Source organism: Paenibacillus macerans (genome assembly GCF_050565405.1).
Taxonomy (GTDB): Bacteria; Bacillota; Bacilli; order Paenibacillales; family Paenibacillaceae; genus Fontibacillus; species Fontibacillus macerans_B.
The window spans coordinates 227989-282543 of the sequence record NZ_JBNYYG010000002.1; the positions used below are offsets into that span (position 1 = coordinate 227989).

The following is a 54555-nucleotide window of genomic DNA, read 5'->3' on the forward strand; positions in this document are numbered from 1 at the left end:
TGTGAGCACGCCGGCCCACAACCATTTACGCATAACCGACACCCTTCCGAGCATATTTTCCTAAATTATAACATCCTCGCACGGTATTTGACACTATGGAATGTTAACGGTTGCTAGTGTCGCACCTGTTATGCTGTATAGTTTTAGGTTTCGTGTGTTAGAGTCGAAAGACATATTTGTTGCCGTTTCCCCCGCACTTGGCTTATTACTTAGGGATGAATTTATCGCGTTGAGTTGTGATTGCAAATTCGTCACCCCAGAAATAGGAACCCCGGATACACCCTGGTTAAAAGTTACGCTGTTGTAGAATGTGGTAGATCCCTGAACGAAAACCTGACCTAGAGCAGCTAAGAAAATATTACCGGTAGCTGTTAACTGCATCATTCCGGAGTCACCATTAAGTGTCCCGGAGTTTGCAAAAGAAATAGCGTTCATTCCATATTGGTTGTTCTGTAGTATAGAGATTCGTAGAGCGTTTCCAGAGTCATATACGCGCCATCCTGACGAATCCATTTCTACGCGTGCACCAGATAAAGCAGTGCGTATAAGCGCCCCTGTGATAGTGCCTTGTGATAATACTGCCCCTTGAGCTGATACATCGCCAGCTGAACTAACCGTAAACTTACCGTTCCCAACGTTGATTGACGAACCAACGATTGCTCCATTATTAAAATTGGAGCTATTTATTTGGGCGCTGTTTGCTGTTAATTTGTTCGCGATCAAATTTCCTTGCATATCTACTCTAAATGGAGCTGAATTAAAACTTGCGTTCCCGGCAGATAATCCAGAATGATTCAACAAAACAATGTTGTTACCACTGCCGATGCTAAGCGATTCAAAGTTACCAATCTGTCCAATGATCCTCTCGCCTAGGATGCCATCTGCGTTTACTGCTGCTCGTATTGTTTGCCATCCATCTGTGCTTATCCCAAGGCCAGCAGCAGTCAGACGAACTTGTCGAAGCGGGTTTGTCTTATCTTGAGCTAATATCCCGCCTTCTGGTGGATAAATCAATTCGGTCTTTGAGTTGTTGATGTCGATGATTACTTGCTTTGCCGCCACCTCGAAAACTTCTGTCCGGATTTTTCCATTCGAAAACATGTTGTCAACCAGGTCTTTACTCTTTTGCAAGTCGGCTATAATGTCCTCGTGGTCGCGAGGTTTGACATTGGAAATGGTCGGTTGGCTATGCTTATCCATGCTGTAAGGATACTCGATTAGTTCTGTTATCCGAGCTTTCAGCTTGTTCATTTCCATTTTAGGATCGATACACATTACTGTGTCGCCAAGACCCGGCTTAGGCTCGGTCTTATCGATCTTGAATAAATCGGCCGATGAAATAGTTGACTCCAGTTCAGGTTGTTCCTGTTCACGGAGTTTATTTCGCATGGCCTCCAGAAGGTCTTCCGGTTCCTCGATGTCCTGATTGATCAATTCCCCGTCGAAAAATGGAACACTATCGCTCGACCAGTAAGATGCATACGGAGAAATTAGATAGTTTACGGCCAACTTACCGTTAACGATGGCTCCAGGAACCTGAGAAAGCAAAGTCCGCTCCTCTTCGGTCAACTTGGAGGCGTCCATACCAATAAACGTCCGGCCATCCTTCATCTGACCATATAGGCGAGTGACAAGCTTCTCGCTGATATCTTTAAACGAGCTACTTACAATGTTCTTCTTAATCCGGTACTGCAAACCGCTGTCGGTTCCGATTTTCTTCCTAAAATGAATGACAAAGTTATCCGGTTCCACTTCGCATTCATACATCTTGATTACATCATTAAGTGCTTGTAGGCAGTCACCACGTCCCCAATCCTTTACATCATGTAATGGGAAGGTATCGTGGATCTGGAATGTAAACCGCCCGCCTGTGGCTGCTGAGATCGCATTGGTAAGCGTTGAGATATGAACCCCATATGCCTCGTCGATGTAGCTAGCGTATGGGAATTTAAAATCCAAAAGCTTAAACATGATGTGGTTACAGTAAATATTCGCCGTCAGTTTCTTGCCTTCGCGCGACCGGCTTCGGGACTGAATGACATAAAATTGGCCACGCTCATCTCGAACGTGGCCTTTGAGTTGGATTTTTTCTTGATAATCTTCGCTTGTCATAGGGACCATGAATGTTATTTCATAGTCGCTATTTAAGCGTCTTTTACGTTGTATGTCGTACGAGTCTATAAGTGTGCCGGTACGCTTGAAATTTTTATCAAACACTTGCATGGTTGGGTTTGGCTGCATATACGTATATCACCTCAATTCAGTACAAGAACTTATCGCGGTGTGTAATTCTAAAGAGGATATTCCTGCCAGTCTCTGGATCAGTCCAAGCTAAGTTGTTGGTCCCCAAGTTTAGATCAAAAAAATCCCCCTCGTAAAGATGGGAGACGTTTTCGCCGTTCCGGGTAATCTTAAACTTTTCGCTGTCGATAATGATCTTATCACCAGGCTTGAATTCGCCTACGAATTCAATTTCATCCACGTGATATAGCTTTAACTTCGCGTCGAACTCTGTTTTGCTTTCAAACTCGACTTGCATCATCCGTTCCCGGACCATCTTGGTAATCAATTCTGTCGCGCTTTCGAACATAACACCGAAGTGAATCTCCCGGGTCATCTTCGAGGAAAACTCGGTTTCCATTTCAAAGTTGGCGGACATGGGCATTTCGAGATTCATTCGCGATTCAAATTCTGTGTTGCTCTCAAAATCGACCGAAAAAAATATTTCCAGCAACAATTGGCGGTTAAAAGGCAACCGGTTGAAGGGGCCTCCGAACATATTGCCCTCCTTTCAGGTCAGGAAAATTTTCCTGAGCGAAGAAAAAAGCGCCCAGTGAAGGACGCTTCTTCTATGAACAGCATATTAATTAACCGATCCGGAGAGAATGTTAAAATCATATTGAGTTAATGTAGATAAATCATTACCGATGATCACGTAGAGGCTTGCTCCGTTAGGAACATAAAGGTTCCTGAAACGCATACCATTTGTTGGTACGCTACGTTCCCCATGTAAGACGGATGTTTCTATCCCTCCGCCATAATCAATAATGGCGGATAAATTGAGAGAAGTTCCAGGCGCTGTTGGATATAATGTGGCTGATACGTAACGGTCTTTTCCAGTATTGTTAGTCCACTTATACCAATCTTTGTCGTTTGCATCTGATATGAATAAAGTATACATCGTGTTGTCGAGTAACGTAATAGCATTTGTGCGAGAATCACCAATACCTACAGCATTAGGTGTTACGTCAGCAGCAAAAACGGAAGACGACATTGTTAGTAGTAGCATCGAAGTAAAAAGAACGCCTAAAATCTTCTTGATTTTCATGTTCTTCCACCCTTCTTAGCTTAATAGAATCGGCCGATTCGACTCTATTATACCCAATCTCCTAAATCATGTAAAATAATAGATTATTTTAGGACGCACATACCGGGAATGGCATAAAAACACGCCTTCCGGCGCTCTCCTTTGTTTATGCTGCTGTTACGTTTACGACTTCCGTGACGACGTCTTTCAGGTTGTACAGCTGCGGCAATTGGTCTAGCGTATACGTCCCTGCAAGTACCAGGCTGACCCAAACTTTGACCAGTCCGCTATTTGGTGTAAATGTCATGATCCATCACCTCCCCCTCAAGCCTGCGGCGCGGCGGCGATCATCATCGTCAGCTCCGCGATGGCTTGTTTTAGTTCTGCGTTCTCTTGTCTTAATTCCGCGATAGGGTCAGGGGCCGGGGCCATCTTGCTGATGATTTCGTCCCGTTCCCGGCCATACTCTTGAGCCGTCAATACGATCAAGTCCTGATGCTCTGGAGCCGTCTCCTTTGTTGTTTCCAGCACACAATAATTGTCACCGTTTTCAATCGCATAAACTTGTGAACCAGGAACGTTTTTGGAAATATCCATTCCCTTATAATCCGCTTTTCCGTCGAGTTGAATAAAGTTATTGATTTTAATAAACATAAACAGCATACCTCCTAGATAAATAAATACTGTAATGGGTGTAGCGTACTTTGTGGTATGGAAACAAGAGTACCGTCTTCTTTGATGAAACTGAAGTCAAATGAAGAAGATCCAGAAGCTTCTCTAATTATCAGCAATCCATCAGGATAAGGGACAAAGTAAGGTGTGGCAGTAAAACTCGCTAATGGTACTTCATTCAACAAATTCCCTTGTTTGTCGTATACAGTGACGTTGGTATTGCTATAACGGTACATTCGGTTTTTACTTGTCATGTTAGACTGAATGCCAACGGTTGTTGTTGTAAAGGAATTCAGCAAATTACTATCCACATCAAAAAATCTTATTTGCATAGTTGTACCATTCTTTACTATAAACTCCTCGTAACCCGGGGAAGGGTAATGCACAGTTGAACTGACCATTCCGTTATAAGGAGGCGAGGAATATGGTGTTGTACTAATTAGACTCATATTTCTATCGTAAATATAAATTGAATGATTGACGGTTGATCCATAAGATCCTACGATAAGGGATTTAGATCGCGCCAACAGTCTTCCTTGCGCTTGATCAAAAATATTACCTTTTATCGATGGTAATACTGACGGATCTTTTATTCCTCCACTACTTATTTGTCCAATTTTTTCGGCTAATACTGCAAAGGTGTCGCTGCCTGATGCCGCTACTCCTTTGCCAGTAATGGCGGCAGCGACCGAAGTCTTCCCATTACTGACATTTGTAAAAAGCTCATTTACCGCCTCAACCATATTGCCCTTTGCTGTCGTTAGTAGTTCCGGCAGCGGGCCGACTTCATCTTTCGTTGCCAGTTCGGCGACCGTCTCCTCGTCCATTTCCTGCAAAGTGATTCCTTCTGCCATGTCGAATCCCCTTTCTGAGCAAAAATAAAAATGCCTCAATGGCATTGCTGGCGTTGCACTATATCGTCCGGCTATACCTCAAATTCATATCCGACGATCTCTTGATATTGCTCCGTCGTTAGAATTCCATAAACCACAGCATCCTTCATATCCTGTTCACTGGCCCATCCATTCTGCCATCCCATTTTAAATAGATCAAAATCCGACATCACGCCGCATCTCCTTCCCCTTGCAGTTTGGCCAGATCAAGTCGTGCCTGAATGAGTTGTTTTCCCAATGTCGCGCAGGTATTTGAAGTCTTTTTCGCATCCAACTTCGATTGAATCAACTCGGAGCCAATCGGGTCGACATTCCTTTTGATTTCGGCGTTGACTCTATAATCCAGCCTACTATTCTCCATGTCGTGAAGATTCTTTTCCTCCTCGTCCATGTTTTTGTAAGCCTCAAGTGTCACACGAAGCCGTGCCTGCACTTCATCTACGTTAAGGAGCTGCTCTCCCTGCAAATCCTCACGAATAAAAATGACGGCAGGGGTGCGAGAGATAAAATACCGATCCTTAACCTGCTGGAAATCGTAAACCTGCACATCCTCCGCATAGGTAGATAATTCCTCTTTTACTTGACCCAGAGCTGCGACCTCTGCCGAGTTGTATGGATTATAAACGAGCACAATTCTCATAACGCATCCTCCTATATTTTCTGAATTTTTATGGTCCCGGCAGTTCCGGCGGTTCCTGGTTGTCCAACATAACTTACATTCTCGTTCGATGTACCACCGGAGCCCCCTACTCCGCCATCTACGGTAATTGAACCATTATTCTCGAACGCCCCCTTATGATAAAGCGCAGTCACTCCCCCGCCAGCTCCGCCACCACCACCGCCAGCTCCTCCGAATTGTCCATTGGATAATCTTCCCTGAGCCCCGGCCCCACCAACACCGCCGTTATTGGTGATGGTTCCACCTGGAGAAATGATCATATTCCCCATCACAAACATACAAAGGAACCCACCAGTTGGCTCGCCATTTAAACCGTCTCTACCAGATGAATTTTCCCCACTTGAAAAATAACCACCTCCGCCACCTCCTCCAGCACCAAACCCTATACCGCCGAATCCACTGACAGCGTAGACTCCAGAACTTGAATACATCGCAATACTACCTGCACCACCAAATCCATCCGAGGCTTGAAAAGCGGAAAGCACCCTAACCATTGAACTATAGGCATCATAAACAGCTATACTTCTTGTTTCGACGTATTTTCTTCTTCTGCCAACTATCCCTCCTGATCCCCCAGGCATTCCATTAGCGTAGGTAAATGCAGCCATGCCATTCCCTCCACCTCCGCCACCGCCTCCTCCGCCACCAAGAAAAGCTCGTTTGTATCCACCCCTGCCTCCTGTTCCACTTCTATCGCCACCACCGGAACCTCCGGAGCCTCCTTGGCCGCCCATGAGTGTGGAATCCGTGAGCAATTTGTTATACATGAATTCCATATCTTTGGTCACTGAAATCGGAAATTCTCTTGAAAAGACGCCTCCCTTTGCAGTCATAGACAGATTTCCTGCAATAATCGCATTCTCCTTGACATACAAAATCAAACCAGCACACTCTGCATACGTCGTAAGCGTTACCCCAGCCCTGAGATTAAAGCTCGTGTATTCACGGACCACAAGCATATCCAATTGAGAATCTGCTCCAGTGTCAGGATTTTCAATGGTATATGGAGTAACCGGAAAGGCCAATAGGGAAGTGGATGGTATGCCGAAAGTGATTTGTCTAATGTGAAGAGTAGCATTTACTGTAGGCGGATTACGTAGTAGGATCCTAACGTACCTCGCGATTACAGTAGCCGTTCCAGCAGTTGAAGGTGAGCTAGGTGATGTGCTAACTCCAATTCCTGATGATGGAAGTCTTGACCAACTAACTCCATCACCGCTGCATTCAAAAAGCAGTACAACCCCGGCTGCAGTAGCATATAGATTTGTGAAAGAGAATGTACCAAGCCCAACATCACGGCCAAAATCAAATTGCAGCACTGTTTGTAAAGCTGGGGTTGTCGGTAAGAACGTAACTACAAATTCGCTCGTATCTGGAAGCAGAACATTCCCCGCCCCTGTCCCGCCATATGGAGCAGTTACCGTGGGCACTACACTTGGTGGAACAATGTAATCATCGGAATCGAAAGCTCGGGTTCCTTCGCCAAAATACTCCTCGATCTCACCCCCTCCCGATCCGCTATCTGCTAAAAAATCCGTACCTACGAGGCGGAATGAGTAAGGCTTCCCTGCCATGATTTTCCCAGCCGTAATTGTGACGCCTTTTTGGTCTTTAAGTGGTAAAGGCCCGAGCCCGTTTACGTCCAGCGTTGGTCCGTCCATGCAATCAACGTGCGGCACGATTGTAACTCCGAACCCTTCCGGCAGACTCGCCGGTGCTGGATCAAGAGTAATGGCAAAATCCGTGGCCGTTCCAGAAGTTGTTGCGAATGCTGGTTGCCGCACATAATCCGCCAAGTGTTCCTGTAATCCGCTCACCCGATTGACTGGCACGCTGTCCACCGCCAGCACCGCGCCGTTGATCGCGCCGTCCGGTCCGATCGGGACGTTTTTCAAGACGACCATTGCGACTTTGGAGCCCACCTTGATACCGGATAGCAGCGTAATTTTTGCACGCTGCGTTACCTGCCCGGACCCGTCGCGGACCGTGTTGGTGACAGTGTAGCGCGTCGAGTCGAGCGTGGCCCGGTTGATCGATACGAGCAGCGTGTCCGTGACGGCGTCAAACGTGTCCAACGGGATCTCGAATTCCGTCTGGCCGTCAGTTGCAGCCGTTACCAACAGCGGATAGCTGACCAATTTCGGGATGCCGGTTTCTGTGACCAAAGCGATTTGCTGGTCGGTGTATGCGTTGGCCGCCGGTACGGCCTCTTCGGCGGTTTCCTGGGCGACATTCACGCGGGTATCCAATTCAGAGATGTTCGCCCGAAAGGATTCGTGGTCGTAAGCCGAAAAATTCCGTGCCACTTTCGTTGCGACTGGCCACGCTTTCGCCGTCGTGCCGCCGAAGCCCCGTGTAACCGTAAGTGCCGTCCCGACAACTTCGGTATAAAGTACAATTTCGGCCGTTTCGTCGTTCCCCAGCGTCAACAGGTTGGGAGCAGCCAGTATGTTACCAGCCGATAAAATAGTAACCGCCGTATCTTCCGCAGATATAGCAGCTGCCAACTCCGTTATCGGACTGTTACTCTTCGCCGGGTACATAGGTTGTTGAGCCATCTTTCAGACCTCCCTTCTTATTGCGCAAATGCAACCGAACTGCTGCCCGCCAAAAACTTAGGTTTGTCGCCGGACAACACCGTACGCGCTTCGTCGCCCAAAGACTTTGACCAAAGCAAATGGCCGCCTGTCGGTGCATCCAGCAAGCCTGTATGCGTTACGAGTCCCCAATCCGCCGTTGCGATATTAAACTCCACATCAATTATGGTCACGGATTTTTGTTTGCCGGATACAAGCGTAGGCGCTCCAAATTGGATGATTTGTCTTTCGTACCCGCCCTCGGCCACCTCGGTTCCTGTATTCGCTGGTGTCGGATCGCTCGTGTACAGTGCGAGAAAGATTTGGTCCGGGGGAGTGTAGGGGATTCCACGGAGTACAGCATTGAGGAACTGCTCCGAAAGCCAGTTTGAAATTTGCATAGCCATAAAATCATCTCCTATTTCTCGTATTCGTTTGAAATTTTAAAGCTTTGTAAGGTTGTTGGCCCGATATTGGTCAGCACGATAACGGGGCTGGACCGCTCGTCCCCGGCAGATTGAACTGATATCACCTGTGGTGACTGCGTTATGGTCAACTCAGTTATTCGTTCGTCGCTCAGTGGGAACGGATTGCTTCCCATTTTGATAGGTATCGTTACGTTTCCATCGAAAATAAGCTTTTCGATGTTCATCGTTCCGGCGTAACGCCCGATGTATTTTTTCCCCGGGCGGTCCCCAAAGGTGAATGTGATATCCCCTTTTCTGACATTAAAAAGAGCCGCCACTTGGGCGACTCTATTCTGATAATCAATTGTAGGATCATCTGCCATAATCACACATTCAAGGTCGAATGTCCTTGGTCCGTAAGTGCTGCCGAAATCTAATTCTCCATCCCTCTCGGCAATTTCAACGCCGTTGTCTCGCGTCTCAGGAAGAGGGGGGATATTATGCTTTTTTAGCCCAAGTCCAATTGTCTTAAACGATACCCCGTCCGCCGTGGCTTCAATCATCCCTTACCCCCTCCTTTTGATTGCATCCGACGAATGAAGTTGTCTTTCTCCGACCAAAAGACCCTTGCTGTAGACTCATCTTCAATATAAGTATCTCCTGTAGATACTGTGAAGTAGTTGTTATTTACCTGCGGATTTGAGCCGCCAGAAGCAGCCGGTAAAGAGAAACTTGGCATTGAGAAATTTAAGGTCGGCATTTTAAAGTTCAGCAGTTTGAATAGATTGCTTTGCTGTTGCTCATTAATGTACATTTCTCCGGCATGAGCGACAACGGGCGTAGCCTCACCACGCATACCTCGAACAACGCCGCCAGTTTTAAAATGCTGCAACTTGCCTGTATCCTTGCGAATTCCATATTTTTGTCTTAACGCTTCGTTTTCGGCGTGAGCAGCCGCCTTTTCTTCTGCCGTTCCAGAGTACCATTTATCAACATTGTTGTTGTAGCGGTTTAAGTCCTGGTCCTCTTCGGATAGTGAGGTTCCGCCTCCAACTACTCCCGATCTAGTTTGAGTGGACACGGAATTGATTCTGCTCATTGTCGCCTCGTATTCAGCTATGAACCGATCTAGTTGGGCAAGGATTTCGGCATTCTTCTCATTTTCTTTAAGGATTTGGATTTGTTTTAAATCCTCGGCCTTAAACTCAATCGTTTCAGAGAACGTATCGAACGCGCTTGACAGTTCTTCATAGTGTTGGTTTGCTGCATCAATTTGCTGGTTGTAATCCTGTTCTTTCTGGTTCTTCTCGTCTTCTAAGGCCTGCTTCTGGCCTTCAAGGCTTTGCTTCGCAAGTTCACGATCATGCTCCCGCTGCATGTCTTCGATGTCCTTCTGAACTTGCTCTCTTTCTTCGAGGCCTTCCGGACCAACAGCAGAAGCTAGTTCTTCTAACCTTGTTTGCTTCTCGGCCAATTTTCGTTGGTAATCCTCTTCGACATAAAGACGATCATTTGCCTTGATTTGATCATCGATCGCCTTAATCTTGGCGTCCTGCGCGGACAAAAACGCATCTCGTTCTTCTTCGATTGTTTTGACAGCATCATTTTTCGCCGACTCCATCTTTGATTGAATCGTTTGTATCGAGACAGTGACCGTTTGCTGCTCCTCGTCCATCAGTTTTTTCTTGAGGGCATATATTTGTTCCTCAGCTTGTATACGCTCGTCGGTGCCCTCGCGATACATGGATTGGATTTTCTCCCAAGCTTTGATTTCGTCCTCGGTGGATAACTGCTCCATAGCCTTTTGGTGGTTAAGGTTCTTGGTGAATTCAGAAAAAGATTCTTGTTCCGCTGCTTTTTTGGCTGCATAGACCTGTTCATCAAGCTGCATTCTCTCTTCCGAACCAGCTTTGTAACGCGCCTGTACCCGGAGCAACATCTCTAATTCTTCTTGCGCGGAAACCTCGCGAATCCCTTTTTGATGCAAGATCCATTCCATTGAAGCATCGTAGGCCTCTTTCTCTTTCTTAGCGACTTCATCGGCCAATTTCTTGCGCAGGTCATAGACCTTCTCATCAGCTTGGAGACGTTGTTCAGATCCCGCTTTGTATTTCGCTTGTATGCGTTCCCAAGCCAATAATTCCTGTTGGGTGTTCAAGCGGCCAATTGCCTTTTGATGCTCGATATACTTCTGCGATGCTTCGAATTGTTTTTTGAGTGGATCGTCTTTCTTGCCGGAATTTCCTTTACTGCTACTGCCCCCTCTGGATGAATCAGATACCCCGAATTCCGTGTCTTGGTATAACCCGGTAAGAGCTTTTATTTTACTGTCGTAGGTATTCATTTCTGATTCATATTCGGCATATATAGAATTGATTTCGTTCTGGGCAGCTTCTCTGCCGGCCATGACAGCGGCACCTTGTTTTCTAAAGCTGCTCTTGAAGTATTTAAGGTCATCACCTGTCGAAAGCACATCTGATTGTGTTCCATTAAGTTGCGCCTTAAGGTCGGCTAAGCTCTTAATAGCATCAGCTTCAATCCCATATGCCTGTAAACGTTCGTCGGTAGCTAGTTTCACATTCAGGGCTGAGTTTTTTTCTGCTTCAAGTTCATCGATTGCTTTTTGAATTTTCGCTTTCCGAAGAACATCAACGGCATTCGTTTCAAACTTCCATCCATCTGCCGTCTTATATATCGCATCGGCTAGCTGCGGGTACTTAAGAATCAAATCAGTTGCGTTTGAAGCATTCAGGGATTGTCCTTCGGCAAGCTCTCTCGACAAGGAATTAAGTTCACTGATTGCAGTGCTGTTTCCTTTTATTTGTGACTCAAGGTTTTCATGGGCCTTTACAAGATCTTCAGTTGTTTGATACTGCTCATCCTGGGCGCTTGTTAAATCATCTGTGATTTCTCCATACTCATCCATGGTGTCCGAAGATTGAGCAACAGCTGATCCGAGGTTGTTGGTGGATGATGTTGTATCCTTTGTTGTGCCGTTCAGCGAATTAAGTGCATCTTGGCTATTTTTGATCTTTTGTTCTTCCTCGGCTATTTTTGATCCCAGATTTACAATCTCTTCTGACCATTGATGTATCAGATCCTGAACGGTTTTACCTCTTGCCTTATCGATCAAACTTAGATCGGCTTCCGAAGCATTTCGAACAGCGTACTGTGTGTACTCCAACTCCTGTTCGAGAGCAGCCTTTCTTTTTTGAGCAGCGTCCAAGTTTGCCTGTTCGACGACTTTAACGCTATCTGCGTATTTCTGTTTCCATTGTTCGATTTTCTCAGCGTCAACATCTTTGGCTTTCCCAAGTTCATCCCACTGAGAGATGAGGCCTGGCATAATTCCGCTGATCTTCTCAATTACCGTAGCCAGTTCTTGCTTGGCAGCCGTAACTTCCTGATCGGATCTGGTGTTATCGTCGACAATAGATTTAAGCTGGTCATATCTACTCACCAAAGTGCTTAAGTCCCTGTTATGTTGTAAGGTCTGTTCAGTTACCTTGTTCTGTTCGCCCTTGTAATAAGACCAGGCCACTGTAGTAGCCCCAATAGCAAGTGAAACGGCCGTTAAGACAGCTCCGATAGGTGTAGCAATAAAAGCCTTTTGTGATACATTGGCCGCATCTGTGGCGGCTTTCATGCCCAACATTGCCTTGGCACCGTTAACCAACCCGGTAACCAAGCCTACAAGGCTTTGCCCCGTGAATAGTTTCGTGCCTGTGTTTAACGCGGTAATAGCCGCACCAATCAATAGTACGCTTGTCACCGTGTTTCGGATTGGCTCAGGCAAAGAGTTGAAGCCATCGATAAGGGATGTTGCTGTTTGCGTCATGGCCTTAAGAACTGACAATAGTCCGCTATCCCCAATAGTTACAATTAATTCATCCCAAGCGGCTTTAAGCTGCAACGATTGCTTCTCCAGCGTAGTCATAGCAAGAGCGTTTTCCCGCTGGGCCGAACCAAATGAATTTTGGGCCGTGGTCGCAACATCCATTGTCTTGTTATAATTGTTCATCAAAGCAATAAACCGGGATGCTTGGTCTCCCCGGGCAATAGCTTGTGTAATTTCGGTCCGTTCGACATCACTGTACGTCTGCCATTTCTCTGCGATCTTGCCAAGGAGTTCTGAGAAGTCCATCATATCGCCATTGGCCTGTTTCATCACGCCCACATACTTTTCAAGCTTATCGACAGCGATATCGCGGCTGGAGAAGGAGATAAACGATTTAATGGCGTTCCCGGCAACAGAGCCGGTAAATCCAGATTGGTTCAGTACTGTTAAGTAGCCAATCAATTCATCAATGTCTACCCCTGCATTTTTTGCTGCCGCACCGACTCTATTAATCCCTTCAAGCAGCTTTTTGGATGTCGTAGGGTATTGGTTCGAAACTTCATTCAGTTTATCCAATAAAGCTTCTGAATCTTCTGCAGCCATACCATAGTTAAGAATAGCCCCTGTCATCATTTCTTGGGCTTGAGCCGCACTCTGGAATGACTGTTCAACGTTAGCTGCCATAAGGGCTGTACGGGCAAGAGATTCCGTTTGACGCTCGTCAAATCCCTGTTGAGCAATAAGGGTGTATACCTCTGCAACCTCCGTTAGGGCATAACCATACTCTTTGGCATTTGAAATCATGGACTCTTTAACAAACTCTACATCGGCTGTGTCACCCATGATACGTTTAATGTTAACTAGTTCATACTCAAAATCCTTAAGTACAGAAATGGCTTCAGTAGCCCTTCTAATGACCGCATAATACATTGTTCCTGACAACATATACTGAGACGATCTATCCAGTATGCTATCGGCGTTGACCATCTTGTTCATCCGGGCAGCATGCCGCTCTTGTTCCATCTCAAGCTTTCGATTACCATTCTTGATTAGCTGGAACTGACGGTCTATCTTCGCCTGGACAAGATTCTCTTGCGCGCTTGCCCCCATCGTTTTCTGTTCAAGCAAAGCCATCTTCTGCTGATGTTGTTGCACCTGTTGTTCTATCTTCGTCTGACCTGACTTGAGTGCCTGTTGTTCTCTTGCTAATCGGGACTCAATAACCTGCGCCGTCGATTCATTCTTCTGTTGAAGGTTAAGCATCCTCTGTTGATGCTCCCGCTCCTGCTGTTCGATAGATGCTTCTCTCTTTTTGATAATTGCTTGCTGTGACTGGAGTTTAGCATCGACCAGGTTATTTGTCTGATCAAGTTGCTGTTTCTTTGCAGTCAGAAGTTCAGCCTGTGCCGTTCGTTGCTTCACTAACGCCTCGGACTCTGCGAGAATCTTTCTACGGCGCTCTTCTGAGGACAGAGCAACTTTGTCGGCTGCACTTGCTATTGCTGTATAGTTCTTCTGAGTGATGGACAGTTCAGCATTCAGTTGCTTAAATGATTCAGCGTTTCCGCGTGCGCCTTCGTCGATCGTCTTGAAGGATTGAAGCATCTTAGATGTATCGAGGCTAATCCTAGCACCGACAACGTCTTTATTCAATTCATCAGCCATTTTTTCACCATCCTTATTTGCTAAGGAAAATTTTCCTGCCCACAACGCAAAAAAGCCCACTCCGACGAGTGGGCTATCTGAAGATGCCTAAGTCAGATAATCGCTTGGCTTTCTTCGGTTTCTTTTCAATTTTCCCGCCGTGCAGGATCACTTCAAATTCGTTCTGCACCTGCTTAACCTTGGATAAAGCCCTAATCTTAGGGATAGTCATATGCTCCCACTGATTGTCTGGAATGCCCATGCTTACACATAAGGCCCATAGCTCCATCCAGTCCGTTGCTTTACCTTTATCCTGCGATTCATCCTCTTCCTCGTCATCCTCATTAGGCTCAGGAGGAGGAAATGATTCATTAAAGAAATCGGGTCAGCAGTTGATCCAGCTCTTTCAAACCGTCTTCATCGACGTTTTCATATTCTTCTTCCGTCAAGCCTTCGGCCAGTACAAGATTGAACGCTTCTTTGTATGCTGCTTCTACAGCCGGCCAGTCAATTCCCGGATGGTCATCCTTTGGAGGCAACTTCTCGCGGCCAATAGAGTAAGAGAAGGTGTACTCCTTCCCCTTCATGATTTGACGAACCTTACGGATGATCCCAATAGTCCCGATTTTAACGCGCTTGGTAATGCCTTCCCCGATGACAATCTCTGTTCCGATGTTCAAGGTCTGATCCAAGTTTTGTTCTTCTTTTACTTCACTCATTGTGAGCCCTCCTTAAAATAAGCAATCCCCCTTACCGATTAGGTAAGAGGGATCAAAGTAGTTTTATTCCGAGAAGATGATTTCGGCTGCAACGCCTTCTGGATTGTCAGGTGTAATGTCAGCTTCCAGCACTTCAAGTTGAATTGTATTGGTGGATGGTGTCTTTCTCGTTGCTCCCACATTAAGTGTGCCGCCCCCGATTGCTTTGTGGACAGTAAGTTGCACCTGAACCATTTTACCTGTTCTGTCATTGAGCAGTTCGAAGCGGTGAACGAATTTGAATGGCTTCGGCTTTCTGGTTCCAGTGAAAGCATTCTTGGTACCTTTATCTTTCTTCCACTTGAATACAACAACGATATTGCTATTTTCATTGGCTGAATCAGAAGTGATTGTTCCGTCAGCAGTAATTGAGTATTGCAAGGCTGTTGGCGTTGTAGCCGCCTTTTCAAGCTTGGTGAGTTTACCTTCTGGAGATTTAAGATAGACTTCTTCACTGCCATCTACGAATGTCCCTTCAAATTTGTCAGGAGCCTTCACCTTATAACCCGCAGATGTAAGGATGCCTTCTTCGTTCTCGTCGAAAGTAACCTCACCTTGAATCGTTTCGGATCCTTGAGACAACTCAGCCAGCAACGGAGAATAGCGTGGTACTTCAATGCTAAGCGTGTCAGCAAGATCCTGAGCAGTAAGGTGAAACGGATATCCCGATTCCCCACCAAATACCTTATCCCACGCAAATTGCGGAGCAAACATTACGCTATTGATCTTTTCATCGATATACTTCAGTTCCCCGCCAATTTCACGGGTCCAAATCTTCCCGACTCCATCAAATACCAATGGTTCAGCCATATTGATTTATCCCTCCCTGGGTAATAAAAAAGAACTTGTGCTGTTATTTCACAAGTTCCCAAAGTTGCTTATCGATTTCCTGAATTCGCTTATACTCATCGGTTTCTTTGTAGTCCTTTACCGGCTCCAGATTTCTCATGATACCTAGTTTCTTGGAGAGAGTAACCTTTTCTTCAACCAGCTTTTCAAGCTCGGTAGGTTCCTTCTTCTCTTGTGCCGGTTTAGGGGTTCGCTTCGATTCTTCCACGGTACATCACCCCGCTTTCAATTTATTCGGTGGTAATTAACATCAAAGATGACCTCGTATCCCTTAACTCCAGTTATCCCAGTCGCAAAGTCAGCGTCATAAGCCAAGGAGCAGCGCGAAGACATGAAGCTTTTGTCCTTGATCTGCTTATCATGGAATAGTTCAAACGCCCGGTCAGCAATAATTTTTGCTTGGTTGCTGTTCTTCGCGTAGATGTCCAAGCAGAATTTCCCTTCGTAAACGAGATAGTTCCGGCTGAAACGTCCTGGTTTAACATAGATCAAGAGCATTGGTACATCAGCGCTTGTTACGGCCTTGTCGGGCTCCATGCCTTTTACGATCCGCGCCACAATACTATTTGCCGGAGATGTTGGAGTAAGGCCAAGGAGAGCCATAAACTCAACGTCTTGCTTTAAAGTATTGTAAATGGCATCTACTAAAATGGCGCTCACTCTGCTCACCTCTGGATAAAGTATTTGTGGTACGGAAACTCCGTAATAACTTGGCTGATTCCTTCAAGGATTCGATTCCTGTTGGACTGGAGTGCCACACGTAAGAAGAATGTTGGAGGCGTTGGCCCATAACTCGGATCAATATCCCCGCGCGTGGCGAGTTCTTCAAGGTCTACCCCCACATAGGAGCCGCCTGACCGGCGCACCTCGCCATCAATTCCCTTATACGTCCCTTGAGGACGACCTACAACAACCTTCGTTCCCTTTGACCGTACACGGTTCCAATACTCGCTGTTCATATAAGTAATCAGTCCAGGGTTTTCACGTGGACCAGCCATCAGCGATCCTTTACCAAACTGTTCCAACCATGCTTGCCAATAGTCAGCCGTTATTTCCCCCTCGATCATGCGGTTAGCAAGATTGGTAAGTTCAGCTCTCAAATGATTTCTGACCTCAGGGTAATAACGAACATTGCTTTTGGCAGTGAGAAGCACAAGCTTTGTTAGCCCTGCTATCTCCACGGCTAAGCTACGCTGAAGATCATATGCCGCTCTCTCGGAATCGTAACCAGCTATCATCGCATGTCCTCCGATAACTGTACATGGAACAGGTTGGGATATTTGAGATCGTCGATAGCATCAACTTGATGCGGACGGCCATTTAGTAACACACGGTCTGGAGATATCAAATACTTGTCTTCTGGTCTCCTAATATCGACCGTTGTCTGCAAGATGAGGATGTATGTTGTCGTTGGCAGCAATCCTGGATCTTCCAAGCGAAGTTGGGCGCTGACAAACTGAGCGAACCCCCTCACTACTTGCACTTGAGAAAATTCAGGATTGCCCTTCGGGTTATCGTTGCTGTCATACTCCTGCGTATACCGCTGTATTTCGGCTGTGACGTTTGTCTTGAGTAAGGAGCAGTATTTGTCCCTGTCCGTAGTCAGACGCATTGTCTGAGTCAAATACAGAGTATCCTCCACCTCTACAGCCAAACCTGTAGATACCACTGAAGTTGGAGCGAACAACCCGTTGTAAATGTATTCCTTGCCGATTATCGTGGTTGCTTTTGTTTCCCTTGACAGCACAACTGCTTCAGGGTCGCCACCAACGATACAGGGAGTATGGCGGTGCTTGAAATCATTAAACATGCCGCCGTTCCATCTCCTTTAAACGGGTAGGTCCTGCCAATCGGATTACCGGCACGTCCGAACCTCGGATTGAATTAGGTATTTCATTGATATATCCATAAGATTCATCAAACAATCCTTCAGCCAGTTTGTTCCAATTAACCGTTTGATTCTCGTAAGAAAAGTCAAAGTCTTTCTTTGCTTTCTTGAATCTTGCCGTCATTGAAGGAGCGATGATTGCGGCTACCATACAAATAGCAGCCGCATACAGATAAATTCGATCGTCTCCGGTCAAATCTTCATAATTGGGAACGGATGAGATGACTTTACTCTCACCAATTGGCAAAACTGAAGGCGCATCGATATCGGCATTAGACAAAACGTCTTCACCGATTCCTAAGCGCCCCCGTATCTCGTCGTGGTAAGTATCCGTTATTAGGATCTTATTCGCCATTTCCGTCACTACCAGCAGCGGAAATGGCTGATTTCAGTTCCTCTGCATCCATTTTGGTGTAGCCCGGAATTTTCATTTCTTTGGCCGTAGCTTTGAGTTCTTTCAACTCATCGTCGGCTTGGAAAGATGCGATCTGCTCCAGCAATTCACTTTCTCTGGACATATACCCTTCCAACTGTTCTTGCAGTGCCATTTCTCTCGCCTGTGCGTCTGCTAAGTCCTGCTCCAACTTCGCAATAAGCTCTGACTGATCTCCAGTTACTGCCTCATCGCTGTCAATCAGTTCGGCCAACCTCTGCCCCGTAGCAGCATTACAGACCTTCCTATTGGCAATATCAACAAGCCCTTCCGGGGCATCTTTTACGATGTCCCCGGCATTGTATTCCCCGACAGAATCAACCAATACTCTTACTGTTGCCATCAGATAATACCTCCCTTAACCCACCGTGGCAAAGATATGCCAGTTAACGTATTTCAACCGTGGCAGCACAGTAGCGCCGTTAATAACAGTCCATTGATCAGGGTCTCCAGGAATAAGTTTCGCCAGAGCAAACTTTCCAGGGTGACCAGTGAAAATATCCTCATAGTTGTTCGGGCTTGTCACCAAATCCATGATTGTACCAGTCATACCTTGACCAAGGATGATGATGGCATTGTCTGGAATGAACGGAAGGAAGTTTCCGTTGTCATCAATATAACCGCCATCATACACTTCGTACTGAAGTCCATTCAATTGCTGTCCAATTACGAAAGCAAGGGAATCAGCCGAAAGTACATCTTTGCCATAGGTTGTTTTCAGAAGATCACGAATTTTAGCGTTCTGCTTCAGGTAGGTATCAACCTTTTTATTAGCAATGATCTTCACGGCACGAGCGCCCGAACCACGGAATTTAAGAATCCATTCGTCAATGTCGGCCAGAGGATCAGCTGCTGCGGTATTGCTCCACAATGTAGTTGCTGTCGGTTTGTTCGCAGCGGGAACACCATAATCAATAGTAATTGCTGGCTTGTTTTTTGTTGCTGGAACTACGAGGGAACCGGATAACGACTTCCATCGCATCCATTCAAAACGCGTTTCCAAACGTCCATTCAACCGAATGAGGCGTTCAATCATATACTCCTCGCCCCAAAGTTGCTCCAGTTTATTTCCTGGCTTGCGCAGCGTAGCAATCTTCTCTCGATCGATTACTTCTTTTTCCCGCCACTCTTGGTTAGTAAAGTTCATGTGTTTCACAACAGGTGGCGTGTGAATTGGCGAAGGATCGTTGAGCCCGGTAGGTGGTGTCATACCCGTATCATCATAGGTCACATCATATTCGATGGTAAGACCGAGTTCTTGCTTGAAATCAACGCCGCCAGTAAGCAACTGAGCTCCACGGAATGAATTAATATCAGTCCGAATGTTTTGAACAACTTCCGTCATGAAATACGGATCAAGTACATTTGCCATGTCTGTTCATCCCCCTTTATACAAAGTAGCAGAGTTTGAGAACTGCTTTCGCATCATCATCAATCCCTGTCAACTTCGCCTCTTCAAATACCCCGCCGATCCAACCGGAAGCAGGAATGTCCGATTCAGATGTATCCTGATCATTATCAAGAATACAAACCGCCACTTGAGATCCATCTGTGGCAGTGGAATCATACGCTACAGCTTTGTCTTGATCAGCTCCAGCAGTAGTGATTTTCCCAATAACCGTTCCTTTCTTAAGGACTCCTTGCCCTTTCTTGAGCAGGATTCCTCCAGGAAGTTTAATCTGCCACTCAGTAATAGCTAATACCTCAGTAAAGACCTGTTCCTTGATTGGACCAGGCCCCGGATACTTACCATATTGCCCCATGATTTATCTTCCCTCCTTGATCAGGCTTCCATGGCCCGTGTTCTTGAGTGCTGACAATGCCTCTTCTTTTGCAGCCGCTTTAAGCTGCTCCGGCGTTTTTTTTGCGCCCTCAGCTTGTGGATTTGACGGCGATCCATCAAGTGCATTGCTAGGAAGGTTAATCTCTTCCCCTTGCGTATGGCGACCACCGCCCCCCAACGCCGCTTGCGCCTGTGCCTCATAAGAAGCGCCGATCTTCTCAATTTCGGATACCGGCAACTGAGATAAGGCTGTTTTCATGGCTTCTACGTTGAATGCATCACCAAGCGCCCGAACACCAGCTCCGCAAGCTTGCTCAGTGATCTTAACTTTGTATGCCGCGCCATCTGCTGCTTGAGTGTTCAAGGCAGTGAGTTTATTTAAAATATCATTGTCGTTCTCCACACTTAAAGCAGTTTTGATCTGATCGAGCAAATTGGTTGCTCGGGAAAGCTTCTCTTGAACTTGCTGTAACTGAACCGATTGTTCTTTTCCGTCCACCATTCCATCCTCCTTGGCTAATTTTTCAGCCGTATTTTGATCTTGCTTTAGAACAAAGGAATTGAAGCCCGACTTTGCACTAAAAGAATAAAAGACGCGTCCGCCACTCGGGAGTGACTTTGCATCTTCTGCTAATGGTTCCCATGTTATGTTGTCCTGATTTTGTGAAGCGCCACTCATACCGACGACTCCGGCCCCTGGATATGCTCCATCGAATACCAGCGAGTTTTCCATCAAGTCGCCATCGTTGATATCTACCGTGCATAGTTTGCCCTCATATTCCCTGCCGCGAATATGAGGGCAATTCCCTCCAAAATACTCTTGGTCACAAATGGAACATGTTTGACTCGTAATGGTAAATCCAATGGAAGTGTCGAAGATCGTTCCCGCATCGATGCCTTCGGCTATTTGATCGACTTTAATTTCCCCGACCTCTTGCCCCATTTTCATGTAGTGATCTGCGTAGAGGGCTAATTCCTCTCCATCCATCTGCAAGCGACTATCAAATGTTCTTCCGATGGGGATTGTCATGATACCTAAATTAGCCCAGGAATGATCAAGCAGCAGGGACACGCCTTCACGCGCTTGAACTGCCATCTTTCGCAAAAAGTTTGGAGTAAGCCGATAGAAGCGTCGAGGAATCATTTGATCTCCAACAAGTTTGGCTGGGAATACATAGGCTTCATCTTCTGACAAAGGCACTCGCGCAAGCTGATTGATCCTCTCCAACTGTTCTGATGTTGGTTTTGCCATCGTTTGTTTTCACCTCCAATATAAAATGCAGTTCAAATCATTCCCTCGGCGGCCAATTCCACTGACCGCTATTGTTGCCTTGTTTAACGTTTTGATTAAAGAACATACCTGTTGGATTAAGAACACAAAGATGAACAGTCTCGTCATCAACAACTTCGGTAATGATTGCCGCTCTCGGTTCGCTTTTGTACTCGCCATTTGGTGTTCCGTAGCTTTGGTAATGCACGATTCTTCCTACTGTTGGTTTCATACCGTGATTACTCACCTCCTTCCGGTGGAATTGGATTTGTTGGTTCGTATTTCTTTTCCAGTAGAGGAATGAGTTCATCTGGAATCTTAGGATTAAGCCCTAATGTCCATCGGATCTCCTCAGCCGCTTCCTTCGGTGTAATGTAGAAATTCTTTTCAGCAGTCACATAGTTGTTTATCTTAGAACGGCGATCCCTTTCGACCTCGTTTTCAGACCTTAAATCAATCGGATCATAGTCAACTCCAACCTTTGTCTGTACTCCCCTTACTCGGGCTGACAATGAAAAAGCCCGCTGCCAGAAACGTTTGGTTACGCTCCGCGCGGACTCTACATTTTTGATATATATTTGTGTGTCAACTGAGCTGTATGTTTCTGTTGATCCTTGATGGCGAGAAAGAATGGTAAGCAGTGTTTTTAAAGAAGTTGCCATCTGAGTATCGATGATATCAATCAACTTCTTAATATCGATCATTGGACCGCTGTTCCCGCCCTTTAGATATTCGACCTTGACACTGTCCCAATGGACAAGCGCATCATCAGGATTGAGGGAATTGAAATGATCGATCATTTCATTCATTCGTTCCTTTAACCACTTCTGCTGCTCAACCGGATTATTTTTTATTCCATTCGGCATATTCTTCAGCATGATTTCCTCAAGCATCGAGATATCAAGTCGCGGATATCCTTGGTTATGCACCACAGCTTTTAGATCTTGAAGAACTTGTAGATGGAAGAACACCACTTGCAAAACAGGGAGTATTGGTGTCCGGCCATACGGATCGTCAACCATAGGATCGAATTCTTCATAAATGAAGGTTGGCGTATCGATCTTTTTGTAATTGCCAAACCATTCTTCGCCTGATTTTCTACGAGGGTTCTTTACATACTGCCAAGGTGTCAATCTATTTGAATCTGGCTCCCTACGAAACCAGATTAAAGCGGGGTCTACCGGAACGATGTCTATCACATCATTGCATCGATCATTCAATACTACTTCACCAGCACAAGCGCCACGGACCATGATCATCATACGTTGGATAGTATCGAGTTTATTTAATGATCGGCCATGCTGGTATCCAGGTGACGGAAAAGGGTTGTTTAGCATGTCTTTTAGTTCATCAAGGACGCGTTGCCCGTTCTTATCCTCATTCCCATTTGCCTTTTTGGCCGTAAATGTTAACGTCGTATCTCCCATTCTCAAATACGTATACAAGGCGTAGGAAACGTCTGGATGGACCGAAATAAGAAGTTCTAGCAATTCCTCTGCAGTGTAGTTCTGAAGCTTGGTAAGGTCAATATTGTGAGCATGCTGATACTTCTTCGGCAACCAATTGAATATTCCCCATGGATTTGCATCCTTTGGAACGGTCGCCTTGCCCGATCCCATCATTTGCTTTTTAACTGCTGCCGGGAGAACTGCATTCGCGAATGAATATATGGCTTTATGATACCATTTCAAAGTTTCACCACCTTTCTTAAACAAAAAAAGGCGAGGAGAGTTTCCTTGCCTTTTAAATCGAATATGCGGGCAAGGATTTGCACCTTGCATGCCGTTCATTAACAGATTAAGAAAGTTAATGTTTCCTCTAACTCATTGGTTCCTTACGGCCTACTCCACTGTTTCATGAGTTTCCGGCAAGACCCGCTAGGATCATCTGTTAATGTGCGTCTACCTATTCCGCCACCGCATATATTTAGTATTTCATGTATAAAGAATAACATTTGATTTATACAGATTCACTGCGGATTTTAGCCTGTATGCAAGCGTAAGCGTCAACATAGCAAACAGCGATTAGACACTCAGCAGGCAAACTTTCAAAATCCCCACTTGAGTAAACTTCATCCCGATTAAGTCCATGCTTTTCAAAGAGTTCGTCTCGGTTTTTGCGCCATTGTTCAATGGCCAAATCAACAAATTGACTCACTGCATTCATATATATTCCTCCATTCATGATTTGTAGAATTTGTTAGTATACAAACTGAATGCTTTGTGACAATGTATCATCAACAATAACAGGAACTCCGCATATTGTCTTTATTGGTGCATACGACGGGTTTTCTTTTTCCAGACCCTTCAACGCTTCTGATCTAATCCTATATTCTCGCGGTTGCGTAGGCCGTATGCCCGTTGTTTTGAGCATTTTTTCCTTCCACCTTTTTAATTCTTCAACAGGATCTGAGTCTAAATCTGTCCATTTCTTCATGTAACCTTGCATAGTAAACGCCCCTCATGGTTTATATTGAAGTAAAAGAAGTCCTCTCAACTTGCTCCTTCCAATCTTCTTGAATCCGGCTATTAAAAAACAAAAGCCCGGATTAATGCTCCGGACTTTGGATTCATCGACATATGTTATTAGGCCATCCTTGGGCAAGCCCCCCCACTTATCAATTGAGGCGATAATTGCGTGCTTGATCATGTCAGAACTAAGGTGCTGTGATTCATTTCGGAAAATTGTACACTCCAAAGCATCCAAACCATCATCACGAATCCCTTTCCATGTAACCCAAACAGCATCAGCATTTGGCGTTCTAAGCACTAAGTTCTTTCCGGGCCTGCAAAACTGCTTGTCACCTACGCTTTGTCTTGAGTAGTGCCGGTCAGCAAGTAATCTACATGATACATCGCCTTTATTGGTCACTATCCAAGGTCCATAATCAGTGATCGGCAGCATCGTTTACGCCAAGTCCATGACATGCCTCCTGCATACAAAAGAAGCCAAGGAAAATTTTCCTGGCCTCATTTGGTCATTCTTATCTGTATAAAATATAGCGTTTAAATAGTACCGTTTTTCTACGGAATATCATTCTTTTTTAATTGCTCGTAAAGTTAGTAGATATTCATCTCCATATGCTGTAAGGGTCCAATAAGCAGATTTATCTTTAATGCTCCGCTGTTTGTTACTTTTCGTAATCAAACCTAACACTCTAAATTGAATCAAGATTGTCTGAATAGTTGATGTATCAATAGCTAATGATACAACTTGCGAGAAATTCATACGGGAGAATTCTTTTCTTTCCTTCTTAGCAACAAAATCGTTTAGGGCCTTCTTTATTTCCTCTTCTGTAACCTCATTCATTAATGCTGGGCCCATATGATAAAAGATTTCATTCCAAGTCGTTGAAAATTCTGAACGATAATTCCTAAATTGACTACCACTCGACTTCCTGCCTGAGTATGTGTACTCTACTACAAAGTTATCATTTTTTTGTGAAAATTCTTCAGTTCCCAATGGTGCGCTCGATTTAACTTCCTTTAGTTCTATTTGTAAGAGTTCGATAATGTTTTTCAGACGTAAAATTTCTTTTGATGCTCCCCCATCTGACACAGTATCCGACCTCACCCAGCCAATAGCAGAGTTTGTTTTAATTAAACTTATTAAGCTCCTTGAAACCACAGACCCTAAATCTGCCGCCGTAGTCCAATAGCGCACCATTTTTTGTTGAGCTAAGGACTTAAAAGCGTCTAGCTTCTCTCTACCCTCTTTTTCTGATTCCGTTTTATTTGCAGGAAGTTCAAGAGGGTTTTTATGAATAAAAGCAATGATAGGTTTTCCCGTTTCTAAGGCATATCGATATTCCATTTCTGTATAACTTATCCCTTGCGGTCCGATTGAACCATACCTTCCTCCGATGACAACTATATAATAGTCACTATAATCGATAACATTTTTGATTAATGTCCATTGATCATCATTAGCTGCCGGGAATAGCTCCATTCCAGCAGGAATGCAGTCTAATTCCAACAGAGCTTGCATTATTTCCTTTCTTTCTTCTTGTAAATCCTCGTATGTTGAACTTACAAACACCTGATATCGTTTCTCCACCAATTTATCCCCCGCACTAATAGACTATCAGTATTATACCATAATTTAGGCGGGTCAATTCCTCTTAATACTTATACCGTCAATACTAGGAAGCATCACATGTTTATTACTTGGTGGTCGCCGCATTCTCATTTGATGGGCTATGCCGTATCCCAAAACTCTATCGTCTTTGCAACCACCAACTGTTCCCTTACCCATAGCCTGTGGTTTGCCGGCCCTGTTACGTACAAATGTCTTCATTTCTCCGATTAAGTTAGCATCATTGATTTTCCATACTCCTTCACGGATGCCTTCAATAAGCGCATCGACTAGGATTGGACGAGTAACCGTGGTTGTCGGCCATCCTGGCTTTGTTTCATTCGTGCCTGCTTCAGCATTATAAGAATCATGATGATACAGATTCGGATAGAATGTTACGTTAAGCAGCGTATTAACAACGCTATGACCGACATTATTGGTTTCCACTCCAAGTAAAGCCTCTCCATATTGGCGACCAATATAATCTAACTGCTTTGCGTAGATATCCAAATCCATTTGACCATAGAGTACGGCAGCATCTTCGCCGGTTTCAGCATCAATGATATAAGCCGCTGATGCGTCCCCACCTTCCAAACCTTCGGCTACATCAGCTCCAATGCAATACTCCTTATCTGGATCAAACTCGTTAAAAACTTCGAATTCCCCTCTTTCATCCTCAACGAGTTTTACTTGTGTCCAATCATATCCTGTTCCCTCAATGGCCGGAGGGATAACGACAGAATACTTTTTGCCTTTTCTGGTGTGTTTGGACATGGCATCAAGTTTGTCTTGGTTGAATACCGTACGGCCAGTAACTAAGAACGCTTCTTCCGGTGTTGATGGATACTCCTGCCGAAATAGTTTCTCGTCACCCTCAAAATCATTTCGGATCGTGTAGCGCCGCCATTCAAGTTGTTCGTCATCAAGTCCAAACTTTTGTTTTAGCTCGATCTCTTCCTTGGTAGGAACAAAATCATCCGAGACCTTCATACGATAATCTGGCATTTCAAACCACGGAAAGAAAAGCGGGATATAGTCGTTATTACCGGCTACGGCGTTATCCCACATTTCTTTGTAAATCTCGATACCGTTCGCTGTAGATTCGATGATACCCACCGTCCCAGGCTCTTTAGAGAGCGCGGCGAATAGGGATGTCAGGTGTTTTTTCTTTCGGTTCTCCGGCCAGAACGCCAATTCTGAGGCGTGAAGATAATGTATGGTTTCAGAACGAGCCAAGACTTTATTTTCTGCCGATTGAACCGTGATCTTTGATTTAAGGCCGGGTTCTTTTTTGCGCTCGCTGTCCTTTAGGGCTGGGTTTTCAAATGTAAGGCGCCGGCTGTTATTCCGTTTACGCATTGGCTTGATTTGATCGGGAATGTAGTCATAATAAAGCCGAAACATGTCATAAAGGTTTTCTGATGCACTTGAATCCTGGGCTACGATAAACGCATTCTTTGCTTCTTGGAGGGATGTCAGGTAGTAAATAATCGCTTCAGTTGTCGTTGAAAAACCCATTTGACGAGCTTTCAAGATGATGATACGTACCGGTTTACCTTTTTTTATTTGCTCAAAAACTGTACGAGCCAATTTCTTTTGTGCATCGTTAAGAACAAGCGGAACAATGTCCCCTGTCTTAGTTTTGATTCGAAGGAATGCAAAACAAAAGGCCTCAAAGTTATCAAGGTTTCCCTTGAATTCTTTCAGGCCTTCCGAATCACCTCTGTATTCATCTTTTAATTTCCGTTTTAACTCACCGGCTAAATTGACGTAAGCAAGCTTTAAGTCATCGTACGTTTCTTTTATGGCTTCAGCAGCCCTTCGGATCTGCTCATGTATTTTATCCAACACATCACTCACCGCCGCTTGTATATAGCTTCTGTTGATCGACTAATTGCTGCATTCGTGGATTTGAAGCAATTCGCGCTACGGATCGTTCGTACGCTCCATCTTTAGATTCTTCTTCGAAGATTTCCATGAATATGCGAATGTACTCTTGGACCAATTCAAACTGGAACGCCTTCTCTCGGAGAGATGTTAGGAACTTCATGTTCTCCCGCACCTCGCGGTTTAACATCGTGATCTCTCCGACCTTCCGGCGCAGCTCAACTTCAAATTCATATTGCCACTTTTCAATAAAGGAAACGTAATTGAAGTCTTCTCCATGCTCCATTAATTTGTTTATCAGTTCATCCATTTCTTCTTTAAATAACTTTGGAAGGTCATCGACTAATTCAAATCGTTCAATCAGTCGCTTGGTTGCATCCAGATTGGTTTGTATGATGTCGATCTCTTGATGAACAGTCTTCACCACACGCCGACGATCCGCTAGGATGGCATCCTTCTTCTTCGCTTGTTCTTCTGTCCCCTTGTCCTTAATGTACTTTGCTACGGCAGTATGGGAGATTTGTTCATCTGCCCATTCTGAACAGTCTTTTGCTATATCCCTTACGGATTTACCGGAACGAACTCCTGACCAAACGATCTCCTGACAACCTAATGTTTCAATCTTTGACGGTTTCGCCATTCTAAACTTCCCCTTTTTTATGTTGTAACGACTGTAACGTTTTGTATCGATTGTAAAGGTAATTTGTAACGGTTTATTCATTACAAAATTTCGTGTATTAGATGTAAGACTTTATTTTTCAAGGGTTTGGACGTGTTTCGTTTGTAACGTTACAGTCGTATTTTGTAAAACACAAATAAGCCCAGGAAAAATTTCCTGACCTGACCTTGTTTCAAACCTATCCGGTTTTCATTTTAAACATCCGCCGTCTTCAATAAGCATTGTTCAAGGTCTATTCGGTCGTTATGCTTCTTAGCCCATGCCAACGCCCTTGGTATATCTAAATGACTGCTACCGTAGCATGTTATCAATAAAACGTTGCCCTGCTGCAAATTGAACACCCACCAAGCATCATTGATTTGAATAAATTGCCCATCTCTGATGTACTCTCCAGATGCAAGAAGACTCCTACAAATCTCTTTCAACTCTGTGAAAGTGACGTCCTTTACTCGATCTCTGTATTGCTCATGAGCATGTACGGATAAATCAAGTTTTAATTCATTAAGTCTCATGTTCCCCTCTCCTAATCAGTTATTTGAACAAAAGAAAAAGCGCCCAAAGGCGCTAGACACTATAATCGTATTTACTCATTTCAAAATGTTATATATGTTCCTAATATACTCAGAAAATAATTCAACGTAATTATCATTGGCATCCTCTGAAGAATTCAAATTAATTTTTTCACCGGTGCTAAGGACAATTTCAAGTTTAACCCCAGCATACCGATCATTGACTTTCTCGAAATAAGACAACCTTGATACTTGATAGTTCTTTATAATATTGATTTCAAAGTTTTTATAGTCTCTCTTCACCAGTAAAATATCTTTTTCAAGGAAAATAATCAATTCAGGCTACTGACCGTCAACAAACCAATTTTTCGGGTAAAAAGCCAACATCTCGTCTTCCAACTTCATATCTTGTACATGCACCAGTAACTCCATTGCTCGAGGGTATTGCCCGAAATACTTTTTAAAACTTGTATAAGCTTCCAAAATACATCTCTCCCATCTAAGAAATAATTTTAAGCGCTTATCTTCTTCATATACCGACACTTAGGAAAGTTGCTGCATCCGTAAAATTGGCCTTTGGTGCTGTTCCTAAGAACCAACTTATTGCCGCAGCGAGGGCAAGTAGTTTCGTCAACCGGAATTGCCTTAACAACCGCCTTTGCAGATGGGGCAGCTCCTGGATTCATCGCTAGTATCATTTCGATCAACGAATCTCTATTGATAAGTCGGACGCCATTCGATTTGGCCAGATCATACGCCGCTGCTGTATAATCGCTATTCGTAACAACCCATGCTTGAGAAGCACTGTAATACGCAATGGCTGCCTGGGCTTCTTGGACTGCTTTGATACCTACGTTCTTACTGTATCGTTTCGCCTGCACAATGATCCTCTTTCTGTCTTTTTGAAGGATCAAGTCAGCCCCATAGTCACCTGCAGCCTTTGTTACTTTGACATTATAGCCTTGCGCTTGGAATAAGTAACCTAGATATCTTTCGAACTGGACGCCTTCCATCTTATCTATGTCAGCTATTCCTGACCGTTTTAGCCGCTCTTTTCGTTGTATACCAATCATTGCTAGCACTACAATGAAAACTGCAATTGCCAAGACGGTCACAATTAGGGTAGCTTGAAACGACTTTGTTAGGCTGTACGACCCAAAAATAGAAGTGAGGACAATCAACCCAAGTAGTCCTTGAATAAATTCTTCCTGCTGCTTTACTTTACTTTTCCTTCTTGCCATCTTTATCCCTCGAATCTTATGTCATGTTTTTATGACATTCGACAAATGGGACTATATTCCTGCATTGGAAATGAAAAAATTGATCTTGGTTAAGATCTCTTTTGCGTTCCATGTATTAGTATCACCTCCAGAATAGTATTCGGCCCACGCTCCGCTGGGTGTATTCGGTCGAGTCGATGGCCTTCGGCCAATGATCAACGCTTATTATGGTAAGGAAAATTTTCCTGAGCAGACACAAAGAAAGCAGCTCATCGCTGCTCTTACAATCAAAAGTATTATTTTTGCACTACAGTCATTTCATCAACAACTTCAACAAGTCCTTCGAATAAATACTCAGTCTCATTTGGGTTGGTTCCTTCTTCACCAAACCAATACATATAAGCTCGTTCTTTCCAATCAACTAAAGAGCGGGTATTGATTAATAAAAACTCCTGATTGGCGCGATGTATCTTACCTGTCAATCTTAATTTAAATACCCTACCTACTCCAAGCGTGCTCCACCAATAATCAAACATACCAGGATGAGTTGTGATGTCTGGTATAACCCAAATACATTTTTGCCTTGATGGATATTCAGGAAAGTGTTCCTTTCTCACGTCTTCAAAGGCCATTTCTCTGACAAGCTTAATGTAATGCTCTAACGTTAGCTTCATTATGTTAGCCATGTGGATTCCTTGCCGCTGATAAAAAAATTCATATTCCGGTTTTTGTTTACCTGTTTTATAATACTCCATCATTTCATCAACATAGATATTGATATCATATAGTTTTCCGTTATTCGGGTCTTGAATTGATTTCCCGTTCGATTCATAACTAGAAAAAAAGTTATTGTTTTGCGATCCTATTTCGATCTTATCACCTACATTCCAGGTCAAGCGCTGTTCGTCATGCTTTCTTTGTATATGATAAAAGGTCTCCCCATTAACTCGATCCATAGCAACATTACTCCTCCCGCCTCCAGTTTTTTTGTACTATTCGATGCTAGATCGAAATTCCCTTTATTCGATTGCCGACACTTTATTTTACGCGGCCGGCATGCGCTCCCGATCCACATCTTGCGCCGCTGGGATCGCGGTTGCCAGGAGGAGGGTATGAGCGGTACGCCATAATGTCAATCAGCGTATAGCCAGAAGTGGAGTATTCGAAATAGTGAATATGGTATATATGAAGCCTTTCGACTATACCTCGTAAAATGCCGCCCCAAAGGAGCGGCTATGGAGGAAGGTTATGATACCTTAGTTGGTTCAATTAAATTGTAAAGCCTTTAAACTTCATTTTTGCTGCGGATTTTACGGACAATCAACTTGAGTGTATGGTAAAATTTCGGAGGAGGGGTCGAAATTATGAAACGAAACAAGCGTTTTATGCGCCCGCTTACCTCTGACATCCATCTTTTCACCGCGCAGATGGACCGTACACCGGTCGTCGTTTTTATCGGCGAAGAGCTCGTAGGAAGCGGGAATATCGCGGAGATTACAGAAAATAGCGTGAAGATCGGGGACGAACGGTATCTTCGTGCGGTGTGTAAGATTGAATATGCGGGATGACTTGATTATAGAGGGGATACTATGGGATATTCACAAGAGTGGTTGCACATACTCAATCTAGTTCAAGAATTTAGCAGTAAACGAGGTATTGTATTTTTTAGAGGTCACCCAAACTCAAACTTCAAGTTACATTCAGGGCTCTTTAGAGAGCCTTTAATAACATTAGAGGATTTTCTTGTTTCAGAACAAGTGAGATATAATCACTTTAAAACTCTGGGACATTTGGATCACGGAGGAATGGCGAGTTGGAGTCTACTATATTTGATGCAGCATTACGGTGTAAAAACTAGATTGCTAGACTGGTCGGAATCTTTTGCCGCTGCATTATTTTTTGCTTATACAAAATGGGATCCATTAACTAACCCTGAAGCTTGTGTATGGATGCTAGATCCCGGCGCACTAAATATCCAAGCAATGGGTGTACAGCACTTAATAGATCCAATAACTAACGGTGATTATGAGGAATTCTTAAGAACAGACAAGAGTTTTGCTGATTATTCAATAGCCTTATTCCCACCAAAAAACAGTAAAAGAATGACCGTACAACAAGGAGTGTTCACTCTTCAAGGAAATTCAACAAAACCTTTAGAAGCTGAGTTTAATGGAGAGTTGATGAAGACTGGAGAATTAGTAAAAATCCCACTCGGAATAGGACTTATTGACGATATCAGATCATACCTACTGCAAGCAGGAGTAAATTATTACACTCTATTCCCGGATCTTGATGGACTTGCACGAAAAATTAATGACCCGTTCTTAGTACCCCCAGGCATCTCTAGATTTCTAAATACTGTAACTAACAAGATAAACCATTCTTAAACTGCACTTTGCAGAATACCGAGTCCAATTTTGTGATTTCGTCTAAAATAATTGAATTGAGTGAGAAACAAAGTAAAGCGTCCACTCGGGCTCAAAAATAAATACAATTCTGGAAATAACGATCAAATCATGCTCTTGGGGAAGATTAAACGTGAAGAATAAAAGAATGCAGAGGAATGAGGCTTGTAATCGATAAAGGGGAGAATAAGTTTTTATGGGGATTTCATTTAGCTCGGAGTTCCTTGAAGTAAAAGTACGAGCATTACTTGAATTTTGTGAAAAATACAATATTGATGTTGATTTCTTCGATATTGATGAAGACTATGAAAAAGAAATATTAATAAACGATGAAACCGAAATTACAATATCTTTACCTGCAACTAATGAATATCAAGAACCTATTACTATAAAAAAATTATTAACTCTCATTGACTCTGCACAAAATGGAAGGATTGAAAATGAATCCCTCTTTTATAGCCCAAATTTAGTTTTGATTCCAGTAAGTTGTGTTGATCCCAGGATAAATGACTCAAAACTTCTAGATTATTATATCGAACAGAAATGGGATGAAAAAAAAATTAAAGTTAATTTCGCAAAAGAACTTACTAGTTATGGAATTAGACTTACTATGGATAATCATTTCGATAAGTATGTACCGCCTCTATCCATGGATGATCTATTTATAGAAATTAGCTCCTTAGATACTATTGATCCAAGAATTGTTGATGATATTTGCCAAGCGTTTATTTTCGAGTGCGCATCATCATTAGACATAAACATTTTCATGACCTCAAGACCTACAAACCTCTACTACTGGGATGACGAAGAAAAATTACCGAATATTCGATTAAGACCACTTATGCAAGGAAAGGGAATGTCCGATCTTTTAAGATTATACAATTCTGCTAACCAAGTACATGATGCTGAATACCGCATTCTTACATACACAAAAGTTATAGAATATGTATCGCAAACTGTACTTAGAAAAGAAATGCTAGAGTCAATCACAAACAAATTATATAGCCCGAAAACCTTAAATCCAGATGCAAATTTTATCTTAGAGTTAGAAAAGCTTTTCGCTGAACATCGAAACAATCAAAGGGATAATCAGGCAATAAAATTGACGGTAGGAACATGTTGCGACATAATCGATATTGCTCCTGTAGCACCTACTTATTTAAAGAGTATCAAAAAAATCAATATTGATAGTTCTAAGAGTGATCGATCTAGCTGTTTAGACGAGTTAGCGAGTGCAATATCTGATACAAGAAATATGTTAGCTCATGCTAAAACAAATTATCAATTAAAGGGCAAAGAATGTCCACCAGATCAACTTTACGAGTTTGCGAATTGTCTGAAAATTGTTGCAAATCAGACTATACGATGGTTTTTCAGGCAACACGAAGACAGTCGTATAGTATAAACCATAGCAGGGGTATGACTACCTGCTATGGTTCCTATTTACTTCTGGTAATCTCAGTCCGATCTCTCCCTCTTTGTTCCGGCCCCGCCCATAATCGATTACTACAAAATCCAAGGTACTGTTCATCTTCAAGCTGTTTGCGATCCCTGCAATGGCCTTCCGGCGCTTCTCTGCGAATGTTGTCGGGGAAATTGGGTAAATATCTTTGCGGTAACCTTTGCCCATGTATTCCTGCGCCTTGAGGTATTTCATGCCGTCCAGGAAAATCAGCTTTGCTATTAACCCTTCGTGCGGATCTCGGATGTTATTGATCGCAAACCGGATGTTGTTAGAAATGAAAAGATAAAATTTGTAGTTGGTATGCCGTTTATCCTTTAGAACAACTGAGTTTCCTGTTACGTCTGCCGTCGATTCCTGACCGGTTAACCTCTTCCCCGCCGCCCCCTCTGCCGTTAGGAGCTGGTAAGCATCCAATCCGTTTTCGATTTGCTTAAGGGCAAATTCGTAGTTTTTGATAATGTCGATCATGTCAGTATACTTTCCCAGCAGCCATTTTGTTTTTCGGATGTCTTCTGCATCAATGTCGTCAAAGAAGGTTATTTGAACGATCCTGTTTGTATCCTCGGCGTCGTCATTGATTTTCGTTGGCAGAATTTCTGCTGTGGTATCCTTCATGCTTTTCTCTCCTTATCAGGGTACAGGGATGTCAGTAGCTTTTTAAGGCGTCCAGCTCTAGTTAATAAACCAGAAGCTTCTAGTAGCGGAATTGTCCCATCTATTTCATCCCTTAGTTTTTCTTCCCATAATTCTGCTGAGTCTGCTCGTGCTTTGTGCTTATGTAAAGCTTTGCAAGCCGCCTCATAGGCATCAGGTGTCGGGTATTTTTTAAATGCTTCAATGCGCCATTTCTCAGTTTCCGAATGCCAGTAAGATGCGATTTTATATAAGTCTTCATCGTCGGGAGCTTCCTCCCGTTCGTTTATTTTTTCGAGATACTTTTTATCCATTTTCCAGTCTCGCCTACCAGTAAGTTGACGTTTCTCAAAATCCTTTTCCTCCCTTTGCATAGCTTCCTTCACCATCCCAGGGAAGAATTTCACGGCCATTAGCGCTGCAGCAAGACGTTTTTTATCTCCTATATTTATGGGATCGGGATCATAGCCACCATGTTCTACACCATCAATTATCAGCGTCAATATCTGCATTTGTTCGCGTAATTCATCTGCCCACTTGGTTTCACCTTCGCGTTTTGCGAAATTCAGGTTTTCGCGTAAAGATCTTTTTTTGTCTTTCAAGTCCATCAGCAGTTTATCTGCATCTATTAACTTTCCCATTATTTTCTTCCCTCCCTGACCCCAAATGGGGCTATCCTTTCATAATGTCACTACTCCTTATTTTTCGAACTATGCAGTGACTTCTTCCCAAGACAACGGCATGAATATCGTTTCACCACGCATTTTGTCTTTACAAAATACATGAATACCTTTGCCTAAATCACCGAATAGTCCGTACACCTTCCAGTCACATGTTTTCTTATCAACCGTTTCGCCGCTATCGCATATATACGGATTTGTCGATATTCCTTCACAGGAAGGACATCTAAATTTCTTTTCTCCGATTGCTTGCAACATGTGTCCAACCGTTTCAAATACCTTTACCTTCCCCGCCTTTATCGAAGGCTGATTTGAATCCTGATAATAGTTAATTGCACTGTAAGTTCTATCCCGCTCCCAGGCTTCCAAGATTTCCTCCTGCGGAATGTTAAGAGCATCAGAGTATTCCTGCAATTTTGTTCTCAAATATTTTTCAAGGCTTTCGGCACGTTCTTCACCTGTTTTGCCACTCCAAGAATCACGAGCCAAACCTTTTAACATTTCAATTGTCTGTTCCAATTAACTCATCCCTTCTATGTCGCTCTTTGGGTCTACTCTTCTATATCCGTATAGGGGCTAATAGTGTTGTAATGTACCGATATCGATCCCCATCAAACTCACGATCCCTTGAACCAAATCGAATGGCAATACATGGTGATAATCTCTAACTACAGTTGCTAAAACATTCTCGGCTGCGTACAGTTCCCTTCTGGCGTGACGAATATCTGATATCAATTTTAAAATGTCCGATCTTACTGCAATGCTGTTGTATTCGGGTTCGTAACTTCTTCCTTCTTCATCCTCTGGTATCGTTCGATAATCTTTACTGAGTTCATCTAACTGTTTGTTTGTAAAATGTGGTTTCGGCGCGAATGTTGGTTCACTCATGTTTATCACCCTCCCCTACAACCGTTCCGCAATTATGGCAAAACTCATATTCCGCGCCATCTTCTTTGTAATCCGTGATGAATCCGTGGTCGAATCCGCAATGCTTGCATGGTTCATGTTCTTTCATGTTTTTCACCTTCCCCTAAAGCAGCACGACAAATTTTTATAATTCCCTCGGTCGATTCATAGTACGTCTTCTCAAGCCCTATTTGTCCGCATTCAAACATTATTTCTTCTAGTGCTTTACGTAGTCCATCCCGTTCCCTTATCGCCCGTTCCTTCTTAGTTCGTTCATTGTGCATTTCAAATAATAAGTGCTGCTTGGGCCTATCTAGTGCTTCTTGTAGTTCTTTTATGGTTGTATCCTTTTCGGCGATTTCTTCGTTTTGCCTTCGGAACCTTGTCTCCTCGGCGTGATAACGACATGCCCACCGCGCGGCGCAGGCATTGGCCTGGCGGAATTGCTCCTGTAGAGAAGAAATCAGTTCAACCTTCTCGGTAAGTTCTCTCCTTAATCGATCGATAAGCCCGTTCGCATAGTTTAAGGTTGTGGCGTACTCTTGACTCCCCATCATGGGCGTCCCTCCCAATTCCATAAGCCTTGTTGCCCTTTCACGGGGATCGGGCTGGCTAGGCGAATAACGTTTGTGAGTTCCCAAGCGTATCGTCCTGGCGTGAAGTCTCCGAATTCGTATTCCGGCGTGTAGATGTACCTACCGTCTTCAAGAATATATCCATCTGTCCATGTATCCACGGATTTTATGCAATTTGTGAGATTGGCAGTTGCTACTACACATCCCTTCGGCAGATCATTCACATCTATGCCACGTTCTTCGAACTCTTGAAGCATAGGCTTATCCCAAAACCACAGATGAGGTAATCCCTTCATACTGGCATGAATAGCGATTGGTCCTCGGTAATTTGTTTTCCATGATCGCGTTTCGAATTTCTTCGCCCCTACAGCGATCAGGGAAGCCCACGGTTGGTGGATCGTTATGGTTTTCATTTCCCCCAAACCTCCCTGTGACATGACTTGCAGACCTTCAATGTCTTTCCGGTAAACTTATTCACCATTTCAAGACTTGCATGTTTTTTATCGCAGAGCTGGCATATTGTCCGACCACAACCGGGACATACTCTCACGTCACTCATAACTGGGTTGTCCCTCACCTAAAATGACAATGCATTCCGGATCAACCATATCCGATATACCATCACAAATAGAGCTTTCTGCGGAGACGGTCCCGTCAGGCCAGAGCTTTCCTTTACACACATCACCTTTTCTGAATACCTTTCGGAGACGTCCCCAATCATCCCAATAAACATCCTTGATTACTTCAAACTCGCAGGGTTTAGGTTCCCATTTCTTTAGAAATTCCGTTGCAAACCCACCGCTATATCCTTCCAGTCTTACAACTTCTGAGCCGCACAGATCCCATGGTTCTGAATCTACCGTCCAGACCTTTCCGACGTATTTCTCTTTCCGAGCTTCGTAGCAAGAATGCATAACAACTTGATCCCCCGGTTTAAGTCCTGATGGCTTTGGCTTATTTTGTTTGCTCAATTCGTTCATCTCTCCACTTCCCCTTGGATTGGTTTAAACTCTCCTATATCTTCACCATAAGATCCTTTGTAAACTTCGCGATCATGGTTCCAACAGTTCCGACACATGCGATTACCTATAGCCGGATCGAATATATGAGGATGACTTAATTCAGCGGACGGCTCACCACACCAATCACATTCGCCGCCGTATTTAAAGGCTTCGGATATCTTGGCTTGCTGCTCGTCGTTAAGGTCGACAACGCCGATCACAGGAGCCAAGCACATTTCATCAAGTTCGAAGGTTTCTGGTAAACCTGTATAGCCTTGCGCTTTGAAATTTCCGACATCATGTTTGTTCATATCCAAAACAATTCGATTATCAATAAGTCGCAGCATCAACAACTTCATATTCCCCTCCTAATCTTCAAATCGTTCACCATATGCGTACGATGGTTTTATAGACGACTGGCCCGCCGCCGATACAACATCTGAAAGCATTGATGCAAAGACAGCCATTTCCCTTTCGTCAAATCCTTCAAGCAGTTGCAGCTCCTTGGCTTTTAAGGACCGCCCCGCCGCCGTGGTAATCAATTCGGCAATCGGTTTGAACTGGTTCAACCGTTCTTTTCTCTCGGCTTCAGCAGCTTTTATGTCCGCTTGTTTCCGGTTAAATGCTTCCCAGTCTTGATCGTCGAACCAAAAGTGATCGCCGTATTTATCGCGGTAAACCGAGATCCAGTATTGAAGCAACTCTTCGTCTGTCTGAATCATGTCATGACACAGCCAGCAAAGCCGCAAACCGTTTGTTTTAACTCCCCGCCCCTTTCTCCCCCTTGGGTAAACATGGTGCGTTGTAGTGGCTTCGGCAGCCTTACAATGCTGACAGACGCCGCCCGATTCTAATATCAGTTCAGCGACAACTTCCCTTGGAAACTCCCCGCGCTCCTTGGTGTTTGGCCTTGAAGAGTGGTGCGAAAGAATGTCCTTCTTCCATTCAGGGACTTCCCGTTTCGCTTTCGGTTTCCGTTGTTGCAAGCTGTTATAAACCTTCTTCTCCTTAACCTGTTTCTCCGGCTTCCAAAATGTTTGATGGGCCATTCTTTCACACCACCTTTCAGATTGGGATTGATTAAAACAACTTCAACTGAACTACTTTTTCATCCGGTTCTTTACTTTGTTTCTGCTTACATTTTGGACCTATTCCACTACGGCGGTACTGCGGATTTTTGAGTTTTCTTCCGCATATCTTGCAACGAGAGTAGTCATGTTCCTTTTCCATCACACAGTCATCCTTTCAAGGTATCCTGCCTGTTCCAGTACCTTGTAATGACGTTCCCTTTCCGCTGCCGAATAATGTAGCGGAAGGATTGTTCTAACGGCGTAAAAGGCAATGGCTTCTTGAATTTCTGCTGGTTGCTCGTCTAATTCGGACAAATTAATAGACTTGATGTGCATCGACATCTCCCCCCTACTGTTCAGGAAAATTTTCCTGACCTCCGAATATGTCCCGTTTTAAATCGTCCTTTATATAATCAGCCTCTTTAACAATTATGGTAATGTCTCCCCCATTTAGCCAATTGGTATCAACTGATTCTTCCAATTGAAAATCAGTCCTGTTCTCTGTTGCTAACGAGAGAATAAGAATCTCATAAGCAAACTGGAGATACGCCTTATAGGTGATACGTACAATCGTTTTATCTTTGTAAGGTGTTGATTCTACTTTCCTGATGGCTATGACCTTGGAATATGGAACCCTCTCCTTCCAATCCTTAATTGACTCTTGTAGTTTTTCGGGGCAGTCTGTTATTTGAATGTTCAAATCCTTAAACCTCCTTGTAATTTTCCCTATGCGTATATCCGCATCCCGGCCAGCGCCGGTAGGTATCGGCCCGTCTCCCTCGGGTCTCATCTGGTTTGTTATTTGCGTAACGTCCGGACTAACGCGACCACCGATAGTATCAGCGCCGCGATCCCGATTATCAGCGTTACTGTTTCCATGCGTTATTCCTCCTCATAATGCTGTCGACTTTGTTTCATTTTTCGAGATAACTTTAATCTCGTGAATCGCTCCCGTTCCCTCAAAAGATGACTTCGCTTCGTCTAAGGCCTGTAAATATTCGGTGGGCTTGTATTCTCCAACAAGGAAGTCACCAATGAACAATCCGATTAACTTTTCCATTCCCATGTCCCCCTACCTCCTGCGTTATTGAAGTTTTCAGTACTGCACTATCGAGTTGCCCAATTAGTCAAGGCTGCCGAAGGAATACTCTATATCAGCCAGCGCCTTTCCTAAAATCCGGAGCGCTTCGGAGTATTCACTGTCTGCCATATTTTTGTTTTTTGATTGCTTGCTCATTTCGACATACATTCCACCGATAACTTTTTTCTTTATAGTTGCTAGTTTTCTTCTGTTTTCCTGTTTCATGCTCCATTCACCCTCCCGCGTAAGGCCGCCGCCATATTGTATACGTCAAACCGTTTATGTTAAGATTGGGAGGAGGGAGCCCTAACTCCCTCCGAGGAACCTATTTGCGTTTGCCGGGTGGCTTGCGTTTGGTTCCTTTTTTCTTTTCCTTACGGGGGTTTTCTGTAGCAGCAACGCTGCGGTAAGTAGCTGGATGATTGCCGTGAGGAGCGTTACCCAATCTTTCATTTTTCCACCCTTTCAGAGGACATTCTCTCAACCTCTTGATTACATTATACACTATCGTATATACATTAGTCAATGTATGTTGATGAAAAATATTCGATAGTGTATAATTTATAATGAGAATTAAATATAAAGGAGTGAATTCATTGGAGATAAAACCCAAATTGCTTGCAATATTGAAAGAACGCGGTTTGACCCAAAATGATTTAGCTAATGCTGCCGGTATCCCTCAAGCGGCCGTTTCGAGATTCGATAAAAATGTTCAGTTCAGAATTGAACATCTTTTTAGAATTTCAAAGGCTTTGGGAATATCTATCGAAGATTTGTTTGAAGTAGAGGAGCAAGAGGAATAGAATCCTCTATGCTCCGTTTTTATTTCTTCGTTCCTGGACGGCTTGAAATTCGGCCGGCCTAATCGGTCGCGGATTAGTCTCCCAGTATTCGTCAGGCGGCATTGCACGGTACTTTTCCAACTCTTCATCCGAAAGGAAATATTGTTCATACGTTCCGTACGGCCCGCCCCTAATGATTTTTCTTTCCCCAGGTTTTCTCTTAATCCTCATGACTCTCACCCATGTTTCTTCAATTTCTCAATAACTTTATCGAGGTGCTTGCCGATCTCCACCTGAGCAATAGCCTTGTCTTCTTCTGATTCCGTTTTCTCACCCATGATCCCGGCGAACTGAGCTGTTTTAAATCCGAGCGCTTCCATCATCTGTTCGTCGCTGCCTTGGCCGCAGACAAGGTAATAGCTTAATACCGAATCCTTTTGCCCCATTCGGTGCGTCCGGTCCTCACATTGGCTGTGAATGCCCGGCGACCAATCCAATTCACCGAATACGTTAATGTTCGCCCTGTTTTGCAAACCGTCAATACCGGCTGCTGCCCGGAGAGATATGATGATCAAATTTGTATTCCCTTTGATGAACTGCTCTTTGGCATATTCCTTTTGGGCATTGGTTTCCGTACCGGTCACTTTCACCGGATTGAACGTCTTTAACTCTTCCATCCAGATTTCATAAACGGAATGATGGTATCCATATAAGACAACCGCTTCCCCGGCTTCAAGCAACATACGGACGAATGCGGCCACATATGGGGCTTTTGCAATGCCGGTAGCTTGCCGCGCTTTTTCCGCGATCTCCCGCTTGGCTCTGCCCTTCTCAAAGTTGTCTGCTATCGTGTCGTATCGCTCGATCAAGTTAAACACAGTCTTCATTTCCCGTGTAAATGCCTTCTCGTCAGCGTCGATTTCTTGAATAATGCGGCGTTTCAGCGGCAGTTCGGTTAGAACCTGATCTTTTGTACGCCGGAGCATAAGACCTTCGCGGCGTAAATGCTCTCCAAGCTGTTCGGGATCGGTTACAACCATCTCGCCGTATCCATAGCACCACTCCCGCGTGAAGCTACCCCAATCGCTAAGACATCCGCGACTCAAAATTTCCATAATATTGAATATTTCCCCGCCCTGGTTATAGACTGGAGTACCAGACAACCCGATGGCATTCCCAACGCTTTCCGCCAAAAGAGATGCGGCGCTATATTTCTCGGTCCCCGTTCTCCGAAGCTTGGATTTCATCAAAGACGGCAAATTCAAAGTTATAGGCAGGTAAGGACGTTTTCCATCCCCGAAGCAATCCGTAATGAATGATGTAAAAATTCGCTGGCGGCAACTCGTATGGAGTGAGTCCTTTGATGATGTGAACCGACTTTTCCGGGTCTGGAAATAGCGTCATTTCTCCGGCTACAGGTTGCGGAACAATGAATTTTAAGACTTGGCTTTTCCATTGAGTCTGTACGCTTGTGGGAACAACGATAATCCCAGGATAGCGGTTTTGATGGGCTATCCATGCTAATGCTTCGACTGTCTTTCCAAGCCCCATATCATCAGCCAAGAGCGTCGGGGCATTATTGTTTAGAAATGCCACTCCTTCCTTTTGAAACTCAGTCAACGTGCCGTTAAAATACAATCTGGATGGCTCCATCTTTTGCGGGCCTCGCCGGATCTCATTGCGCTTTCGAACATAATTAACGGCTTCATTAAATTGCTCATTCCATTTTTCTTGATCAACAATTTGCAGTGGATACCGCATCATTAGCCAGTTCAGGTCGCCGTTTGTGCGCTTGTTGCTTTTGAACTTTGCAATCCCTTTGAAGCGCCCTTCTGCTCCCGGGAACAGCCGTTTTGCCGCCTGACAAACGACGGGTTCTCCCTCGATCACCCAACTATCTGTCAATTCTTCATATTTCAATGTTCCGTAGTAATAATCAGATTCGCCAGGTGGCCGAAGGTAAGACGGGACTTCTTTTATGCCTTCCGATCTCTAATCACCTCATTTACTGGAAATTCCCCAAAGCTTCCTTAATCCGATCGATACGACCGGCTTTCCGTTAATGGTTTCTGGTAAATCCATGTAACGTTCAATGACGAGAATTAAGCCTTTCACATCATCAAATCCGGCATATCGTTCAAGCTGTTTAAAGACGCTCAGTTCATTCGGCTTGCCCTTTTTTGCTTCGATTCCGATCCCGTCGTTCGTAAGAAAATCAATACGATTTCGGGGAGCCAGAGGAACTTCGTGTTGATACGAAATCCCTGCGGCGATAAGTTCCTGCTGAATCAGCTTGTGAAGTTTGTATTCATCCGTGATGACATGGCAACGGATTCTTTTTATGGCTGCAACAACTTGTTCCATCAATGAACGAGCTGCCCTTCTTGAATTTCATCAGGCTGTACCCAGATCGGATTCCAACTAAACTCAAACGTTATGCCCTCTTCTGCGAGTACCATTGCCATAAGGATTACATTTGCCATACCTTCAGCAGCATCAGGAGGAACCGCATTTCCGATATACTCTCTTGCCTTGGCATCTGAGCAGCCTTCAATTTGAAATGGTCTTCCATCGGTTAGATATCTTGGAAACCCTTGAAGCCCCACGGCCAGTTCATAAGTGGTAAATGGTCGATGCCAAGTCCCATCTTCTGCGATGATTACCATGACACAGCGCTCGTTATATTCTGGAATTCGCGGATCTGCAATAGCGGCATTACCGGAATGGACATCCCCAGAGCCGGTTACTGTGGTCGCCGTTTCATCCCATCTCTGTACCCCATATGACCCCGAGCGGGGTTTACAGCCTAAGCGAGGATCACCAATTGATGCGGCGCCACATTGCACATCTGTTTGACCAAGCACCGTATTCGCAGCATTTTCCCAATCCTCAACTCGGTAAGTTCCGGGATAGCGCTGTTTTCTGTCGTTCAATCTCGGGTCAGCAACGGATGAAGCGGAATTCATGATTCTCGCTGCTCCTCTGACGGTTTTCGCTGGTTTCTCCCAATCTTGAATTCCATAGCCATCGGCTCTGTTGTATTCTCCATCGTAGTTATCAGAAGGGGTTCGCGGATCTGCTATTGCTAGTGCGCCACTACCAAAACGCGTTCCAGTCACACACGGTGCCGGTTCATTCACTCGAACAATGCGGTAAACTCCAGGATGACGACCGTCACGTTCTTTTAATCTTGGATCGCCTACAGACAGCGCCCCGTTATTTGGCCGCGCTGCACCTGTTACAGTTGGCCCAACTTCATCAAATTTTGAAACTCGATAAATGGCTGTATGTGTGCTGTCCTTAAATCCCGTTCTGGGGTCATTTACCGCTGCCAATCCATTGCTTCGGCCTACTCCAGCACCGCCCGTTACCGTTCTACCTGGTCGATCCCATTCATCTACAGCCCAAGCCCCTCGTCGTGGTTCGTGTTCAAGTCGGTATTTCTCAAATTCAACACTTTCGAGGTCTCTCCAGTCGCCTCCCGCTGGTATAAAGGCTAAGCGTTCCCACGTTTTCCGCTGAAGTAATGGGATTCGGTTAAGTGGGCCACCGTTCACCTCATCACCCGGCAAAGGCAATGGCCCGATTACATCGCCGATGGTTTTTAAAGGCTTTATTTCTGGACGATACACAAAGGCCGGCATTCGTTTCTCATTACGAGCAATGAGCAGGTAACGTTTACGATGCTGACCCAGACCTCCGATCTCCCCGCAATCATGGGTTTCATCATTTACGACATAACCGTACTTTTTGAGTGTCGCCTTAATCTTTTCAAGGATCTTCTTACCGCGCGTCATGATACGCGGTACATTCTCCAAGAGGAACAATCTAGGCAACTCCCCGCCGTAGTCTCGGCAAGCAGAAAGCGAAAGATCAATCCCGCGAATGGTTAAAAGATTTAGAGCCTGATATTTCTTGCTGCTGGCCGACTTTTCAGGGAGCAATCCACTAAATCCTTTACACGGCGGTGAGGTGAATATCACATCTGGAACCTCTTCTCCAAATGCCTTCCACAAGTCCCATGATTCAGCTTCCTGCCAGCCGCTGGGCGGCTCATTTACTCCGTGAAAATCGATGTATTGCTGACGGTCAAACAAATCCATTTGCACTGCCTTTCCGCCTGTAATCAGTTCGTAATTCCGACATACAACCGGGTCAGAATCGATACTGCACAAACTTCTAAACCGCGCCTCTGAGCCCATATACTCGGCCCGAGCGCCTTTGAATCCTAATGCCCCACCGCCAATTCCACCGAACAGAAAGGCCGCTGTATATTCTGTTCTCATTAGGCACCCTCGTTTCCGGGCAGTACCAATTGATCATCAACGATTTGAGCCGTAATTTGGTTCGGATCTTCTGTTTGTCCCCAATGGCCATTAGCCTTCATGATATTGATAATTACAGGGGCATATGGCTCATCAATGTTTACGACCAGATACGTATTCACAGCCTCTTTGCCTTCTTCATAGCGGACTTGTTCAATTTTCCAGAGGATACGGGATAACTCGCTCTTATCACGATCATCAAGATGCTTTTCAACGTCCTCGTTTTTGATTACGGTAAATTTCATTTCCATTCCGGGGATTTCGGGCATTTTTCATCTTCCTTTCCGCTTGTTTTAGAAGTTTGTTTACGGCCCGTTTCCGGGCCGCCTTTTCCTCTTTAACTTGTTGCAAAGGCACAAATTGACCGCGCTTTTTTGTAAGTATTTCGATGCGCAAAGTCGGATATACAGATTGAAAGAGCTTAAGTTTCACCCTAAAGGTAGACGTTTCTGCCCCCTTAATGTCGATTACTCGTTGCGATCCATCCAGATCGGTTACTAGAAAATCGGCAATGTACGTTATCTTGGGTTTCTCTTGAAGTACATATTTTGGCTGGCAAGAGAAATCCTTTATTTCTCCGTACCGCTTCATCATGAGTAGTTCTTGGTAGTACTCGCCTTCCATTCTGCTATCGAAACGGATGCCTTTCACATCAAGCTCGTGTTTTTTAACCAGCCATTCTTCAAACAAAGTTCCGTCTGCCGTAACAATGACTTTTGTTGAATTGTATTTGCTCAATCTGTTTCACCAATCAGACCAGTTAAAATGCTTTCTTCTGGTTTGTCATTGATTCTGTACGGAAGCAAGATTAATGAATTATCCGCGAAATATACGGGTGCCATTGCAATATCGGTGGAGATCGGTTCCCTATCTGAGGTCATCTTCATATATTGTTCGTTGATATAGGTGAAGCGATCTGGAAACTTAATGATTCTCATACTTATCTTGTCACCGTAATCCTTGATAAACGGAGTGACCTGCCCTTTTATAGACTGCTTATCGGGCATATAGATTTGATCAAATTTAATTGGTTTCTGACTTTCTTCATCTTGTACTCTCCCGAAGTTGCAAACGAGTGTTTCGCCAACAGCCGGAATTTTCAAGAAAATAGCGAACAGCGAAATTAGGATCTCCGATGGAACTTCTTCGACATTCAGAAGGAAATGACGATTTGATATGAAATGCTGCTTCTTTTGTCTGGACCATATTAAGTAACCATGTTTCCCGGATGCCTTGATTTGCTTAGCTATCTCTTTATGATTAAGTCCTTCGATCATAGTTACACCTCCGTCCGATATGGCAGGATCAAATGGGTATCCGTTTCATTCCCGACGCCTTTGATTACAAAGGGGCTCATTCTGCCGGTATAATTAATTGTTGTCTCTTTTGCATCAATGGATTTCAGAGCGCTCAATGCGAATCTTGCATTGAAGGCAATTCCAAATTCATCACCTTTCAACTCTTGGATACTGACGAATTCATTGGCTTTGCCTTTATCTGTTTGCGAGAATAGTTCGATTTCTTCTCCCACTTTCATTTTGACAAGGCCTGTTTTTTGCTCTTTGGCAAAAATATCTACTCCCTCAAGAGCATCAATGAATTTCTGCGTGTTTACGGTAACAACAGATGCGAAACTGGTTGGTGTGATCTTATCAACATCAGGGTATATTCCTTCAAGCACCAGGGAAGTAAACACAAATGAGTCAGTGTTAACAATGAACTTTCCTTTGTAAAACGACAGGTTGACCTTTTCTTTATCCGGGATGATTTTAATAAGTTCGTTAAGGGCAGAAGCACCGACAACAGTTTCAAACTCATATCCGCCCTCGCTCTTCCCGGATGTCTTGGATAATCGATGCCGGTCTGTTCCGGTCACTTCAATCCCTTCTTCGGTTGATCTGAGCCTTAATCCGGTTAGGATCGCGGCATCTTCTTTTGTATAAGTTGCAAACGAAGTTTTGCTTACCAATTCTCTCAGCGTTTGACCTGTAATTTTGACGGTCTGACCCAGTTCTTCATCAAATGATGGGTATTCTTCCGCTTCCATACCAACCATTTCAAATTGGGATCTGCCGCTCTTGATTCCGATCGTTGTGCCATCAGCGACGATATCAACAACATCTTTCAACTTTTTCACGATTTCCAAAAAACGTCTTCCTGGTATAGTCACCGACCCCGGTCGAAGAAGTTGAAAGTCATCGGCAGCAATCTTTGTTCTTAAAAATACATTGCCGTCACCACCTGTTAAGGAGAGCCCGTTTTCGTTGGCGACAACCAAAATTTCGGATAATACCGGGATAATTGTCCGGGTAGACAAAACCTTTGAAACTTGATCCAACGCTTTCCATAAGATCGATTTATCGATTGAAATCTTCATTTTTTTGAAACCTCGCTTTCTTTTTTGAATTTGGCTTTTGAATTGCATTCCGGGCATGGGCCTGTCACCAATAAGGGGCCAAGACATTTATAAACTACCTTTGAACCCCCGCATGTTCCGCACATCGTTATTCCCTCCTTCTATTCCGGCCACCTACCGGCAGCACCTTAACAAATGGTTCAATTCGTTCTATGATCCGTTCGGCTTTCTTCTCATGCTGCTTTCTGTCCGTATCCTTAGCGTCTTTCACATTCGCCAAATGTTTTCTAAGCTCACTGATGGTTAAGTTCGAAGTATAGATTGTTGCAAATTCTTCCATTCGCCGTTGAAGGATTGGCCCCAAGACTTCATCCCGCGTCCACGATGTAAGAGGTTCTGCTCCAATATCGTCTAGGATTAGAACGGAAGCTTCCTTCAAGGCGTCCAGCTTTGATAAAACCCCATTTGAACCAATTGAATCCTTAACCTCTGCGAGAAAATCAGGGACATAAACCATCAGAACATCTATCCCGCGTTTCGCCAGTTCCTGAGCAATTGCCCCAACGATTCTGCTCTTTCCGACTCCCATTTGCCCGTAAAGGTAAAGTCCTTTGGCGGTTTCGCCTGGGACAAACTCCGAACAGAACTGCATAGCTTCCATAATTGCTGCCCTTCTTGGCGGATCTGGCTCAATATCCTCAAACGTGGCGTTCAGAATGCTTTTTGGGATGTGATGGCTCTTGATTAACCTTCCAATCCTCTGTTGCTTCTCGTATCCGATCAATAACGGGCATTTTTGAAGCCTGAAATTCAGGGCGTCCGATCTATCGAGATCAGGTTCTACCACGCTCGTATGGCCCTTCTGGTCGTTCTGACAGGCATCCAGACCAGGGCAGGACTTACAATGATCAAAGTAGGAAAGGTGCTGCGATAAGTCCCTGTAATTCCTTGGATGGAGCAAATCCGATGATTGGTCTGGATATTCCTTGGCGATCCTCTTGACTTCTTCGTGTCGGGCCATTCGCTCCATAATTTCGGCTTGGCGTTCGGCAAAATTTGTCGGAACCAGTTTTTTAAGTTCCTCTCCCATGGTTTGCAATCATTCATCACCTCCGCGCTTCGCCTTGAGCTGCGCCAACATTGCCTGAACATCCGCGTCAGTGTATTCACTATCCTCGACCAATTCGGGGACGGCATCCTTCGAACCAGTATCAAGACTCTCCTTTTCGACTTGCGCGGATCTCGTGGCGTGAAGTGAATATATAACGGTCGCGCAATAACTCAAACTCCGTACCTCGTCCCGCTTGTGCTTCGGCTTAAAATTGTCAAAGGCTTGGTCGATGCCATCTAAAGCAGTTTGAAGTGGGACGGCCTCTTTGATCAACTCATCGATCACCTCATCATCAGCCTTCGTTATATCTAAGCTCTTCCCGTGACGGCGAAGGTATTTATCAGCTACGGCCTGCCGGAAATCAATGTCAAAAGATGATATTTGGTCCTGTAACAGAGTCGGCACCTGTTCAGGAGTGACAGGAACAGCATCCTGTCGGGAAGACGGTATCCCCTCATCTTCGGTTTTTGATTCGCCCGGGGGCGTATAACAACAACTATCTATTTCTTTGTTCTTAGTTCTTACTTCTAGGGCCGGTACATTACCGGGACTGTCCGGGACATTTCCCGGAACTGTCCCATTTTGTTGTAACTTCAAAAGCCTTTTTTTTGACCTTTGCTCTGCCTTACGTTTTCGCTCGTATTCCCTAACTTTTTCAAGAGCTTCTGTATTTTGATGCTTCTCCCAGTTTGGAAGATAGAAAGCGCCTTGATCAGAAATTTCAAGCATCCCAAACCTTTGGAAGATGGATAAAGCCATTTTTATAACTGGCAGCGGCCTTTTGATAACCGAAATCAACATCTCCTCTGTATAGGGAATTGATTCCGTCAGCATGATGTATCCGCCCATATTAGAGCGACCAGTCATGGTCATCAACTTAATCCAGATAACAATGATCGTGTCGGCTTCTGGCATATCCTCTATGATTTTTATTTTTTCATCATCGAACATACCGGTGCTTAGTTTGATCCACTTGATCTCTGCCATCAGCGTCCACCAGTAGCGAGAACATAGAGTTTTCCACCAATAACCACTTTAGAGAATGTTCCGTCTTCATCCACTTCCAAGACGCGAACAGAAACTCTTCTCCAAGTTTTGATTGCCGATCTTGTCCCTTCATCATTAGCCAGAATTGTGCGGCTAGAAGCCGGAGATCTCTTAATCAGACCTTTCTTTTCAAGTCGATCGAGATGGCCGCTTACAGTTGAAGAAGACTTTAAGCCAACGCCATCGACGATCTCTCTGAATGTTGGAGAAAATCCCTTCTCGTGCTGAAATCGAATGATAAAATCAAGTATTCGTTGTTGAGTATTCATTTTGTTCACCCTCCAGACTGTAACCAACTAAAATAGATTCAGTCTCACAATCTCCGTTCTCTTCCTAGCGATGTCCACATACTTTCCTCCTATTTCGATAATCGTACATTGGCGCATATTCTCAAGCGCAACCTTACGAGTCGTTCCGCTTCCTCCGAACGGATCAAGCACTCGCCCCCCCGCCGGAGCCCCGGCCAAAATACAAGGACGAATCAGCAATTCCGGGAAGACTGCGAAGTGAGCTTCGGAAAATTGGGCGGTGGCTACCGTCCAAACACTGCGTTTGTTTCTCGTGCCGATGTATTCGACAACCTTCCTCCCCGGGCGGTGCTGGGGCATTTGTCCTGGTGGAGGGCTCTCTTTTACCAGTCGGGCGAATGAATTTGCCCGAACCTTTTGGGCATATGCAACAAGCCCTGCTTTCGTTCTGTGCTTTTTATCGCCTGCTTCATATGCCGCTGTCCCTTTGTGAGAGTTGTTTCCTGGCATATGATCTGATACCGCATCCTCTTTTATGGCCTCGTTATCGTAGTAATAACGCTTAGATTTCGATAACAGAAAAATATATTCATGAGCTTTCGTCGGTCGATCCGTGACGCTCTCAGGCATTGGGTTTGCTTTACTCCAGATATTGTCCATTCGTAGGTACCATCCATCGGCCTGTAACGCGAATGCTACCCGCCACGGAATTCCGACCAGGTCTTTCGGTTTGAGACCGTTCGGAATCTTCTTTTCCATCTGTTTCATGCCGCCGAGGTTCCGTTCGCCGATAGTTGGATCGCCCAGGCCTGATTTGCCCGCCTTGGCGTAGCTGTCTCCATAATTCAACCAGAGCGTTCCGTCCGGCCTCAGCAGCCGCCAGACTTCCCGGAATACGGCCACCGTGTGAGCGACGAACATTTCCGGGGTCGGCTCCAACCCGAGGCACCCGGTCCAGGCCGGAACGGTTATCGATGGCAGCCCGGGCATCGGTGTGTAAGTCACCTCAGGCCAGTCCGTCGGAGGAATGCCGTAATCCCGTAGTCCCCAGTATGGTGGGGAAGTAACGCATGTGTGGAATGACTCTGCCTCAAGCAGCGGCATAATTTCCATGCAATCTCCTTGAAAGATAGGACTTTCCATGTTCCTTTTTCCCCCTATCTGCTCTTATTGGCTGGATTCTGAAATTCCACCAGCAGAACTTTCAAGTTATATTTCAAAGAGTTTATGACCTGCTCATTACTCTTTACTGCATTATCCCAGCGCACCTTGTCAGCCTCGGTGTCAGCTTCTTTTAAACGCAAATCTATGATTGCTAATTCCGCCCGCTGCGCTTTATCTTTAGCGGCTGCCAGGTATGCTTCTGCGTATACGCGCTTCCTTTCAGCGTAGATTCGCTTATACTCCCTAACTGCATCAGCGGCTTTTCGACCAAGGATGATCTGAATTTCGGAAAGAATTTCAATCTTACGAGCAAGTGTCTCGGGATATTCGTGGCTGCACTGATCAGCCATGCTATATAGTTCCCCAAGTGAATACTGTTTGTTAAGCAGCGCAGCCACGTCCTTTCAGCATCTCAGAAAGGCAAGTCGTCATCCGAGATGTCAATAGGCTTACCGTCGTCATAAAACGGATCTGATTGATTGCTATGCGACGTTCCACCTTGATTCCTATTTCCCGCCGAGTCCCCCGAACGGTTTGATTCAAGGAACCGGACATTATCTGCAATGACTTCAGTAACATAAACGCGTCGGCCATCATTGTTTTCGTAGTTGCGAATCTGAATCCGCCCCTCAACGGCGGTAAGACGACCCTTGCGCAAGTAGTTGGCGCAATTCTCGGCAAGCTGTCTCCAGGTTACTACCGGGATGAAATCAGCTTCGCGTTCTCCCCCTTGCGTGGTAAACGGTCTGTCCACGGCCAACGTAATTTGTGTTACAGCTACGCCCGCTGGTGTATACCGTAGCTCGGGATCGCGAGTTAGCCGCCCTATCAGAATGACACGGTTCAACAATCAAATTCCCTCCTCACTTAATCCCCATGAGCTGAGCCAATGTTTTGCACAGCGGCCCTTTATTTTTAGGCGTGATCGATGCTGGCATCTGAAAACTGTAATCTGCCGCGATTTTAAGGATCAAAGATTCGTCAGCGGACATCAGCTCATCCAGTGTTTTGGGATAATCTATCTGCTGTTCAGATTGATCTTCCTCCGAGATCTCCGCTCCGGTCTCTTGGCTTCCATCGTTCTCCTCAGAGCGATCTTCCAGTTTGAATAACCAGCTTTTAACCTCATTGGATTCAGCTTTGGTTAGGTTAGCTGGATCATTGCTTATGGCTCCCTCCGACTTCGTTTTATACCATTCACGAAGCTTTATTTCAGAGGCAAAGCCTTTCTTCCGTCCTAACTCAATTAATTGGATGTATCCTTTAGAATCAATGGCCTTATCAATCTTTTTCCTCGTCCTGGTATCATCCGAAGCTTCTGCCCCAGTGGAAAGATCATCATCCAGCGTTCCAAGGTAAGCATCTGCGCCAACGCCCAGGAAAGATGTTGCCCGTTTAATGCCTTTGGTCAACATGCCCTTTCTAGCAGATCCCTTTTCCTTAAAATGTTCATGATCGGTAGATACTGGCGGAACATTATGAACGGTAATCCATTCCCAGCGTTTGGTTTCTTCATTAAATGCTCGGTAGCCAATGAGTAATTCAATTTCGGCAGAATATAGATGTCTTACATATCCTCCTCCGGTGACTTGGCTATCATCGTAGGATTCATTGTGGAGAATCCAAGTCCAGTTCGTAGGGCCGAAAACCCAATTCATACGATCGACATGGGCCTGATAGGAATATCCGGTCGTATCATATCCTCTATGAGTTTCGCTCCCCCTGGACTCTTGAATAGCTTCTTCATCCAACGGCAAGCGAAGTATGGGCAGCACTCGGTTAACGTCATCCGGCGTAAAGGGGGATTTAAGCGGAATCTCCACCCCATATTGTTTAGCTACTTCCTTTAACTCCTCGAATGTTTTAAGAGCTTTAGGCAGTTCCTGTTCAGTTTCCTTGGCTTTCGTTGTCATGCTCTCGCCTCTCTTTCAAAGCTCACTTCTTCAAACCAGAGACTGGCGAGGTATGCGCAGCCGGCCATTTTATGTTCATGTTTAGGTTCACGAGAGGCTAAAATAGCTCCGATGTGCCAAAGTGCCATTTGGGGGTCAACCCCCTCTTTTCTCTCAATTTCCAGATTTTCAACGCCAGAATAAAACCATTGGGAGATAAACTTGTTCCATTTAGTCCGGTTGTTCATATCCTTGAACTCTTCTGGAATTTCCTCATATTTCGGAAGAAGTTTCTTCATGTCACCACCAGAAGCAAGTTCGATCTCCGTTACATATTTCGGAAAATATTCAGGCAATGGAAGCACCCTCTTTCACTTCAAGATCTTTATAAGGGATCATGCGGGCAATGAAGGTCTGTGTATGCTGATCCGGGATTTCTTCGATAGACTCAGCCCAATCCACAAATACCGGATAATTCGTTTTGGAATAGGTTCTGAATAGTTTGGAAAATTCAAGGAAGCAAAGGACTTCTTCCGATGTAGACAGCACCCGAAGCGGTTTGCCGTCAAATTCAGCTTTGAAGGCTGGTTTAACCTCTCCCGTGCTTCTCACGACTTCAAAAAGTCGGATTGAAGCTCTGTTAAGGTGCTTTTTAATGTCTTTCATCTGCATTTCGCAGCGTGTGATGTTGAAAGCCTTAGCCGCCTTAATACGGGCCTCCGCCTTTTCGATATCATCGGCCAGCTCGATCTTTTCATCCCGGACGGCATTTTGCCGTTGTCGAGCTGACTTTTGGTTCTCTCGCAACATTTCAACTCTCAAGTTATGTTGCTGAGTAACCTTGAGGTTGGCTTCCAATCGCTCCAATTCAGCCCGTAATTCGGACAAAGAAGATTCGTTTGCCGCCTGAAATTCCTCTGCCGCCTTACGGTCAGCTTCTTGGATGATTTCGATTTCAGCAGCAATCTGCTTACCCTTGTCTTGGATCTCAACCAACTTGGCGGTGATTTCTTCATTCTTTTTAGCCTGTTCTGCATTCAAATCGATTTCATGCCCGCAGTTCTCGCAGGTAATGAAAAGGTCCTCTTCGAATTTCAGCCCAGCTTGGAGAGCTTTATATTCGCCTAATAGTGATTGGCGTTCATTTTGAAGTTCGGAAATATCCGAGGGCGTAGGCTTCAAAGCTTCGATAGCCTTAATCGCTTCCTTCAAACCATCTATTTCCGTTGTGTCAATCGGGATTAAATCCGGGATATCGGCTGTTAAGGCAGTTTTGATTTCTTCTTCCTTGCCTTCAAGTCGAATAAGGTCTTCTTTAAACTGGTCCAACTCACTCGATTCTTTGGAAATAAATACTTTAGGATCGACAAGTGAAACGCCATTTAGAATCTTGGCGGCGTCTGGATTCTCCTCGGCCAGCGCTGCATATACAACCTCATCGCGCGGAAGAGGAATGAGTGAAACAAACTCGGATTCCATATCTTTATCAGACATGGTAAGTAGAAATTGAGGTAAAAATGAGGTCAGGAAGCGTCGGCGATTTCCAAGGATTTGATCAATTTGGTCTTGGCTACCCTGTAAGCGATTAATAAGGATGCGCGTCTCCATTTTGTTTTTTAGGCGTGTAACTTGGCGTTCGATCTCATAAGTCGTTCCGTTTACTTCAATTTCAATGGTAATAACCATTTCATTGCTTTGATTATTCATAAGCCTGTCAGCGCAACGTTCCTTGCCGTATTTATCCACACCGGCTGCACCGAATGAAATGGCCTCCATGATTGAAGATTTTCCCCGGCCGTTCCCGCCTTCGATTTCATTGATCATGCCAAAGCGGAATGATTGGTGATCCAGATATCCCCGGAATCCTTTAACGCCCAAACCCTTAATCAACAGCATTCACAATTCCTCCAAATCGTGTTATTATGGAGGCGAAAACATGTTTTGATGGACAGTGTTTTCGCCAAAAATGGTTGAGTCATCGAAAAATCAGCTCTGCAAAGCTGGTTTTTCTTTTTTTAGCAACTCTGCTTGAACCTCCTTCAATCCCTCGATAATATCCGGCAAGACACTTGCAAGCCGACCACCCTCATAAAATACCGCCGAAGCTGATGTATTTTTTATTGAGTCTTCGAATAACTCCAACTCCTTGATGGCAGCATCTAATTTTTCGAATCTTCCCTTTGTTGTTGGATATGCGGTGTTGAGCAGATCCCTTACGGCTAAGATATCCTTTTGGCATGACAGCTTAAGAATGACATCATTTCCGCCTTCCCATTGATAAACCAAGAGGTTATGTTCCTGATTTTCTACAAAGACAACATCCTTGCCATCGTGAATCTGTGTTACAAACTCTTTGTCAATTGGCATTTGGCTGCTCCTTTCTTTTGATATTGCGCTGAATGATATTGTATTGAAGCTCATTTCTTTTCCAACGATCAGCCAAATCAA

General features: G+C 44.5%; 70 protein-coding genes (1 of these 70 only partly in view). 4 read left to right on the forward strand and 66 right to left on the reverse strand.

Annotated features, from left to right (window positions below; all coding sequences use genetic code 11):
- The 34 genes from ACQ4N8_RS02960 to ACQ4N8_RS03125 form a co-directional block, all read right to left on the reverse strand.
- On the reverse strand, nucleotides 1-33 hold the 5' end (the start) of the coding sequence (locus ACQ4N8_RS02960) for a stalk domain-containing protein (protein ID WP_430702821.1). 516 nt of this gene lie to the left of the window's left edge; only the first 33 of its 549 coding nucleotides appear in the window; the start codon lies at nucleotides 31-33; the stop codon falls past the left edge of the window.
- A gap of 60 nt (nucleotides 34-93) precedes the next feature.
- Nucleotides 94-2241 (reverse strand): phage tail protein, encoded by a 2148-nt coding sequence (locus tag ACQ4N8_RS02965; RefSeq protein WP_430702822.1) that lies wholly within the window; start codon nucleotides 2239-2241, stop codon nucleotides 94-96.
- A gap of 19 nt (nucleotides 2242-2260) precedes the next feature.
- Entirely contained in the window at nucleotides 2261-2779 is a 519-nt protein-coding gene (locus ACQ4N8_RS02970) for a phage distal tail protein (RefSeq protein ID WP_430702823.1), read from the reverse strand.
- Between the two features lie 84 nt (nucleotides 2780-2863).
- A complete protein-coding gene (locus tag ACQ4N8_RS02975) occupies nucleotides 2864-3328 on the reverse strand; it encodes a hypothetical protein (RefSeq protein WP_430702824.1) in 465 nt (154 codons plus the stop codon).
- Between the two features lie 145 nt (nucleotides 3329-3473).
- Entirely contained in the window at nucleotides 3474-3614 is a 141-nt protein-coding gene (locus ACQ4N8_RS02980; RefSeq protein WP_430702825.1) for a hypothetical protein, read from the reverse strand.
- 17 nt (nucleotides 3615-3631) lie between these two features.
- Nucleotides 3632-3961: a hypothetical protein gene (locus tag ACQ4N8_RS02985; RefSeq protein ID WP_430702826.1), complete on the reverse strand. Its 330-nt coding sequence runs from the start codon at nucleotides 3959-3961 to the stop codon at nucleotides 3632-3634.
- A gap of 14 nt (nucleotides 3962-3975) precedes the next feature.
- The gene (locus tag ACQ4N8_RS02990; protein ID WP_430702827.1) at nucleotides 3976-4833 is read right to left on the reverse strand and encodes a hypothetical protein; all 858 of its coding nucleotides are present in this window, start codon (nucleotides 4831-4833) and stop codon (nucleotides 3976-3978) included.
- A 71-nt stretch (nucleotides 4834-4904) separates the two neighbouring features.
- Nucleotides 4905-5042, reverse strand: coding sequence for an XkdX family protein (locus ACQ4N8_RS02995; RefSeq protein ID WP_430702828.1), 138 nt, complete (start codon nucleotides 5040-5042; stop codon nucleotides 4905-4907).
- Complete coding sequence (locus tag ACQ4N8_RS03000; RefSeq protein WP_430702829.1) at nucleotides 5042-5512, reverse strand: hypothetical protein; 471 nt, start codon at nucleotides 5510-5512, stop codon at nucleotides 5042-5044. Before ACQ4N8_RS03000 ends, ACQ4N8_RS02995 begins: the two co-directional genes overlap by 1 nt.
- An 11-nt stretch (nucleotides 5513-5523) precedes the next feature.
- On the reverse strand, nucleotides 5524-8109 hold the full coding sequence (locus tag ACQ4N8_RS03005) for a hypothetical protein (RefSeq protein WP_430702830.1): 2586 nt from the start codon (nucleotides 8107-8109) through the stop codon (nucleotides 5524-5526).
- A gap of 17 nt (nucleotides 8110-8126) precedes the next feature.
- Nucleotides 8127-8534 carry a phage tail fiber protein gene (locus ACQ4N8_RS03010; protein WP_430702831.1) on the reverse strand — a complete coding sequence of 136 codons (408 nt, stop codon included), beginning with the start codon at nucleotides 8532-8534 and terminating at the stop codon, nucleotides 8127-8129.
- A gap of 11 nt (nucleotides 8535-8545) precedes the next feature.
- Nucleotides 8546-9097, reverse strand: a complete 552-nt coding sequence (locus tag ACQ4N8_RS03015) for a distal tail protein Dit (protein WP_430702832.1) — start codon at nucleotides 9095-9097, stop codon at nucleotides 8546-8548.
- Complete coding sequence (locus tag ACQ4N8_RS03020) at nucleotides 9094-14037, reverse strand: phage tail tape measure protein (protein WP_430702833.1); 4944 nt, start codon at nucleotides 14035-14037, stop codon at nucleotides 9094-9096. Before ACQ4N8_RS03020 ends, ACQ4N8_RS03015 begins: the two co-directional genes overlap by 4 nt.
- Before the next feature lie 350 nt (nucleotides 14038-14387).
- Complete coding sequence (locus tag ACQ4N8_RS03025) at nucleotides 14388-14735, reverse strand: hypothetical protein (RefSeq protein ID WP_430702834.1); 348 nt, start codon at nucleotides 14733-14735, stop codon at nucleotides 14388-14390.
- 63 nt (nucleotides 14736-14798) lie between these two features.
- A complete protein-coding gene (locus ACQ4N8_RS03030) occupies nucleotides 14799-15584 on the reverse strand; it encodes a hypothetical protein (protein WP_430702835.1) in 786 nt (261 codons plus the stop codon).
- A gap of 43 nt (nucleotides 15585-15627) precedes the next feature.
- Nucleotides 15628-15831, reverse strand: coding sequence for a hypothetical protein (locus ACQ4N8_RS03035; protein ID WP_430702836.1), 204 nt, complete (start codon nucleotides 15829-15831; stop codon nucleotides 15628-15630).
- 17 nt (nucleotides 15832-15848) lie between these two features.
- The gene (locus tag ACQ4N8_RS03040; protein ID WP_430702837.1) at nucleotides 15849-16283 is read right to left on the reverse strand and encodes a hypothetical protein; all 435 of its coding nucleotides are present in this window, start codon (nucleotides 16281-16283) and stop codon (nucleotides 15849-15851) included.
- A gap of 5 nt (nucleotides 16284-16288) precedes the next feature.
- Nucleotides 16289-16861 carry a hypothetical protein gene (locus ACQ4N8_RS03045; RefSeq protein WP_430702838.1) on the reverse strand — a complete coding sequence of 191 codons (573 nt, stop codon included), beginning with the start codon at nucleotides 16859-16861 and terminating at the stop codon, nucleotides 16289-16291.
- A complete protein-coding gene (locus tag ACQ4N8_RS03050) occupies nucleotides 16858-17433 on the reverse strand; it encodes a hypothetical protein (RefSeq protein ID WP_430702839.1) in 576 nt (191 codons plus the stop codon). Before ACQ4N8_RS03050 ends, ACQ4N8_RS03045 begins: the two co-directional genes overlap by 4 nt.
- A complete protein-coding gene (locus ACQ4N8_RS03055) occupies nucleotides 17426-17866 on the reverse strand; it encodes a hypothetical protein (RefSeq protein ID WP_430702840.1) in 441 nt (146 codons plus the stop codon). Before ACQ4N8_RS03055 ends, ACQ4N8_RS03050 begins: the two co-directional genes overlap by 8 nt.
- On the reverse strand, nucleotides 17856-18287 hold the full coding sequence (locus ACQ4N8_RS03060; RefSeq protein WP_430702841.1) for a hypothetical protein: 432 nt from the start codon (nucleotides 18285-18287) through the stop codon (nucleotides 17856-17858). The genes ACQ4N8_RS03055 and ACQ4N8_RS03060 overlap by 11 nt, the downstream gene beginning before the upstream one ends.
- 15 nt (nucleotides 18288-18302) lie before the next feature.
- Entirely contained in the window at nucleotides 18303-19316 is a 1014-nt protein-coding gene (locus ACQ4N8_RS03065) for a major capsid protein (RefSeq protein ID WP_430702842.1), read from the reverse strand.
- A gap of 16 nt (nucleotides 19317-19332) precedes the next feature.
- A complete protein-coding gene (locus ACQ4N8_RS03070) occupies nucleotides 19333-19707 on the reverse strand; it encodes a head decoration protein (protein ID WP_430702843.1) in 375 nt (124 codons plus the stop codon).
- 3 nt (nucleotides 19708-19710) lie between these two features.
- Nucleotides 19711-20979: a hypothetical protein gene (locus ACQ4N8_RS03075; RefSeq protein ID WP_430702844.1), complete on the reverse strand. Its 1269-nt coding sequence runs from the start codon at nucleotides 20977-20979 to the stop codon at nucleotides 19711-19713.
- 37 nt (nucleotides 20980-21016) lie between these two features.
- On the reverse strand, nucleotides 21017-21229 hold the full coding sequence (locus ACQ4N8_RS03080) for a hypothetical protein (RefSeq protein ID WP_430702845.1): 213 nt from the start codon (nucleotides 21227-21229) through the stop codon (nucleotides 21017-21019).
- 7 nt (nucleotides 21230-21236) lie between these two features.
- On the reverse strand, nucleotides 21237-22688 hold the full coding sequence (locus tag ACQ4N8_RS03085) for a hypothetical protein (RefSeq protein WP_430702846.1): 1452 nt from the start codon (nucleotides 22686-22688) through the stop codon (nucleotides 21237-21239).
- Nucleotides 22689-22956: 268 nt separating this feature from the next.
- The gene (locus tag ACQ4N8_RS03090) at nucleotides 22957-23163 is read right to left on the reverse strand and encodes a hypothetical protein (protein ID WP_430702847.1); all 207 of its coding nucleotides are present in this window, start codon (nucleotides 23161-23163) and stop codon (nucleotides 22957-22959) included.
- Between the two features lie 867 nt (nucleotides 23164-24030).
- Nucleotides 24031-25053, reverse strand: a complete 1023-nt coding sequence (locus ACQ4N8_RS03095) for a DUF4062 domain-containing protein (RefSeq protein ID WP_430702848.1) — start codon at nucleotides 25051-25053, stop codon at nucleotides 24031-24033.
- Between the two features lie 54 nt (nucleotides 25054-25107).
- The gene (locus tag ACQ4N8_RS03100; protein WP_430702849.1) at nucleotides 25108-26919 is read right to left on the reverse strand and encodes a DNA packaging protein; all 1812 of its coding nucleotides are present in this window, start codon (nucleotides 26917-26919) and stop codon (nucleotides 25108-25110) included.
- A gap of 4 nt (nucleotides 26920-26923) precedes the next feature.
- Nucleotides 26924-27598, reverse strand: coding sequence for a hypothetical protein (locus ACQ4N8_RS03105; protein WP_430702850.1), 675 nt, complete (start codon nucleotides 27596-27598; stop codon nucleotides 26924-26926).
- A gap of 233 nt (nucleotides 27599-27831) precedes the next feature.
- Entirely contained in the window at nucleotides 27832-28149 is a 318-nt protein-coding gene (locus ACQ4N8_RS03110) for a hypothetical protein (RefSeq protein WP_430702851.1), read from the reverse strand.
- A 339-nt stretch (nucleotides 28150-28488) separates the two neighbouring features.
- Nucleotides 28489-28629, reverse strand: a complete 141-nt coding sequence (locus ACQ4N8_RS03115; protein ID WP_430702852.1) for a hypothetical protein — start codon at nucleotides 28627-28629, stop codon at nucleotides 28489-28491.
- Nucleotides 28630-28658: 29 nt separating this feature from the next.
- Nucleotides 28659-29387 (reverse strand): restriction endonuclease, encoded by a 729-nt coding sequence (locus ACQ4N8_RS03120; protein ID WP_430702853.1) that lies wholly within the window; start codon nucleotides 29385-29387, stop codon nucleotides 28659-28661.
- 275 nt (nucleotides 29388-29662) lie between these two features.
- Complete coding sequence (locus tag ACQ4N8_RS03125) at nucleotides 29663-30322, reverse strand: DUF2441 domain-containing protein (protein ID WP_430702854.1); 660 nt, start codon at nucleotides 30320-30322, stop codon at nucleotides 29663-29665.
- Between the two features lie 408 nt (nucleotides 30323-30730).
- On the opposite strand from ACQ4N8_RS03125, the gene ACQ4N8_RS03130 reads away from it, so the two are divergent.
- The 3 genes from ACQ4N8_RS03130 (at nucleotide 30731) to ACQ4N8_RS03140 (ending at nucleotide 33176) form a co-directional block, all read left to right on the forward strand.
- Complete coding sequence (locus tag ACQ4N8_RS03130) at nucleotides 30731-30934, forward strand: hypothetical protein (RefSeq protein WP_430702855.1); 204 nt, start codon at nucleotides 30731-30733, stop codon at nucleotides 30932-30934.
- A gap of 21 nt (nucleotides 30935-30955) precedes the next feature.
- The gene (locus ACQ4N8_RS03135; RefSeq protein ID WP_430702856.1) at nucleotides 30956-31753 is read left to right on the forward strand and encodes an FRG domain-containing protein; all 798 of its coding nucleotides are present in this window, start codon (nucleotides 30956-30958) and stop codon (nucleotides 31751-31753) included.
- Nucleotides 31754-31967: 214 nt separating this feature from the next.
- The gene (locus ACQ4N8_RS03140; RefSeq protein ID WP_430702857.1) at nucleotides 31968-33176 is read left to right on the forward strand and encodes a hypothetical protein; all 1209 of its coding nucleotides are present in this window, start codon (nucleotides 31968-31970) and stop codon (nucleotides 33174-33176) included.
- Nucleotides 33177-33194: 18 nt separating this feature from the next.
- On the opposite strand, the gene ACQ4N8_RS03145 is transcribed toward ACQ4N8_RS03140, so the two are convergent.
- The 14 genes from ACQ4N8_RS03145 to ACQ4N8_RS03210 form a co-directional block, all read right to left on the reverse strand.
- A complete protein-coding gene (locus tag ACQ4N8_RS03145) occupies nucleotides 33195-33851 on the reverse strand; it encodes a hypothetical protein (RefSeq protein ID WP_430702858.1) in 657 nt (218 codons plus the stop codon).
- Nucleotides 33848-34510, reverse strand: coding sequence for a hypothetical protein (locus ACQ4N8_RS03150; protein ID WP_430702859.1), 663 nt, complete (start codon nucleotides 34508-34510; stop codon nucleotides 33848-33850). Before ACQ4N8_RS03150 ends, ACQ4N8_RS03145 begins: the two co-directional genes overlap by 4 nt.
- Before the next feature lie 69 nt (nucleotides 34511-34579).
- The gene (locus ACQ4N8_RS03155) at nucleotides 34580-35068 is read right to left on the reverse strand and encodes a hypothetical protein (protein WP_430702860.1); all 489 of its coding nucleotides are present in this window, start codon (nucleotides 35066-35068) and stop codon (nucleotides 34580-34582) included.
- Between the two features lie 57 nt (nucleotides 35069-35125).
- Nucleotides 35126-35437 (reverse strand): hypothetical protein, encoded by a 312-nt coding sequence (locus ACQ4N8_RS03160; protein ID WP_430702861.1) that lies wholly within the window; start codon nucleotides 35435-35437, stop codon nucleotides 35126-35128.
- 113 nt (nucleotides 35438-35550) lie between these two features.
- Nucleotides 35551-36012 carry a hypothetical protein gene (locus ACQ4N8_RS03165; protein ID WP_430702862.1) on the reverse strand — a complete coding sequence of 154 codons (462 nt, stop codon included), beginning with the start codon at nucleotides 36010-36012 and terminating at the stop codon, nucleotides 35551-35553.
- Nucleotides 36009-36443 (reverse strand): ASCH domain-containing protein, encoded by a 435-nt coding sequence (locus tag ACQ4N8_RS03170; protein ID WP_430702863.1) that lies wholly within the window; start codon nucleotides 36441-36443, stop codon nucleotides 36009-36011. The genes ACQ4N8_RS03165 and ACQ4N8_RS03170 overlap by 4 nt, the downstream gene beginning before the upstream one ends.
- A 138-nt stretch (nucleotides 36444-36581) precedes the next feature.
- Nucleotides 36582-37010, reverse strand: coding sequence for a hypothetical protein (locus ACQ4N8_RS03175; RefSeq protein WP_430702864.1), 429 nt, complete (start codon nucleotides 37008-37010; stop codon nucleotides 36582-36584).
- A complete protein-coding gene (locus tag ACQ4N8_RS03180) occupies nucleotides 37007-37390 on the reverse strand; it encodes a hypothetical protein (protein ID WP_430702865.1) in 384 nt (127 codons plus the stop codon). The genes ACQ4N8_RS03175 and ACQ4N8_RS03180 overlap by 4 nt, the downstream gene beginning before the upstream one ends.
- Nucleotides 37391-37399: 9 nt before the next feature.
- Nucleotides 37400-38080, reverse strand: coding sequence for an HNH endonuclease (locus ACQ4N8_RS03185; RefSeq protein ID WP_430702866.1), 681 nt, complete (start codon nucleotides 38078-38080; stop codon nucleotides 37400-37402).
- Nucleotides 38081-38111: 31 nt separating this feature from the next.
- Entirely contained in the window at nucleotides 38112-38261 is a 150-nt protein-coding gene (locus ACQ4N8_RS03190) for a DUF6011 domain-containing protein (protein WP_430702867.1), read from the reverse strand.
- Nucleotides 38261-38437 (reverse strand): hypothetical protein, encoded by a 177-nt coding sequence (locus tag ACQ4N8_RS03195; protein WP_430702868.1) that lies wholly within the window; start codon nucleotides 38435-38437, stop codon nucleotides 38261-38263. The genes ACQ4N8_RS03190 and ACQ4N8_RS03195 overlap by 1 nt, the downstream gene beginning before the upstream one ends.
- 13 nt (nucleotides 38438-38450) lie before the next feature.
- Nucleotides 38451-38801: a hypothetical protein gene (locus ACQ4N8_RS03200; protein WP_430702869.1), complete on the reverse strand. Its 351-nt coding sequence runs from the start codon at nucleotides 38799-38801 to the stop codon at nucleotides 38451-38453.
- A 192-nt stretch (nucleotides 38802-38993) separates the two neighbouring features.
- Nucleotides 38994-39167 (reverse strand): hypothetical protein, encoded by a 174-nt coding sequence (locus tag ACQ4N8_RS03205; protein WP_430702870.1) that lies wholly within the window; start codon nucleotides 39165-39167, stop codon nucleotides 38994-38996.
- Nucleotides 39168-39224: 57 nt separating this feature from the next.
- Complete coding sequence (locus ACQ4N8_RS03210) at nucleotides 39225-39407, reverse strand: hypothetical protein (RefSeq protein WP_430702871.1); 183 nt, start codon at nucleotides 39405-39407, stop codon at nucleotides 39225-39227.
- A 362-nt stretch (nucleotides 39408-39769) separates the two neighbouring features.
- Here ACQ4N8_RS03210 and ACQ4N8_RS03215 point away from each other — a divergent pair, with 362 nt between their 5' ends.
- Entirely contained in the window at nucleotides 39770-39985 is a 216-nt protein-coding gene (locus ACQ4N8_RS03215; protein ID WP_430702918.1) for a helix-turn-helix domain-containing protein, read from the forward strand.
- Nucleotides 39986-40200: 215 nt separating this feature from the next.
- On the opposite strand, the gene ACQ4N8_RS03220 is transcribed toward ACQ4N8_RS03215, so the two are convergent.
- The 18 genes from ACQ4N8_RS03220 to ACQ4N8_RS03305 form a co-directional block, all read right to left on the reverse strand.
- Nucleotides 40201-41211 (reverse strand): SNF2-related protein, encoded by a 1011-nt coding sequence (locus ACQ4N8_RS03220; protein ID WP_430702919.1) that lies wholly within the window; start codon nucleotides 41209-41211, stop codon nucleotides 40201-40203.
- Nucleotides 41171-41884, reverse strand: a complete 714-nt coding sequence (locus ACQ4N8_RS03225; protein ID WP_430702872.1) for an SNF2-related protein — start codon at nucleotides 41882-41884, stop codon at nucleotides 41171-41173. Before ACQ4N8_RS03225 ends, ACQ4N8_RS03220 begins: the two co-directional genes overlap by 41 nt.
- Nucleotides 41885-41965: 81 nt before the next feature.
- The gene (locus ACQ4N8_RS03230) at nucleotides 41966-42328 is read right to left on the reverse strand and encodes a hypothetical protein (protein WP_430702920.1); all 363 of its coding nucleotides are present in this window, start codon (nucleotides 42326-42328) and stop codon (nucleotides 41966-41968) included.
- Entirely contained in the window at nucleotides 42328-44250 is a 1923-nt protein-coding gene (locus ACQ4N8_RS03235) for a DNA cytosine methyltransferase (protein ID WP_430702873.1), read from the reverse strand. Before ACQ4N8_RS03235 ends, ACQ4N8_RS03230 begins: the two co-directional genes overlap by 1 nt.
- A complete protein-coding gene (locus tag ACQ4N8_RS03240; protein ID WP_430702874.1) occupies nucleotides 44250-44558 on the reverse strand; it encodes a hypothetical protein in 309 nt (102 codons plus the stop codon). Before ACQ4N8_RS03240 ends, ACQ4N8_RS03235 begins: the two co-directional genes overlap by 1 nt.
- Nucleotides 44500-45027, reverse strand: coding sequence for a DUF1064 domain-containing protein (locus ACQ4N8_RS03245; RefSeq protein ID WP_430702875.1), 528 nt, complete (start codon nucleotides 45025-45027; stop codon nucleotides 44500-44502). Before ACQ4N8_RS03245 ends, ACQ4N8_RS03240 begins: the two co-directional genes overlap by 59 nt.
- Complete coding sequence (locus tag ACQ4N8_RS03250; protein ID WP_430702876.1) at nucleotides 45024-45566, reverse strand: hypothetical protein; 543 nt, start codon at nucleotides 45564-45566, stop codon at nucleotides 45024-45026. The genes ACQ4N8_RS03245 and ACQ4N8_RS03250 overlap by 4 nt, the downstream gene beginning before the upstream one ends.
- Nucleotides 45567-45568: 2 nt before the next feature.
- On the reverse strand, nucleotides 45569-46723 hold the full coding sequence (gene dnaN / locus ACQ4N8_RS03255) for a DNA polymerase III subunit beta (protein ID WP_430702877.1): 1155 nt from the start codon (nucleotides 46721-46723) through the stop codon (nucleotides 45569-45571).
- 70 nt (nucleotides 46724-46793) lie between these two features.
- Nucleotides 46794-47735, reverse strand: coding sequence for a primosomal protein DnaI (dnaI, locus tag ACQ4N8_RS03260; RefSeq protein ID WP_430702921.1), 942 nt, complete (start codon nucleotides 47733-47735; stop codon nucleotides 46794-46796).
- A 9-nt stretch (nucleotides 47736-47744) separates the two neighbouring features.
- Nucleotides 47745-48743 carry a phage replisome organizer N-terminal domain-containing protein gene (locus ACQ4N8_RS03265; RefSeq protein WP_430702878.1) on the reverse strand — a complete coding sequence of 333 codons (999 nt, stop codon included), beginning with the start codon at nucleotides 48741-48743 and terminating at the stop codon, nucleotides 47745-47747.
- Nucleotides 48743-49072 carry a MarR family transcriptional regulator gene (locus ACQ4N8_RS03270; RefSeq protein WP_430702879.1) on the reverse strand — a complete coding sequence of 110 codons (330 nt, stop codon included), beginning with the start codon at nucleotides 49070-49072 and terminating at the stop codon, nucleotides 48743-48745. The genes ACQ4N8_RS03265 and ACQ4N8_RS03270 overlap by 1 nt, the downstream gene beginning before the upstream one ends.
- A 27-nt stretch (nucleotides 49073-49099) precedes the next feature.
- Nucleotides 49100-50194, reverse strand: coding sequence for a DNA-methyltransferase (locus tag ACQ4N8_RS03275; protein WP_430702880.1), 1095 nt, complete (start codon nucleotides 50192-50194; stop codon nucleotides 49100-49102).
- A gap of 14 nt (nucleotides 50195-50208) precedes the next feature.
- On the reverse strand, nucleotides 50209-50565 hold the full coding sequence (locus ACQ4N8_RS03280) for a hypothetical protein (RefSeq protein ID WP_430702881.1): 357 nt from the start codon (nucleotides 50563-50565) through the stop codon (nucleotides 50209-50211).
- Nucleotides 50566-50627: 62 nt separating this feature from the next.
- Complete coding sequence (ssb, locus tag ACQ4N8_RS03285) at nucleotides 50628-51065, reverse strand: single-stranded DNA-binding protein (protein WP_430702882.1); 438 nt, start codon at nucleotides 51063-51065, stop codon at nucleotides 50628-50630.
- 13 nt (nucleotides 51066-51078) lie between these two features.
- On the reverse strand, nucleotides 51079-52128 hold the full coding sequence (locus ACQ4N8_RS03290; protein WP_430702883.1) for a hypothetical protein: 1050 nt from the start codon (nucleotides 52126-52128) through the stop codon (nucleotides 51079-51081).
- Complete coding sequence (locus ACQ4N8_RS03295; protein ID WP_430702884.1) at nucleotides 52125-52463, reverse strand: hypothetical protein; 339 nt, start codon at nucleotides 52461-52463, stop codon at nucleotides 52125-52127. Before ACQ4N8_RS03295 ends, ACQ4N8_RS03290 begins: the two co-directional genes overlap by 4 nt.
- On the reverse strand, nucleotides 52456-54003 hold the full coding sequence (locus tag ACQ4N8_RS03300) for a hypothetical protein (RefSeq protein WP_430702885.1): 1548 nt from the start codon (nucleotides 54001-54003) through the stop codon (nucleotides 52456-52458). The genes ACQ4N8_RS03295 and ACQ4N8_RS03300 overlap by 8 nt, the downstream gene beginning before the upstream one ends.
- A gap of 90 nt (nucleotides 54004-54093) precedes the next feature.
- Complete coding sequence (locus ACQ4N8_RS03305; protein ID WP_430702886.1) at nucleotides 54094-54474, reverse strand: hypothetical protein; 381 nt, start codon at nucleotides 54472-54474, stop codon at nucleotides 54094-54096.
- Nucleotides 54475-54555: the final 81 nt, after the last annotated feature.

What these genes read in the sequence shown, in the direction of transcription:
- ACQ4N8_RS03065 (WP_430702842.1), bottom strand. Translation starts at nt 19,316, where the DNA reads ATGGCAAATGTACTTGATCCGTATTTCATGACGGAAGTTGTTCAAAAC.
- ACQ4N8_RS03240 (WP_430702874.1), bottom strand. Translation starts at nt 44,558, where the DNA reads ATGCCCGAAATCCCCGGAATGGAAATGAAATTTACCGTAATCAAAAAC.
- ACQ4N8_RS03150 (WP_430702859.1), bottom strand. Translation starts at nt 34,510, where the DNA reads ATGGGAAAGTTAATAGATGCAGATAAACTGCTGATGGACTTGAAAGAC.
- ACQ4N8_RS03000 (WP_430702829.1), bottom strand. Translation starts at nt 5,512, where the DNA reads ATGAGAATTGTGCTCGTTTATAATCCATACAACTCGGCAGAGGTCGCA.
- ACQ4N8_RS03045 (WP_430702838.1), bottom strand. Translation starts at nt 16,861, where the DNA reads ATGATAGCTGGTTACGATTCCGAGAGAGCGGCATATGATCTTCAGCGT.
- ACQ4N8_RS03135 (WP_430702856.1), top strand. Translation starts at nt 30,956, where the DNA reads ATGGGATATTCACAAGAGTGGTTGCACATACTCAATCTAGTTCAAGAA.
- ACQ4N8_RS03005 (WP_430702830.1), bottom strand. Translation starts at nt 8,109, where the DNA reads ATGGCTCAACAACCTATGTACCCGGCGAAGAGTAACAGTCCGATAACG.
- ACQ4N8_RS03140 (WP_430702857.1), top strand. Translation starts at nt 31,968, where the DNA reads ATGGGGATTTCATTTAGCTCGGAGTTCCTTGAAGTAAAAGTACGAGCA.
- ACQ4N8_RS02975 (WP_430702824.1), bottom strand. Translation starts at nt 3,328, where the DNA reads ATGAAAATCAAGAAGATTTTAGGCGTTCTTTTTACTTCGATGCTACTA.
- ACQ4N8_RS03130 (WP_430702855.1), top strand. Translation starts at nt 30,731, where the DNA reads ATGAAACGAAACAAGCGTTTTATGCGCCCGCTTACCTCTGACATCCAT.
- ACQ4N8_RS03070 (WP_430702843.1), bottom strand. Translation starts at nt 19,707, where the DNA reads ATGGGGCAATATGGTAAGTATCCGGGGCCTGGTCCAATCAAGGAACAG.
- ACQ4N8_RS03025 (WP_430702834.1), bottom strand. Translation starts at nt 14,735, where the DNA reads ATGAGTGAAGTAAAAGAAGAACAAAACTTGGATCAGACCTTGAACATC.
- ACQ4N8_RS03080 (WP_430702845.1), bottom strand. Translation starts at nt 21,229, where the DNA reads ATGAAACCAACAGTAGGAAGAATCGTGCATTACCAAAGCTACGGAACA.
- ACQ4N8_RS03185 (WP_430702866.1), bottom strand. Translation starts at nt 38,080, where the DNA reads ATGGCCCATCAAACATTTTGGAAGCCGGAGAAACAGGTTAAGGAGAAG.
- ACQ4N8_RS03075 (WP_430702844.1), bottom strand. Translation starts at nt 20,979, where the DNA reads ATGGCAAAACCAACATCAGAACAGTTGGAGAGGATCAATCAGCTTGCG.
- ACQ4N8_RS03050 (WP_430702839.1), bottom strand. Translation starts at nt 17,433, where the DNA reads ATGTTTAATGATTTCAAGCACCGCCATACTCCCTGTATCGTTGGTGGC.
- ACQ4N8_RS03060 (WP_430702841.1), bottom strand. Translation starts at nt 18,287, where the DNA reads ATGGCAACAGTAAGAGTATTGGTTGATTCTGTCGGGGAATACAATGCC.
- ACQ4N8_RS03030 (WP_430702835.1), bottom strand. Translation starts at nt 15,584, where the DNA reads ATGGCTGAACCATTGGTATTTGATGGAGTCGGGAAGATTTGGACCCGT.
- ACQ4N8_RS03235 (WP_430702873.1), bottom strand. Translation starts at nt 44,250, where the DNA reads ATGAGAACAGAATATACAGCGGCCTTTCTGTTCGGTGGAATTGGCGGT.
- ACQ4N8_RS03230 (WP_430702920.1), bottom strand. Translation starts at nt 42,328, where the DNA reads ATGGAACAAGTTGTTGCAGCCATAAAAAGAATCCGTTGCCATGTCATC.
- ACQ4N8_RS03020 (WP_430702833.1), bottom strand. Translation starts at nt 14,037, where the DNA reads ATGGCTGATGAATTGAATAAAGACGTTGTCGGTGCTAGGATTAGCCTC.
- ACQ4N8_RS03250 (WP_430702876.1), bottom strand. Translation starts at nt 45,566, where the DNA reads ATGATCGAAGGACTTAATCATAAAGAGATAGCTAAGCAAATCAAGGCA.
- ACQ4N8_RS03180 (WP_430702865.1), bottom strand. Translation starts at nt 37,390, where the DNA reads ATGAAGTTGTTGATGCTGCGACTTATTGATAATCGAATTGTTTTGGAT.
- ACQ4N8_RS03055 (WP_430702840.1), bottom strand. Translation starts at nt 17,866, where the DNA reads ATGGCGAATAAGATCCTAATAACGGATACTTACCACGACGAGATACGG.
- ACQ4N8_RS03175 (WP_430702864.1), bottom strand. Translation starts at nt 37,010, where the DNA reads ATGAACGAATTGAGCAAACAAAATAAGCCAAAGCCATCAGGACTTAAA.
- ACQ4N8_RS02985 (WP_430702826.1), bottom strand. Translation starts at nt 3,961, where the DNA reads ATGTTTATTAAAATCAATAACTTTATTCAACTCGACGGAAAAGCGGAT.
- dnaI (WP_430702921.1), bottom strand. Translation starts at nt 47,735, where the DNA reads ATGGGAGAGGAACTTAAAAAACTGGTTCCGACAAATTTTGCCGAACGC.
- ACQ4N8_RS02965 (WP_430702822.1), bottom strand. Translation starts at nt 2,241, where the DNA reads ATGCAGCCAAACCCAACCATGCAAGTGTTTGATAAAAATTTCAAGCGT.
- ACQ4N8_RS03280 (WP_430702881.1), bottom strand. Translation starts at nt 50,565, where the DNA reads ATGGCTGATCAGTGCAGCCACGAATATCCCGAGACACTTGCTCGTAAG.
- ACQ4N8_RS03210 (WP_430702871.1), bottom strand. Translation starts at nt 39,407, where the DNA reads ATGAAACAGGAAAACAGAAGAAAACTAGCAACTATAAAGAAAAAAGTT.
- ACQ4N8_RS03125 (WP_430702854.1), bottom strand. Translation starts at nt 30,322, where the DNA reads ATGGATCGAGTTAATGGGGAGACCTTTTATCATATACAAAGAAAGCAT.
- ACQ4N8_RS03170 (WP_430702863.1), bottom strand. Translation starts at nt 36,443, where the DNA reads ATGAAAACCATAACGATCCACCAACCGTGGGCTTCCCTGATCGCTGTA.
- ACQ4N8_RS03010 (WP_430702831.1), bottom strand. Translation starts at nt 8,534, where the DNA reads ATGGCTATGCAAATTTCAAACTGGCTTTCGGAGCAGTTCCTCAATGCT.
- ACQ4N8_RS03190 (WP_430702867.1), bottom strand. Translation starts at nt 38,261, where the DNA reads ATGGAAAAGGAACATGACTACTCTCGTTGCAAGATATGCGGAAGAAAA.
- ACQ4N8_RS02970 (WP_430702823.1), bottom strand. Translation starts at nt 2,779, where the DNA reads ATGTTCGGAGGCCCCTTCAACCGGTTGCCTTTTAACCGCCAATTGTTG.
- ACQ4N8_RS02980 (WP_430702825.1), bottom strand. Translation starts at nt 3,614, where the DNA reads ATGACATTTACACCAAATAGCGGACTGGTCAAAGTTTGGGTCAGCCTG.
- ACQ4N8_RS03290 (WP_430702883.1), bottom strand. Translation starts at nt 52,128, where the DNA reads ATGACAACGAAAGCCAAGGAAACTGAACAGGAACTGCCTAAAGCTCTT.
- ACQ4N8_RS03110 (WP_430702851.1), bottom strand. Translation starts at nt 28,149, where the DNA reads ATGAGACTTAATGAATTAAAACTTGATTTATCCGTACATGCTCATGAG.
- ACQ4N8_RS03265 (WP_430702878.1), bottom strand. Translation starts at nt 48,743, where the DNA reads ATGGCAGAGATCAAGTGGATCAAACTAAGCACCGGTATGTTCGATGAT.
- ACQ4N8_RS03195 (WP_430702868.1), bottom strand. Translation starts at nt 38,437, where the DNA reads ATGCACATCAAGTCTATTAATTTGTCCGAATTAGACGAGCAACCAGCA.
- ACQ4N8_RS03275 (WP_430702880.1), bottom strand. Translation starts at nt 50,194, where the DNA reads ATGGAAAGTCCTATCTTTCAAGGAGATTGCATGGAAATTATGCCGCTG.
- ACQ4N8_RS02995 (WP_430702828.1), bottom strand. Translation starts at nt 5,042, where the DNA reads ATGTCGGATTTTGATCTATTTAAAATGGGATGGCAGAATGGATGGGCC.
- ACQ4N8_RS03205 (WP_430702870.1), bottom strand. Translation starts at nt 39,167, where the DNA reads ATGGGAATGGAAAAGTTAATCGGATTGTTCATTGGTGACTTCCTTGTT.
- ACQ4N8_RS03305 (WP_430702886.1), bottom strand. Translation starts at nt 54,474, where the DNA reads ATGCCAATTGACAAAGAGTTTGTAACACAGATTCACGATGGCAAGGAT.
- ACQ4N8_RS03120 (WP_430702853.1), bottom strand. Translation starts at nt 29,387, where the DNA reads ATGGCAAGAAGGAAAAGTAAAGTAAAGCAGCAGGAAGAATTTATTCAA.
- ACQ4N8_RS03090 (WP_430702847.1), bottom strand. Translation starts at nt 23,163, where the DNA reads ATGAATGCAGTGAGTCAATTTGTTGATTTGGCCATTGAACAATGGCGC.
- ACQ4N8_RS02990 (WP_430702827.1), bottom strand. Translation starts at nt 4,833, where the DNA reads ATGGCAGAAGGAATCACTTTGCAGGAAATGGACGAGGAGACGGTCGCC.
- ACQ4N8_RS03270 (WP_430702879.1), bottom strand. Translation starts at nt 49,072, where the DNA reads ATGAATACTCAACAACGAATACTTGATTTTATCATTCGATTTCAGCAC.
- ACQ4N8_RS03015 (WP_430702832.1), bottom strand. Translation starts at nt 9,097, where the DNA reads ATGATTGAAGCCACGGCGGACGGGGTATCGTTTAAGACAATTGGACTT.
- dnaN (WP_430702877.1), bottom strand. Translation starts at nt 46,723, where the DNA reads ATGCCCGGAATGCAATTCAAAAGCCAAATTCAAAAAAGAAAGCGAGGT.
- ACQ4N8_RS03300 (WP_430702885.1), bottom strand. Translation starts at nt 54,003, where the DNA reads ATGCTGTTGATTAAGGGTTTGGGCGTTAAAGGATTCCGGGGATATCTG.
- ACQ4N8_RS03145 (WP_430702858.1), bottom strand. Translation starts at nt 33,851, where the DNA reads ATGAAGGATACCACAGCAGAAATTCTGCCAACGAAAATCAATGACGAC.
- ACQ4N8_RS03165 (WP_430702862.1), bottom strand. Translation starts at nt 36,012, where the DNA reads ATGATGGGGAGTCAAGAGTACGCCACAACCTTAAACTATGCGAACGGG.
- ACQ4N8_RS03160 (WP_430702861.1), bottom strand. Translation starts at nt 35,437, where the DNA reads ATGAGTGAACCAACATTCGCGCCGAAACCACATTTTACAAACAAACAG.
- ACQ4N8_RS03220 (WP_430702919.1), bottom strand. Translation starts at nt 41,211, where the DNA reads ATGAAATCCAAGCTTCGGAGAACGGGGACCGAGAAATATAGCGCCGCA.
- ACQ4N8_RS03105 (WP_430702850.1), bottom strand. Translation starts at nt 27,598, where the DNA reads ATGGCGAAACCGTCAAAGATTGAAACATTAGGTTGTCAGGAGATCGTT.